Raw genomic sequence first — 56672 nt, forward strand, 5'->3', positions numbered from 1 at the left:
CCGCGGGCCTGACAGCGCCGTGGCCGGTGGTGGAAAGCGCTGATCTGGCGGTTATCCGTGGCCTGCTGGTGCGTTCGGACATGCTGGCGGCGGTGTCTGCGCACCAGTTGGCTTACGAGATTGCCAGCGGCGAACTGCAACGCCTGCCGCTGGCACTGCCCGGCACTGCCCGCGCCATCGGCCTCATGCAGCGCAGTGGCTGCCTGCAGTCACCGGCGGCAGTCGCGCTGATGGCCTGTATCCGCCAGGTTATCACCGAGCAGGCATAAGCTCGGGAGGGGCCTCAAAGCAGGCTCAGCGGGTAGCTGACGATCAGCCTGTTCTCATCGAAACTGTTGGTGCTGCCCCAGTCCCGGCGCTGGCTGGAGTTGCGCCACTTGAGGTTCAGGGCCTTCAACGGCCCAGACTGGATCACATAGGCCAGCTCGCTTTCGCGGCCCCACTCAGTGCCGTCCTGGGTGCTGGCGTTGTGCACGTTGTCGCCGTGGATATAGCGGTTCATCAGGGTCAGGCCGGGTATGCCAAGCACCACGAAGTTGAAGTCGTGGCGCACCTGCCAGGAGCGCTCGCGGGCGCTTTCGTAGCTGGAGCCGAAGGCGTCGTTGGCCAGCGTGCCGCCGCTGGTGCCGTTGACCCGGAACCATTCATCATCGCCCATGACCTTCTGCAAGCCGACGTAGAACGTGTTGCCACCCAGCTTCGCCGAGAACAGGCCCGAAGCGGTGCGGTTGTCCAGTTCGCCTGCCTTGGCGCCACCGTCATCCTTGCCCCAGAAATAGCCCAGGTTGGCGCCCAGTACCCAGTTGCCCAGCGGCTGTTGATGCTGCACCTGGAAGTAGCGCTGCTGGTAGATGTCTTCCAGCTGGGCATACCAGGCGCCGACCAGGGTGCGCTCCTGGTTGAAGCGGTATTCACCGCCGGCGAAGTTGAAGCGGTCCGAGGTGAAGGCTGTGCGCGTGAACAGGCTCATGTCCTGCATGCTGGCGTCGTTGCGCGGGCTGTTCTGGCGGAACTGGCCGCCATACAGGCTCAGGCCGGCCAGCTCGTTGGAGGTGACCTGCGCGCCCTGCAAGGTTTGTGGCAGCGAGCGGCCGTCATCGGCGCGCAGGATGGGCAGGGTAGGTGACCACTCGCCGACTTTGAGTTCCGTCTTGGACACCCGCATCTTGCCCGCCAGCGCCGTGCGGCCAAAGTCGTCCGCCGGGCGCCCGTCGTCATGAACAGGCAGCAACTGCGTGCCGGCGGTGCCCTTGCCGCCATCAAGTTTGATGCTGTAAAGGCCCAGCACGTCAACGCCGAAACCGACCACGCCGGGGGTGAAGCCGGACTTGAAGTCGAGGATGAAACTTTGCGTCCATTCCTCGGCTTTGCCTTGGCTTGCCGTGCCCGTGTAGTCGCGGTTCATGTAGAAGTTACGCAACGTCAGGCTTGCCTTGGCATCGTCGACGAAGCCTTCGGCCAGGGCTTGCAGTGGCAGGCTGGCTGCCAGTGCGAATGTGGGGACGAGCGGGTACAGGGTGCGGCATTTCATTATTTTTATTCTCCAGGGATGGGCAAAGCGCTGCCTGCCAGCGGCGCATCGGCGCTGGGCAGGTTGAATCAGGGAGCGGTGGGGGTGGCGGCGCGGGACGCGCCGTCACACGATCAAGCGGGTTGCATCGGTCAGTTGGGTGCTTTGCCGGCCACCGAGTAGCGAACCTGCTGGTTACGGGTCTTCATGAAGTCTTCGATGCTCTGCCCGCGCATGGCGGCGTAAATGTCCAGGTTGGACACACCCAGTACGGCGCCTAGCTTCTCCAGCACGAAGAAGATCACCCCGTAGTGGATCAGCCCGCGCCAGTCGCGGCGGCGCAGCAGGTCGCTTTCCTCTTCGCTCAGGCCTGCCTCGCGGTACAGCGCTTCGGGTTCGCTCAGGAAGCGCTGGCGCCACTGCGGCTCGATCATGCGATGCAAGAACTTGTTCAGGCGGTAGCCTTTGGCACTGCGCTCCAAGGTGTAGGGATAGGTGCCCTCAAGCTGCTCAGCCCCTGCCAGCTGATGCTGCATGTGCTGGCGGTGGCGTTCGTTGACCGGTGCCGGCAGTGCCTGGTCGCGGTTTTCCAGCAGCAGGGTGGCAATGCCGGTCATCGACGGCAGGTAGTAGCTTTGGTGCTTGCGCTCAACGTTGGCAGACAACGCGCCACGCATGATCAGCCAGGTGATCACCTCGGCACCTTCCATGCCGCCGAGCGTGGCGTACTCGGCCAGTGTCATCTCGGTAAGGCGCTGTGGGTCGTTCACCAGCAGGTCAAGGAACTGCGCGTCCCACTCCGGGTTGTTGAAGCCGCAACGCTCGCCATGCACCTGGTGTGACACCCCGCCGGTGGCGACGATCGCCACCTTGAGGTCTTCGGGGTAGCTCTCGATGGCGCGGCGCAATGCCTGGCCCAGTTTGTAGCAGCGCCGGGCCGTGGGGATCGGCAGCTGCAGTACGCCGACCTGCAGCGGCACGATCTGTACGGGCCAGCTTTCATCGCAGGGCAGCAGCGCCGACATGGGCGAGAAGAAGCCGTGGTCCAGCGGCTTGTCGCGGAAAAAGCTCATGTCGAACTCATCGGCCATCAGGCTCTGGCCGATGTGCCGCGACAGCGCTGCGTGGCCGCCCACTGGCGGCAGGTCCCGCGGATTGCCCCCTTCATCGGCCACGCCATACTGCTCGTCTACGCCCAGGGTGAAGGCGCTGTAATGGTCAAAGAAGAACGAGGTGATGTGGTCGTTGAAGATATAGAAGAGTACGTCCGGCTGGCGCTGCTGCAGCCACGTGCGGATCGGCTCGAAGCTTTCGAAGATCGGCGCCCAGGCGGCTTCTTCCTGTTTGTCGTGGTCGACTGCGAAGCCGATGGTTGGGGTGTGGGAGACGGCCAGGCCACCAATGATACGAGCCATGCGAAAGTCCTCTGTTACAGGTTACGGCGCGGTTACTGCGGGGGTCGCGCGCAGCCGGGCGTGGCCGTTGGCCAGGATCGCCAGGGCGGCGGCGAATGCCGGCAGGCCGAGGAGGGTGAACAGCAGCGGCAGGCCCAGCCCCAGGCTGAGCACGGCACCACCGATGAGGGAGCCGAAAATGGCCCCGAAGCGCCCGATACCGAGCATCCAGCTTACACCTGTGGCGCGGAACTCGGTCGGGTAGTAGCCAGGGGCGAAGGCGTTCAGGCCGGTCTGCGCACCGCTCATGCAGAACCCGGCAGCCGCCACGCCCACCACCAGCAGGCTCGACTCCAGGCTCAGGGCGCCCAGTGAGACGATGCACAGGCCGCCGAGGGCGTAGGCGATGGCGATGACCCGGTTGGGGTTGCGTCGGTCCATGATCCAGCCGACCACGATTGCGCCCACTGCGCCGCCAATCTGGAACAGGCCGGTAATGGTGGCGGCGCGCTCGATGGACAGCCCGCCATCACGCAGCAGGGTCGGCAACCAGCCCATGGTCAGGTAGATCACCAGCAGGCCCATGAAATAGGTCAGCCACAGGGCCAGGGTGCCCAACCGGTAGCGCTCGCTGAACAGCTGCCGGGCCGGTGCCTTGTGCTGCGTGGTTGGCTCACTGACGATGAAGCGGGTGCCGGCAGCGAAGCGGCCGCCGAGCTTGGCCAAGGCTGCCGCAATCTGGCTGGCCGGTGCCTGGCGTGCAGCCAGGAAGCGGGCGGACTCTGGCAGCAGCCACCACAGCAGGGGCAGCAAAGCCAATGGCAGCAGGCCACCGGCCAGCAGTACCGACTTCCAGCCGTGATGAGGGATCAGCCAGGCGGACAGAAAGCCGCCCAGGCCCGAGCCCATGTTGAAGCCGGTGAACATGATGGTGATCATCAGCGAGCGGTTGCGTGTGGGCAGGTATTCGGCAAGCAGGGTGGTGCAGTTGGGCATGGCCGCACCCAGGGCAATGCCGGTCAGCAGCCGTAACACAGCCAGTTCATAGGGGTTGCGGGCGAAGGCGCAGGCCAGGCTCAGCAGGCTGAAACCGCTGACCGCGATCAGCAGCACTTTCTTGCGGCCCAACCGGTCGGCGTACGGGCCGGCGGTCAGTGCGCCGATGGCAAGGCCGACCATGCCGGCACTCATCACCGGGCCAAAGGCGGCGCGCGACAGGCCCCAGTCCTGCATCAGCGAAGGCGCGATGAAACCCATGACGGCGACATCGAAGCCATCGAACAGCACGATCAGGAAGCACAGCGACAGGATCAGCCACTGGTAGGCAGCAATGGGGCGGTTATCGATCCAGTCTTTGACATCGATAGGGGCATCGACAGGAGGCTTAAGCATGCGTGGTCACCTTTGTTCTTGTATTGGTGTGAATTGCGCCGGGTTCCGGTAAGGCTTCGAACGCGTAATGGCCCAGCAGCAACCACCCCGCCGGACGACGGCGTGGGGCGGACTGTAATCCCATGGTCCAGGGCAGCGCCTGCGGGATTTCTTTAATGAGATATCCAATTTTTTTATCGCAGACGTCGTGGCGCTAATGTCGCGTCAAGCTGTGCCGCTCGGCAGCAAGCTGTTGCCCTGTAAAAGACCTGATGCGCTGCTGGCGTCGTCAGGCTTCCGGGTGATGAAGACGCTGACGGTGATTTGTTTCTGAATGTGTGATCTCTCCCGCTCAGTCTTCGTCAAGAAGACTGCCCCTCGCCGTCGTCTGGGGATTGATACAGGGCCTTCCATGCAAACGCTGTTGAACGAGATTCTCGAAGAAGTACGTCCCTTGATCGGCAAGGGCAAAGTCGCTGACTACATTCCCGCGCTGGCGGACGTGCCGGCGAACCAGCTGGGCATCGCTGTCTATGGCAACGATGGCAGTTACCACTGCGCAGGCGACGCGCGGGTGCCGTTCTCGGTGCAGAGCATTTCCAAGGTGTTCAGCCTGGTTCAGGCCATTGGCCATTCGGGTGAAGCCATTTGGGAGCGGCTGGGGCATGAGCCTTCGGGGCAGCCGTTCAACTCGTTGGTACAGCTGGAGTTCGAGCGCGGGCGGCCGCGTAACCCGTTCATCAATGCAGGGGCATTGGTGATCTGCGATATCAATCAGTCGCGCTTCGCTGCCCCCACGTTGTCGATGCGCGATTTTGTCCGACGGCTTTCAGGCAACCCCCACATCTCGATCAATACCCGGGTCGCTGATTCGGAATATCAGTTTCGCGCGCGCAACGCTGCCATGGCGTACCTGATGCAGTCATTTGGCAACTTCCATAACGAGGTCGAGACGGTGCTGCGCAGTTACTTCAGTTACTGCGCACTGCAAATGGACTGCCTGGACCTGGCGCGGGCATTCTGCTTCCTGGCCAATGATGGGTTCTGCAAGCACAGCGGTGAGCAGATCCTGACGCGGCGCCAGACCCAACAAGTGAACTCGATCATGGCCACCAGCGGGCTGTATGACGAGGCGGGGAATTTCGCCTTCAGGGTGGGTTTGCCTGGCAAGAGTGGCGTGGGTGGCGGGATCGTGGCGATCGTACCGGGGCAATTTACCGTATGCGTGTGGTCGCCAGAGCTGAATGCGGCGGGCAACTCCCTGGCCGGGATGGCGGCGCTTGAGCTGCTCAGTTCGCGGATCGGATGGTCGGTGTTCTGATCTGCGAACTCAGGGGCCATCAGGCGTCGCCTTGGCGGGTCAGAACGCGTACACCAACGTGGCCGTGGCGCTGCGTGGGCTGCCATACCAGCCGCGGGCGCCAATCGCCGTGTAGTAGGTTTTGTCCAACACGTTGTTGAGGTTCAGTGAAACGCTGGTCTGCGGCGTGAAGGCATATTGAGCCATCAGGTCGACCACGCTGTAGGGGGCCTGGGTGAACGTTTCGTTGTTGGGCCCGGCGCTCTTGTAATATTCGGTACCCTGCCAGCGCACACCACCCCCTACCTTCAACTGTGGCAGGGTCGGCAGGCGGTAGCTGGTGAACAGTTTCAAGGTGTCTCGCGGTATTTCAGTGTTCAGGCGGTCGCCATCCGAATCCTTGCTCACCGCATAGGTGTAGCTGGCCGAGACCTGCCAATCAGGCAAAATCTCGCCCGCCATTTCCATCTCGAAACCACGTGTCTTGGTACCCGATTCGGCACGGTAGGCCTGGTTGCCGTCTGGCGCCAGGTTGCTTCCGTCGGCTACCGCCAGGTTGTCCTGGTGCACCTCGAAAACGCTGAAAGCCGCGGTCAGGCGCTGGTCCCAGAACTCACTCTTCAGACCGAGCTCGTAGTTAACACCTTCCAGCGGGTCCAGGTAGGTCCCGTTGATATCCTTGTTGCTCTGCGGTTTGAAAATGGTGGTGTAACTGGCATAGGCCGACCAGTGCTCGTTGAGGTCATACACCAGGCCAAGGTAGGGCGTGACGACCCCGGTTTCGCTACGCGAGGTGCGGCTTGTCGCGCCGGACGACAGGGTGGTAGAGGTTTCGTCGCGTTTCCAGTCGATCAGCCGCGCCCCGGTAATCAGCGACAGGTCATCGGCCAGGCTCCAGCGTACCGAAGCCACCAGGCCGTCCTGGGTTTCATCCAGCGCGTCTTCCGAGGACTTGGCATGGATGGCGTCTGGTATCGCCAGCGAACCGTCCCAGGTGTAAATGTTGTCGATGGTCTGGATCGTCCACAGTGGGTAACCGTCGTTGCGGTAGTAGGCGCGGTAGTGACTGGCCCCGACGTAGGCCTGGTGCTCGCGGGACAACAGCGCGAACGGGCCCGACGCCGACAGGTCGAACGAGGTCTGCCGGGGCTCGCCGGCCCAACGCCCCGTCCAGGTGCTGATGCCACTGCCATCGGGCTTGACGGTGCCGCTGGCCGCGGTGGCGAAGGCGTCGTCATAGCTGCGACGGCTGTGTTCGGCATTCAGTTTCAATTGCCAGCCGTTGTCCAGTTGATGCTCCAGCGTAGTGAATACCGTCTTGGTGCGACGCTTGTGATAGCTCCAGTCCGAAGCCGAGTTGAACGTACGGGAGGGGCTGAAGTGACTGCCATCTGAATTGAACATCGGGAAACCGTGGTTGCCTGCCCCGTCGTTGTCCATCTCCTGATATTCCGCACCTGCTGTCAGCATCGTGCTGTCGGTGATGTCCCACTCCAGCACCCCATAGGCCACCTGCCGCTCCAGCGATTGGCGGTCGACGTAGCTCTGGCTGTCGGTATTGGAGGCGACAAAGCGCCCGCGAACATTGCCGCTTTGCGTCAACTTGCCAGAAACGTCCAGCTCGGTGCGGTAGTTGTCCCACGAGCCCGCTTTCAAGGTCAGCTTGCGTTGTGTTTCCAGGGTCGGCTTCTTGCGGATCAGGTTGACGGTGGCGCCCGGGTCGCCAGTGCCGGACATCAGGCCCGTGGCACCGCGCACTACCTCTACCCGGTCATAGGACACCATGTCGGAGAGGTCGTCCCTGAAGCCAAAGGTATCGGGGCGGTTGATGCCGTCCACCTGGATGCTGCCGACCTCGAAGCCGCGCACGTAGATATGGTTGGCGTCGCTTCCGGCGGGCCCCATGCTGTCAACGACCACGCCTGGTGTCTGTTCAAGCACCTGGGCAACATCGTTCAGGTTCTGGTCTTCAATCTGCTGGCGGGTGACCACGCTGACCGATTGGGGTGTCTCGCGTGCAGACAGCCGCAGCCCGGTTGCGGTATTGACCGAGCCGGTGGTGTAGCTGCCGGTGCCTTCGGTGGTGGCACCCAGGGCCATGCTGGAGACGGTGGTTGCCGCAAGCTCCATGGCGCCATCCTGCTCAGCGCTGACCAGCATGAAGTGCTTGTCGCCCGCTGCCTGCACCTGCAAGCCACTGCCTTGCAGCAGTTCTGCCAACGCCTGATGCAGCGCGTAATTGCCGTTCAGCCCTTTGCTGTGCAAGCCTGCGACTGCTTCATGGCTGAAACTGATGACTGCCCCGCTGGCGTCGGCAAACTGGTCGAGTGCGTGAGCCAATGACCCTGCCGGGATGCTGTAACCCACAGGCTCGGCCCAGGCATGTGCAGTGCCCAGCAGCGAGCCCGCGAAGCTGACCGCTAGCGCGGTTTGGCGAATACGGGTGGCGGGGGAGGAAAAGCGAGCGGACATCCATTGACTCCTTGCTGATCGAATACAAGTGCTCCCAGTAACAAACGTGTTGTTGACGGAAATACTTAGTAGCAAGGTGCTGATAGGGCTGAGGATCTACTTTGGCAGTAATATCCCCATCGCAACACAAGGCTGCTCCTGCCAGTGCTGTACAGGCTTTGAAACCGACATGCAGGCTCTCGGTACTTGCCCAGGCAGTGTCCGGACGGCGCCCGTGAACCCGCGCATTCACCGGAAATGGAACCTACCGAAGATGACCCGCGAAGCGTTTGCCCCTTATCAGTCTCTTGCCACTGACTTGCTGAAGTATCTGCCGCCCGACCAGAGTGATGGCTCCCACGACTTGGCCCATATTCATCGCGTGTGGGTCAATGCGCACCGGATCCAGCGGGTAGAAGGTGGCGACCTTGAAATCTTGCTTGCGGCGACGGTGCTGCACGACTGTGTGGCGGTGGAAAAGCATTCGCCGTTACGTGGGCAGGCCTCGACGTTGTCGGCGAACAAGGCTGCATCAGTCCTTGCTGAGATGGGCTGGCCGAGTGTGCGTGTTGAGCAGGTAGTGCATGCGATCAAAACGCACAGTTACTCGGCGGGGTTCGAACCGCTGACACGTGAGGCCTGCATCCTTCAGGACAGTGACCGGCTTGACGCCATAGGCGCGGTGGGTATTGCCCGGTGTTTTTACGTCGCCGGGCGAATGGGGTCGGCGCTCTATGACGTCGAGAATCCTTTCGCGCAGCAGAGGGCGTACCAGGACGGGGCGTATGCCATCGAGCACTTCCAGACCAAACTGCTCAAGCTCGCCTCGGGCTTTAAAACCCAAGAAGGGGCTCGCCTTGCTGCCGAGCGTCATACCCGGCTTGAAACCTTTCTTACCCAGTTCATGGACGAGATTACCGGGGCCGGTTAGTCATGCCGGGCTTGTGCCGTCCTTGAATTCAGTCAGCCCAGCGCCACAGCGGCTCATCCAGCAACCCAACCCCCCGCAGCTGGGTTTGCCCTTGTATTTTTTCCAGCTCTAGCACATTGCACCCGTCACAGGCTGCCAGCGCGTAGATTAATGGCGCACTGTGCGATACCACCCAAACCTGGCTACGGCGTGATGCACGAATGATCAGCCGCGCCAAGGCCGGGAGCAGGTCCGCGTGCAGACTGGTTTCCGGTTCGTTCAACACCATCAGCGATGGCGGCCGTGGTGTGAGCAGGGCGGCCATCAGCAGAAGATAACGCAGGGTGCCGTCCGACAATTCAGCACCCTCGAGCGGGCGCAAAAGACCGTGCTGGTGCAGCCGTACACTGAACAGCCCGCCAGGTGGCGCATTGACCTCCAGACGGCTGCCGGGAAACGCGTCATTCAGCGCTTCCACCAGATCCTCCACATCACCAATTTCGATAATGGTCTGCAATGCTGAGGCAAGGTTGCGCCCGTCGTGATGCAGTACCGGCGAGCGAGTGCCCAGTTGGGGTTGACGGCAAGGCGCATCACGGTCAATCCGGAAGTGATCGTAAAACCGCCAGCTGTTGATGAACGCGCGCAGGTCACCGATTTCCGGTGCCTGGCGTGGCCGGCCGACGATGTTGAAAAAGCTCTCGCCGCTGTCAGCATGCTGATCGAGCACTGCCCAGCGGTTGCCCTCGCGGGCCCGCACCAGGGCATTCTTGCGCTCGACCAGCAAGGAAGAGGGGCGATAGGCGCCAGCGCCCCAGATGGCCTCGCACTTTATTTCAGGGTCGAGCATGAACGCGCTCGGATACGGCAGGGGAATTGGCAGGCCGAGGGTGATGGCAAAACCGAGGTCTTCGGTGGCAAAGCCCAGGCGCAGGCGCCTGGCTTCGCTCGGATGCTGGCCTTGGATGGGCACTTCGCCGCGCCGCATTCGTGCGCTGGTTTCTGGGCCGGCCCACCAGGTCGAATCCAGCCCGCCTTCACGGGCGAGGGCTTCGACCACACCGCCCTGTGCGGTTTCGGCCAGCAGGCGCAGCGCCTTGTACAGGTTGGATTTGCCGCTGCCGTTGGCACCGGTCACCAGGTTGAGTTGGCTCAGCGGCAGCACCAGGTGGTTGATCGAGCGGTAGTTGCCGATGGCGAGGGTAGTGAGCATGCAGTGCTTCCCAGCGTGGACCAGGCGACCGATTGTGGCCGAAGCGTGCCTGCCTTGTCAGCCACCCCTGCTGAGGCTGTTGCAAGTGAAGCAGGCGTGCGCACCGTCTATAGTGTGGGGCAACCTCTCGCGCAAAGGATGCTCACATGGCCAGATCAACAATCATGACAGCCATTGTCACCTCATTGGCGGTGGCCTTGGCCTCTGGCCCGGTGCTCGCCGACCCGGGTAATGGCAAAGGCCAGGGCCAAGGTCAGGGGCACGGCAAGGGTCAGGCGCCGCACGCCCAGGGTCAGGGCCAGGGCCAGGGCAATTCGGGCGGCCACAAGCAGAGCGCCGGCGGCAATGACTGGCACGGCGGCCCGTCCATCGACCGTGGCGATGTACTCGGCATCCTCGGTGGCCACCGCAACTACTGGAGCTCGGGCCGGGCGTTGCCTCCAGGCATTCAGAAGAACCTGGCCCGCGGCAAGCCCCTGCCACCTGGTATCGCCAAGAAACTGGATGGCCGTCTGTTGGGGCAGCTGCCTCACTACGACGGGTATGAGTGGATGCAAGCGGGCGCAGACCTGATTCTGGTCGCCGTGGCGACCGGGATCATCTATGAGGTGTTGAACGGGGCGTTCGACTAAGGCCGCAGGTGCGAGCAGTCCGCTCGGTCCCTGCAGGCGCTGGCGTGCCTGCGATGGGCTGCGCAGCAGCCCAACGGCCTATCAACGCCGCCGCAACACCGCGGCCAGCCCAAGGGTCAGCACCACAGCGCACAGCATGGCCAGCCCGATGGTCACGCCAACGCCCCACGTTTCCAGCAGCCCCGCCAATACCAGATAGAACGCAATCACCCCCACCGCGCCGATCGCATTCCCCCGCACCATCGCCGCCATCCCGGCTCGCCCGCCCTGCACATGGGCGAACACCACCAGTGGCCAGGCAATCACCGGAATCGGCGCCAGCATCCCGCTGGTCGCCGGGCCCAGCCAACTGGCCAGGCTGGTGGTGATCATCAGCAGGGAAGTGGCAGATACCATGCGCAACGGGATTTCCCAGTGCCGGTGCCGGGGGCGGGCCAAGGTATCAGGTTTGGGCTCGCGGCCGCTGGCGCGGATCAGCACGCCGATCAGCACCAACGCCACTGCAATCGACAGGTACAGGCTGCCCCAGTGGGTAAAGGCATAGGCGGCCAGGCCATAGAACAGCAACGCCAGCAGTACGGCCACGGCGATGCCGAGTGTGCGCGTGGCCAGCAGGTAGACGGTGTAGGTGGCCTGCACCGCCGCCAGGCCGCCCAGTGCGCCGGGCAATGCGCCCAGGGCGAAGGCCGTGCCCTGTTCCAGGCACAGGAAGGTCATCACCAGCGCCGAGGTGATCGGCAGGCCGGACAGCAATCCGCCTAGCAGGCCGCCCCAGCGCCGGGAGGCGAGGGAGATGGCCCACATCAGCAGGGGGGTGATGGTGAGTTTCAGGTAAAACAGGGTCATTGCGGGTGCATCCACGCTTGATGAAGGTGCGCCCGCCTTCGACATTGGGTAGGGCGCGGAGGAATCAGCCGCGGCTGGCCTCCAAGGCCTGGGCCAGGTCGGCGATGATGTCGTCACTGTGTTCGATGCCGATCGACAGGCGCACCATGTCCCGTGGCACGCCGGCCTTCTCCAGTTCCTCGTCGTTGAGCTGACGGTGAGTAGTGGACGCGGGGTGGCAGGCCAGTGACTTGGCGTCGCCGATGTTCACCAGGCGTACCACCAATTGCAATGCGTCGATGAAGCGCGCGCCAGCCGCCTGGCCACCCTTGATACCGAACGACAGGATCGACGCCGGCTTGCCGCCGGTGTAGCGCTGGGCCAGTTCATGTTCGGGGTGGTCGGGCAGCCCGGCGAACTTCACCCAGGCCACTTGCTCGTGGGCTTGCAGGTAATGGGCGACCTTTAGCGCGTTCTCGGTATGGCGCTCCATGCGCAGGGCCAGGGTTTCCAGGCCTTGCAGGATCAGGAAGGCGTTGAACGGCGATAGCGCGGCGCCGGTGTTGCGCAAGGGCACCACACGGCAGCGGCCGATGAAGGCGGCAGGCCCGAAAGCTTCGGTGTAGGTGACGCCGTGGTAGGACGGGTCGGGGGTGTTGAGCAGGGCGAAGCGTTCCTTGTTTTCGGCCCAGGGGAATTTGCCGGAGTCGATGACGATGCCGCCGATGCTGGTGCCGTGACCGCCGATGTACTTGGTCAGCGAGTGCACGACGATATCGGCGCCGTGCTCGAACGGCCGGCACAGCACCGGGGTGGCCACGGTATTGTCGACGATCAGCGGCACCCCGTGGCGGTGGGCGGCCTCGGCCAGCGCAGCGATATCGACGATATTGCCGGCGGGATTGCCGATGGACTCGCAGAATACCGCTTTGGTACGCGCGTCGATCAGCGCTTCGAGGGCGGCGATATCGTCATGGGCCGCGAAGCGGGTGTGGATTCCCATGCGTGGCAGTGTGTGCGCCAGCAGGTTGTAGGTGCCGCCGTACAGCTTGGCCACCGAGACGATATTGTCGCCGGCTTCGGCGACGGTCTGGATGGCGTAGGTGATAGCCGCCATGCCCGAGGCGACGGCCAGCGCGCCAACCCCGCCTTCCAGGGCGGCCATGCGCTGCTCGAGCACGTCGTTGGTGGGGTTCATGATGCGCGAATAGATGTTGCCGGCAACCTTCAGGTCAAACAGGTCGGCGCCGTGTTGGGTGTCGTCGAAGGCGAAGGAGGTGGTTTGGTAGATCGGTACGGCCACCGCCTTGGTGGTCGGGTCGGGGCTGAAGCCCGCATGGATGGCAAGCGTTTCCAGCTTCATGCAATCGTTCCTTGAGCGTGGGTGGAAGCGTTCGAGCATGCGGCGGCGAGTGGGCATGGGTCAAGGAGGATCATTCTGGTGGTCCCTGCGCGGCGTTTGCGGCCACGGGGTCGACAGTAAAGATATGCAAAGTTTCCCCGTGCCATCACACCGCAGCTCTAGAATCGTGTCGCTGCCCGATCCGCTAAGGCAGGCAGCAGATCTAGCCTTGTGGAGCGTTTCAATGAAGTCGAAAAACCTTTTGCGCGCAGCCTTGGTGGCGGCGCTGGTATCCGCCTTGTCGGGTTGCTGGATGTTCATGCCGCCGGGTGGTGGCGGTGGTCATGGTGGGGGTGGCCACGGCGGTGGTTTTGGTGGCCATCAGGGTGGCGGCCCGCGCTAAGTTGACCCCGCGACGGACCGCGCCCTCTCGGCCGGGTTGCAAGCGCGTACCCGGCACGGGCGCACGCACCTTGGTCGCCCGAACCGCGCGTGGCACAGCGCCGGTGTTTGCGCTTTAGGGCATGCAGGATGATGCGCTGATCGGCAGTTGATCCTGCTTCACGTCGGGTTCCTGAGGCGAGCGCACGCTGTTCGCCACCCCAAACGGTACATGCACCATCGGCAGGTTTCCCGCTGGCGATTGCAGGTGCGTGCGCTGGTCGTCGAAAAACACATGCGGCTTCAATATCGACAACACCCTGGGTTTATCCATACCGCCTAGAAAAAAGCACTCATCCGGGGATACGCCCCAATCCTTCAAGGTCGTCACTACTCGCTCATGCGAAGGCGCGTTGCGCGCCGTGACGATGGCAATGCGCAGAATCCGCTGGTACGTCGGGTCCTCGGCCAGCTTGCGGTCCTCCAGCATGCGTATCCGCGATAGTTTGCGGTAAAGGTCTGCCAGTGGCCCCGGCGAATGCGGGGTGCCTTTGTGCATGCGCTCGTGTTCCTGAAAGTCGTCCAGGTTGTCGTTGCGCTTGTAAACACGCTCTGCCTCGTCGTCGGCAATCACGCCATCGAAGTCGAAGGCCACCCGCAGCTCAGTGTCTATTTCATCATCGTAGATGCGCGTAGGCAGTACACGCCCGGCAGGGTAGTTGGCGTCGATGGCCTTTTGCACATCTTCCTCGTTGGCGCTGAGGAACAGCGAGGCATTGAACGCCGGGATGTATTCGTAGGGCGAGCGGCCCGACATGAATGCCGCGCGGGTGATGTCCAACTGATAGTGGCTGATGGAGCGGAACACCCGCAGGCCGGTTTCCGGCGAGTTGCGCGAGAGCAGCACCACTTCCACCGGCAACTGGTCGGGGAACGCCTTGTTGATGCTCAGGAAGCGGCGAATGAACGGGAGCGCCACCCCACTGGGGAACGGCTCGTCCAGGTTTTGCTCCTGGTGCTGGCGGTAAGCCTCGACACCTTGGGTCTGGTAGATGTCATCGGAGACGGAGAGGTCGAACAGCGCACTCGAGGCAACGCCGATGACCAGTTTTTCTTCAATGGGGTAGGGCATGAAGCGGCTCCTGCGAGTGGCATGAAGGCAAGTGTACGCGCACGTTCTGACGAAAGCCGTCAATTGCGCGACTGAGCAGTGGATCCAGCAATGTCATTTTGATAGCTTCTCGCCCCTTACCGCAGTATCCGGACAGTGATTGATGAACCAGCTACATGAACACGGCACCCTGACTCCGCTTGCCGAGGCGAATGGAAACACGATGCACGAGCCCCACCATGAGGCGGACGCGTCGGCCCAGCAGGCCCCCGGGCATGACGCACTGCAGGCCAGTATCGAGGCGCTGAACAAAAAGCTCGTGGCAACTACCCTGGCCCGTGTGCAGAAGGAAGGGGCGATTCGCAAGCACCTTGAGCAGTGCCAGCAGCAACTGGCCGCCAGCAATCAGGCTCGGGAGGGGCTGTCCATCACGGTCACCACGGCGCTGAAGAAGCTCGCGCTGGCAGCGAGCACCCAGGCAGACCGTGTGGACAGTGTGGAGACGCGCTTGACCGGCCTGGCTGAGCGCCAATGTCAATGCGTGGCGCAGTCAGCAGCCGGTTGGCCCGCGTACCTGGAACGTCATGGGGTGTCGTTGGTCGCCTTGGCCGTGGCTGTGTTTACGCTGGGGCTGCACCTGCTTGGGTAGTGCAACCTCAAGGCTGCACTGGGTTCAGCGTTGAAGTGCCAAAGCTTGCGGGTTGGCGACGTTCTTCGGCACCCCTTCGAAAAACGCCAGCACATTGTCGAAGGCGTCACCGAAGTACAGCTCGTAGCCGTTCTTCTCCACATACCCCAGGTGGGGCGTGCTGAGTACACGTGGGTGACGCAGCAGTGGATGGGCCGGGTCGAGTAACGGCTCCTCCTCATAAACATCCACCGCCGCGTAGCCCGGCCGCCCGACATCCAATGCCTGCAGTAATGCGCCTGGTGCAATCAGTTCCGCGCGGCTGACGTTCACCAGCAAGGCGTCGGGCTTCATGTGGGACAGGTCGTCGAAGGTCACCCCATGGCGTGTCTGATCCGAAAGGCGCAGGTTCAGGCTGACAATATCCGCCTCGGCAAAAAACGCCTCACGCGAGGCGGCAGCAGCGTGGCCATGGGCCTTGGCTGCGGCGCGGCTGTAGTCGCTGCCCCACACCAGCACGGGCATGTCGAAGGCCTGCGCATAACGCGCCAGGCGCTGGCCGATCTTGCCATAGCCCCAGATGCCCAGCGTCTGCCCGGCCAGCGCCTGGCCCAGGTTGACCTGCCATTGGCCTTGGCGGAAGGCATCAATGGCCGGCAGCAGTTGCCGGCGGGCATTGAGGATCAGCGCCTAGGCCAGTTCGGCAGGCGCTACCGGCGATCCGCGTCCCTCGGTCACGGCAATGCCGCGCGCGGTGCAGGCAGCCAGGTCGAGGTGGCTGGACACCTTGCCGGTCTGGCTGATCAGCTTGAGGTTGGGCAGGCGGTCGAGCAAGGCAGCGTCGATGCGTGTGCGTTCGCGGGTGAGTACCAGGGCGTCGGCATCGGCAAAACGTGCGGCAAGTTGTTCCAGCGTGGCAGGCGGGAGCTCATGAAGGACGCTGACAGCATGCCCGCTCAGCTTGCCGAAGCAATCGAGGGTACGGATTACATCTTGGTAGTCGTCGGGAATGACAATGCGCATGGTGGTCTGGCCCGGGCGGTACAGGGAAGCGTCGAAGATAACCTAACGGGCGGTATCGGTGTCAGGTTAGGCTGCAGTCGCTGCACATCAGCACCGGCTCTGCCGCCCAGTGATGCAACCGCCATGCGTTGGCGGCCCTGTCGCGACACGAGGCCGGCTCTACTGGCCACCAGATAGCTGCTCCACCAGAAAATCCACAAACACCCGCACCCGCGCCGGCATCGCCGGGCCGCCGACGAACACCGCATGAATCGGTTCCCGATCACCCGGGTTGTAAGCCTCCAGCAACGGCACCAGTTGCCCGTTGGCCAGGTCATCGGCCACGGTAAAGGTGCCGATACGCGCCACGCCGGCGCCCAGCCTGGCCAGCTGTGCCAGCGCTTCGCCGCTGCTGCATTCGATATTCCCTTTAACCTTCAGTGAGAACGTATGCCCGTCGCGGTGAAACGGCCAGTCGGGCACCGCGCGGCGGAAGTTGAAGCGCAGGCAGTTGTGCCGGGCCAGGTCTTCAGGTTCAAGCGGGGTACCGTGGCGTTGCAGGTAATCGGGCGAGGCCACCACTACCTGGGCGGTCTCGCCAATGGCGCGAGCGCTCAACGAGCTGTCCGGCAGGTGACCGAAGCGCAGCGCGACGTCGGCCTGGCCGCCGAGAATGTCGGCCACCTCGTCGCTGAGGGTCAGGTCAACCAGCACTTGCGGGTAGCGTGCGCTGAAGGCCGCCAGCAGCGGCACTACGGTCAACCGGGCATGGCCCAGCGCAGCGCTGACCCGCAAGCGCCCGCGTGGCACACCTTGGTCAGTGATGGCTTCTTCCACTTCGAGCATGTCCGCCAGCACCCGCCGTGCGCCGCGCAGGTAGGCCTCTCCCTCGGGGGTGAGGGTGAGCGCCCGGGTCGTGCGCAGCAGCAGGCGGGTACCCAGGCGCTGTTCGGTGCGGGCGAGAATGCGGCTGACCGCCGAGGGCGTCAGGCCTAGCGCTCGGGCGGCGGCAGACAGGCTGCCCGCTTGCGCCACCTTGGCAAAAATCTCCATCTCGCCGGATCTGCCACTGAAGTCCATTTGTGCCTCTCAAGCAAAGGTGGTTCGCAAAAATGCAGTCTAGTGCGCGTTTGGAACGGATCGTAGCATTTTCGGCATAGATAAGGAGCTTGCCATGCGTATCAATCCACCGCTTGTCGCACTCGCCATCGGTGCCTTCGGCATCGGCGTTACAGAGTTCGCCCCCATGGGCATGTTGCCCAGTATCGCTACCGACCTTGGCGTTTCCATCCCTGCTGCCGGGCTGCTGGTCAGTGCCTATGCCATCGGCGTGCTGATCGGCGCGCCGCTGATGACCCTGGCCACGGTGAAGATCCCGCGCCGTTACCTGCTGATCGGGCTGATGGCCATTTTCACCTTGGGTAACCTGATGTCGGCCCTGGCCAGCGACTACGCCAGCCTGCTGGTGGCCCGCGTGGTCACTTCACTCAACCACGGCGCCTTCTTTGGCATCGGCTCGATCGTCGCGGCCAGTGTGGTGCCGCCGGCGAAGCGCGCCGGGGCCGTGGCTGCAATGTTCATGGGGTTGACCCTGGCCACCATCGGCGGCGTGCCGTTAGCGACCTGGTTGGGTGAAATGCTGGGTTGGCGCACGGCGTTCTGGGGGATTGCCGGGCTTGGCCTGGTGGCGATGACCACGCTCTGGTACGCATTGCCCAATGTTGCGTCGCCCAAGGGCGAGGGTGCCATGGCCGAGATCCGTGTGCTGGGCCGCAGGCCGGTACTGGCGGCCTTGTTGCTGACCGTGGTGGGTTCCAGCGCCATGTTCACGGTGTTCACCTACATTGCGCCGATCCTGCAGCATGAAGCGGCGGCGTCCACCCCTTTCGTGACGGCCATGCTGGTGCTGTTCGGTGTCGGCCTGACCTTGGGCAACGTGTGGGGCGGCAAGGCGGCGGACCGCTCGATCGATCGCACCCTGCTCCTGTCACTGGCTGGGCTGATTGCCGTGCTGCTGGTGTTTCCGCTGGTACTGGACTGGCCGCTGCCGACTGCCCTGGCGATCCTGGTCTGGGGTGCGGCCAGCTTTGCCCTGGTGCCGCCGCTGCAAATGCGGGTCATGGAAGCGGCCAAGGATGCGCCCAACCTGGCCTCGGCGGTGAACATTGGCGCGTTCAACCTGGGCAATGCGATCGGTGCGGCGCTGGGAGGCGCGGTGATCAACGCGGGGCTGGGCTACCCGGCGATTTCCCTGGCGGGGGCTGCGATGGCGACGCTGGGGCTGGTGCTGGTGCTGCTGTTTGCCTGGCGTGGGCGAGGGGGGCTAGCCGGGCGGCAGGTTGCGGTGTAACAGGCCGGAACCTTGGGGCGCCTTGCGCCCCTCGATACACTTCCTTGCGGGTACTACGGGGTACCGTTTCGGCCATGCAGGTGATAGGCAGGGCGCTCGCTCAGGCGCTCGTAATAATCGCGCACCGCGGGCAGGTGCGGGTGCTCGAACGGCGTTTCGAACCAGCGGTTGACCGACAGGCCGATCGGGATGTCGGCCAGGGTGAACTGGCTGCCGGCCACATAGGCACCGGTGCCGGCCAGCTGGCGGTCGAGGATGCGCATGTAGCGTGACCACTCGGCACAACCGGCAGCCAGTGCTTGCGGGTCCTGGTGAGCGGGCGAATGCCTGACCAGCGACATGAACGCGTAGCTCCAAGAGCGGTTGAGGTCCGAGGCCTGCCAGTCGATCCACTGGTCGATCCGCGCCCGCGCCTGGGCCTCGCCGGGATAGAACGCGGTGGCGCCGTAGCGGCTGGCCAGGTAGCGGATGATGCTATTGGATTCCCACAAGGTGAAGTCGCCGTCCTGGATCACCGGAACCATGGCGTTGGGGTTCAGCGCGAGGAACTCGGTGCTGTCAGTGGCCTTGAAGCCAGAACCCCAGTCTTCGCGCTCGAACGCGATCTCGAATTCGGCGCAGGCCCACAGGACTTTTCGCACATTGATGGAAGAGGCTCTTCCCAGTATCCGCAGCATGGTGTTCGTCCTTGTGTGGGGGAGGTTGATCGTCCGCCACTGCCAGGGGCGGGTCAAGGGGGCTGAGCGGGGGCTCGGCGCTCCCTGTGCAGGGTTCTTGTAGTCCATTTCCTAAAGTGACCCTTTCCACCCCTTTGTCATTGTAATGGGGTAGGCAGCGGCCTAGCCTCGGCAAGCGCCTAACCTTGAGGAATGGACATGGACAGCGAAACGCCGAAAAACAGCAGCAAGCCCTATGTCGTGCAAGCCGCGAGCCGCTTTGGCAACAGCGATGCCGAACTGGTGCAAATGAAACCGCAACTGCCAATACGCACCGCACTGATGGAAGCTTCGGGCATCATGGGCTGCATCACCGAGATCACCCGCAAGGCCATCGACAGGCCTGACGACCGCCAGGTGATGATGAAGGCCACGTACTACCTGGCCGGGATGGCCAAGTCACTGATCGACGGCCAGCTGCTGCAGATACGTCAGGCGCGCGAAGGCGGGGGCGAAGCCTAGCCAGGCTTGCCTGGGGGGCGCGAACTTGGCACCCTTGGGCGGTTTTAATCGTCTGTAACACGACAGAAGGAAGCATGCATTGAGCTGGGACAAGGTGGGGAAGCTTCTCGTCGCCGTGCTGATCGGCCTGGTGGTCCTGTTGGCCGCCTATGCGTTGCTCAGGGGCAATCCGCGCCTTGAGGCGTCACTGACCTATGCCTACCTCACTTACCCCAGCCAGTTCAGCGAGCGGATCAGCAAGGCCAGCGAACAGCTGAAGTACGAGCAGTTGCAGGGGCAAATCAACGGTATCGTTCAAGGCCAGCTGGGCCATGATCAGGTCGAGCGGCTCATCGAAATGGCGCAGGCCCCTTATGCCCAGCTGTTCGCCAAGCCTTTCGAGGCCGGGCTGGTCGACCACCGTGCCGGCCTGCTGATCGAACTGCACAACAGCGGTAATGCGCAGGTCCGGCAGGTAAAAATCCGCCTGCCAGCCAAAGGCCTGGTGCAGGTGCGCGATGCTGCCGGCAACGACACGCTGCTGGAAACCCCCGCCGCCCAGGTTGATATCCCGGCCATCGAGCCAGGTGGCACCTGCAAGGTGTGGGTGTATTTCGATGCCGACTACTCGCAGATTCGCCATGGCGGGGTCAGTATCAGTCATGCCGATGGTGAGGCCAATGTGCAAGTGTACCGCGAAGTCATCGGTTTTCCGGCCATGGTGGCCCGTTACAGCCGTGAGCTGATGATACTGCTTGGCATACTGGCGGCCAGCGTACTGGGCTTGGCCTATGCCTGCCTGGCGCGTCGTGTTCCGCGGTAAAACAGCCTGCAGAAAAAAGCGTGCATGCGTTCTGCGATCAAGGGTCATTTGCTGAAAACGCAACACGCCCCCGCAGACGACCCTCTATAGTGCTCGGCATGACGAAACCCCTGCCGAGCCTGCCTGATGATTCCTTCTCTGGACGCCATTTTTTCTCGCCTGCGCCTGCGCCAGTTGCGCTTGCTGATTGAGCTGGACCGCTGTGGCTCGCTGCACAAGGCAGCTGAAGCCATGGCCATTTCCCAGCCCGGCGCCACCAAGGCCCTGCGCGAGGTCGAGGAGGTGCTGGGCGTACCGTTGTTCCAGCGAATGCCCAGCGGCCTGGTTGCCAACGAGGTGGGCCGCTGCGTGGTGCGCTACGCGCGGCTGATCCACAGCGACCTGGGGCATCTGCGCGAAGAGGTGTTGGGCATCGTCCAAGGCCAGGGCGGGCGGCTGGCGGTGGGCAGTATCATGGGGGCGATGCCCACACTGGTCAGCGCCCTCGGGCGCTTGCGCCGCAAACAGCCGCAACTGGCAGTGGAAATTGCCGAGAATACCAGCGCCAACCTGCTCGCCCAGCTGGACGAAGGGCGCCTGGACCTGGCCATCTGCCGACCAGGGCTGGGCCGCAACGCGGCGGAATATGGCTTTGTCGAACTGGCCCAGGAGCCGCTGGCGGTGGTCGCGCATCCGCAGCATCCGCTGGCCGGGGCGGCGGCACTCAAGATCAGCGACCTTAGCCATTATCGCTGGGTGGTTTATCCGGCCAACATGCCCATGCGCCAAGCGCTGGAACGCGAGTTGAGCGAGGCTGGGGTGGCGGTGTCGCGTTATCCGCTGGAGACCTTCTCCACCTTCGCCACCTTCATGCTGCTTGAAGATGACCCGACGTTGGTGGCGGTCATTCCCCGTGCAGTGGCGGCCTTTGCCGAGCAGCGCGGGTTGCTGGTGTCGCTGGCGGTGCCGCTACGGGCGCTGAGCGAGCCGTTCGGCATCGTGCACCGGGTCGCGGCGCCGTTATCGCCTGCGGCACGATTGCTGGTGGAGGAACTGACGGCGGGTGAAGTGTGACGCTACCCCTCTATTTCCAGCCCGTTGTCGAAGCGCTGGTAGGGATAAGCGGCGGTTATCGGTGGATCAGTTCTTTTCATTATCGGTGGCCCTGTCCTGTGCTCTAGATTGCCCCGGCAGTGCCTGTCAGTCACCCTGTAACCCTGATTGCATCTAGGAGCAAACCAATGGATCTAGGCATCACCGGCCGCTGGGCCATCGTCTGCGCGGCCAGCCAAGGCCTTGGCAAAGGCTGCGCCGAAGCGCTGGGCAAAGAAGGCGTCAATCTGGTCATCAATGCCCGTACCCAGGCCACCCTGGAGCAGACCGCCAGCGAGTTGCGCAGGGCCTGCCCGGGCATCGAGGTCCATACCGTGGCAGGTGATGTGGCCGATCCCAAGGTGCGCCTGGCGCTGTTGGCGGCCTGCCCGCAGGTCGACATTCTGGTCAACAACGCCGGTGGCCCGCCACCGGGGGACTTCCGTGATTGGGTGCGTGATGACTGGCTGAAGGCGCTGGACGCCAACATGCTCACGCCCATCGAGCTGATCAAGGCGGTGGTAGATGGTATGGCCGAACGTGGTTTTGGCCGGGTGGTGAACATCACCTCCGGCGCGGTGAAGGCACCGATCGACATGCTGGGTTTATCCAACGGTGCCCGCAGTGGCCTGACCGGATTCATTGCCGGCCTGGCCCGGCAGCAGCGCCTGGCGGGCCGCAATGTGACACTCAACAACCTGTTGCCTGGGGCGTTCGACACGGCGCGCCTGCAAAAGACCTTGAAGGCTGCGGGTGGTGATGTGGAAGTCACTGCCCAGGCGCGGCGCAAGGCCATTCCGGCGTCGCGTTTTGGCGAAGCCGCGGAGTTTGGCGCGTATTGCGCATTTCTGTGCAGTGCGCATGCCGGGTACATCACCGGGCAGAACCTGCTGATTGATGGCGGGGCGTATCCGGGAACCTACTGACGCCGTTGGCGCTATTGCTTGCAGCCGCCTTCGCCCTCATGCAGCGCCAGGCTCTGGCGCAATTGTTCAATCATGGCCGCACGTAGCGCCTGCGGCGCCTGGATGCGGATCGAACCCGCCTGGGACAGCAGCCAGCCCATCAGCGCGCGGTTGTCGTCGACGGTGGCCACCAGCGCGGCGCCGCCGCCAGCCTGCGGCGTCAGTTGCATATCGACGGACAGGGGTGACTGTTCCAGGCGGCGGGCCAGCGCGTCATCGACCCAGGCATACAGTACAACGTGTGTCGGGGGGGTAAGTGCGTCGGGTTGCAGCTGCTGCGCTTCGCCCAGGCTCAAGCCCGGTTGCCAGTACCAGCCATAAGGCATGCCTTTACTGTTGCACTGTAGCGGGAACAGTGCGGCGAGCTCCACCAGGTCGCGCTCGACGGTGCGTTTGCTGGTGGAATGGCCCACGGTTGTCAGGGCAGCCTGCAACTGGGTGGAGCTCATGCCTGGGTGGCGGCTGGGCAGTAACTTGAGCAGTTGCCACTGGCGGGCGATGGTGTGGCGGGTCGGGTGGCTGGGCAAAGGGCTCATCCTTGAAGGCAGGCATCAAGCCTGCCTGGGTAGTGGCGTTTAGCTATTGCCTAGCATACCTTGTCACAAGATGGGATCCAAGTTGTGGCATCAGGCCTCGGTCAAGTGGTGCGGCGCCTGAGCGACCTGGACATCCAAACCCGCAAGCCACTGGACATTGCCGTATGGACCAACGAGGAGGGCGCGCGCTTCATCCCGGCCCTGTTCGGCTCGGCGGTGTTCACCGGCAGCCTCGCGCTGGCCGAGGCGCTGGCCATTCGCGATGCCGATGGCGTCAGTGTCGCCGACGAACTGCACCGCACCGGGTACGCCGGCCAACGCCCGCTGGTGTGCTGTCAACTTTGATTGAAAGTGTACTTATTTTCGAGCATGAATTTTGGTGCAGTCCATTTTGGACCTTTCACATATCCACCGGCTTTTTGCTCAATCAAGCCGTCGCTCGTCATTTTTCTGATCAGTTCGATGAGGCCAATGCAGTCACCTAAGTGAATCCAATTGTTCTGGGTGTAAAGCCTGTCTAGTTGCGGGTGGGAGATGCCAGTGCCTCTGGTGAAAAATAAAATTACATTCGTAGGAGATTCGTTTTTAATTACATCGTGAATGGTATCCATGGTTTTCCCGCTCAAGCTGGATTACCTCTGCTTCTAGCGCTTGCGCTGTATATAATAGCTCGGCGTCTGATTCAGGCTGATAGTCTTCCAAAGTGGCTGCGTGAATATTGTTCCAAGTCTCGCCGCCATCAGTTGGTAGAATTTTATCAGCAATGCCAAGGGCGCGGAGGTGCTCAAGTCCCCTTATTTCATGTATGAAAAATCGCTTGTCGATGTCGGTTGCTTGTAGTGTGCGCTGTAGATTTTTTTCGAGTCTATCTATCATCATTTTGTTCGCGCCTGACGGCAGAAGTCGACTTGTTTGTAATTTGACTAACTCGACGCCGCCTGCTGTGATCCGGGCCTCTCTCCAATCCATTCGTTCGATTGGGCCCCCGGCTTTGTCCAGGTTATGGGGGTGTCCGCTGTAAGTCCCTATAATTTCACGCCGGGATAGGGAGAATTGAAAACCACTTACAGTGGCGGTAGGTCTGACTCTGGCGGGAAGCAGTAGATGCAGTCTTTATAATTCGGTGGCTCATGAGGCACAACACTTCTTCTTAACTTCTTTGATCACACAGTTCAAACCTGCTCCCTGCCCCAGTCACTTTCCTGCACCTGCTCCTTGTAGTCACAGGCTCTAACGCGCCAGGAATATTTGGGGCGAGAGGAGCAAGCGCGAAGGGGGTGATGGAGCCAATAAGTGCAGGCCACAACATCTTCAATGCCTGTGAGATGTCGTGGCGCGCGGGCGGCGCTTGATCTCACAGGCGGTGCGGATGTCGTGGCGAACTACATCCCACCCCGGCGCACATGCTTGACGAAGACCTTCTCCAACAACTCCCACATCGCCGGGTCCGTACTGAACGCCACGTTGAAGCGCATCCACCCGGTCGCCTTGGCGTCGACCATGAACAACTGCCCTGGGCCGAGCATGATGCCTTTCTCCAGCGCATCATCCAGCAACGCGGCACTGTCGGGAATGGCCGGGTGGCGGGTCCAGATGTACATGCCTTCATCCGATTCGGTAAACAGTTCGAAGCCTAATCGATGCAGATGCCGGCCAACTTCCTGGTGCGCCTCGGCCAGCCGCTGGCGCAGGCGCTTGAGGTGCTTACGCCAGCGGCCGTCGATGATCGCGGCGTACACCACGCGCTCCATCACCTGCGAAGTGGTCAGGCCCGAACGCATTTTCAGGTGCAGCAGTTTCTGCATCAGCTCAGGATTGGCCAGCATGTAGCCGACCCGCACGTTGGGCGAGATGCTCTTCGAGTAGCTGCCCACGTACACCACCTGCTGCAGGTGATCGAGGCTGGCCAGGCACGGTTGCGGCTCGGCAACCATGTCGGCGTACAGGTTGTTCTCCACCAGGCGGAAGCCGTGCTGGCTGGCCAGTTGCAGCAAGCGGTGCAACTGCGGCAGCGGGGTGCGCGAGCAGGTCGGGCTGTGCAGGTGTGGCTGGGTGAAAAACGCGGTCGGACGGTGGTGTGTCAGCAACTGTTCCAGCTGATTCAGGTCGTAGCCGGCCGGGGTGCGCGGCACGCCGACCAAGGTCGCGCCCTGGGTACGCAGAATGCTCATGAGGTTCGGGTAGCCGGGGTCGTCCACCAGCACCACATCGCCCGGGCGTACCAGTGTGCGTGCGGCCAGGTCCAGGGCCTGGCTGGCGCCGTGGGTGAGCATCAGCTGTGCTGGGTTGGCGACGATCGACAGCTCTTGTTGCAGGTTCTGGGCGGTCAGCGCACGCAGCTCCATCAGGCCCATGGGGTCGCCGTACCCCGACAACTCCAGCGGGCTGCCGGCCACCTGGCGCAGGCCGCGGCGCAGGCCGTCTTCGTACATCCAGTCGTTGGGCAGCCAGCCGCACCCCGGTTTGTACGGCAACTGGCGGATTTCGAAAATCTGCTGCAGGTACCACTCGGAGTTGAACGTTGGTCGACTGGTGTCGGCCTCGGTGTTGTGCTGCTCCAGCAGTTCGCCCGCCGCACGGTTGACGAAGAACCCCGCATTGCCACGGCTCACCAGCAGCCCCTGGGCGACCAGGCGGTCGTAGGCCTCGACCACGGTGAAGGTACTCACCGAATAGCTGGCGGCAAAGGCGCGGATCGACGGGACCTTGGCGCCTGGCTTGAGGGTTTGGTTGTCGATCAGCTCGCGCAGCCCATCGATGATCTGGTTGACCAGCGGGGTTGAGGAGTCTGGATGTAATTCGAACATTCGGGGCCTTCAGGGTGCGTATCGCCTGGCGTCTGCAGGGTGTACTGCATGGGCGACCTATACAGTGCAGTGCGAGATTCATGCCACTGTGCATGGCTCTCTGCGTCGGACATTTTTACATTAGGTGTCGGATATCGCCACATAAAGCATGTTCAGTTCGCCTCAGGCAGTCGCCCTGGGGCGCGTCAGCAGGCCGCCATGGAAGGCCTGCGTGTGTAAGTTCACACCATCCTGCCCGCATTAGCACTGATGTACAGGTGAAATCGCCAGCCATCGGGGTTTCACAGTTTTCCTTGGATAAAAAGAAGCACGGGGTACACAACTGATGGACGCAACATCCACAACCACCACCGCGAAAAGCGGGCACGAGAGCAAGCTCAGTGCCTCGCTGAAGTCGCGCCACCTGACGATGATGTCGATCGCCGGGGTTATTGGCGGCGCCTTGTTCGTCGGTTCCGGCAGCGTGATCCACAGTGCCGGCCCAGCCGCTGTCCTGGCCTACCTGGCAGGCGGCATCCTGGTGGTGCTGATCATGCGCATGCTGGGTGAAATGGCGACTTCCTCGCCTGACACCGGCTCGTTCTCAACCTACGCCGACCGCGCCATTGGCCGTTGGGCCGGTTTCACCATCGGCTGGCTGTACTGGTGGTACTGGGTCATCCTCATGGCCTGGGAAGCTTATGTGGCGGGCAAGATCCTGCATGGTTTCTTCCCCGACGTCAGCGTCAACGTGTTCGTGCTGGCCACGACCCTGTTGCTGATCACCGTCAACTTCTTCAACGTCAAGCACTACGGTGAGTTCGAGTTCTGGTTCGCCTTGATCAAGGTGATTGCGATCGTCTGCTTCCTGATCGTGTGTACCGCTGCCGTGATGAACATCTGGCAGTTCGGTGAAGTGCGTGGCATCAGCCACCTCACCGCCGAAGGCTTCATGCCCAATGGCATCACCACTGTGATCGGTGCCTTGCTCGGGGTGATGTTCGCCTTCCTCGGCGCCGAAATCGTCACCATCGCCGCTTCCGAAGCCAAAGACCCGGCTGCGCAGATCGTCAAGGCGACCAACTCGGTGGTCTGGCGTGTGTGCCTGTTCTACGTCGGCTCGATCTTCCTGATCGTCTGCCTGGTACCGTGGAACGACCCGCACCTGGGTGTTTCTGGCTATGGCGCCTATCGCCGTACCCTGGAACTGCTGGGCGTGCCGTATGCCGAGCTGCTGATGAACTTCGTGGTGCTGACTTCGGTCAGCAGCTGCCTGATCTCGGGCCACTACACCGCTTCGCGCATGCTGTTCTCCCTGGCCCAGCGTGGCGATGCGCCGTCGTTCTTCAAGATCACCCGCGCCGGTACCGGTGTACCGGTGTACGCGATCATGGGCTCGTGCGCCGTGGCCGTAGTGTGTGCATTGATCAACTTCAGCGAGACCCTGCGCCCGAAAGACGTGCTGGACACCCTGATGAACACCACCGGCATGATCGCCCTGCTGGTGTATCTGGTCATCGCCTTCTCGCAGCTGCGCATGCGCCGCAAGCTGATTGCCGAGGGCAAGGAAGTACGCCTGAAGATGTGGCTGTTCCCGTGGCTGACCTACCTGGTGATCGCGTTCATCGTGGCTGCCCTGGTCACCATGGCCTTCATGCCTGACTACCAGATTCTGGTCATTTCCACCGGTATCGCTGCGGCGGTCGTGGTGGCGATGGGTGTGGTGCACCAGATCCGCTCTGGTAGCAAGCAGCACTAAGCGTCACTCGCGTCTGGAAACGGCCGGCTCCCTTGGGGACCCGGCCGTTTCGCGTTGTTGGGCCTGGGCTTTTTCTGCAGGCATGTGGAAACGCTGGTTCATCCACGGTGAACCGAGCAGGGCGGCCGCAGCGATCAGGGCCAGGATGGGCGAGGGCGATGTAGGTCTTCAAGGGCGTGCGCATGCAAGGACTGACTTCAAGCAGAGGTGATCAGTTCCGGGGTAATCCGTTCGCAACCGTCCCGCCGGGCGACAGATGGCATATGCTAGGCACATTGCCCGCCCAAAGGAGCCGCACATGGCCTGGTCTGCCAACCAGTATTCCCTGTTCGAAGACGAACGCACACGCGCCGTACGCGACCTGATTGCCGCCATCCCGCCACGGCCGGTGCGCCACGCCACCGACCTGGGGTGCGGCCCCGGTAACTCGACCGAAGTGCTGCTGCAACGTTACCCCGATGCTCAGGTGACGGCGCTGGACAGCGACCCGGACATGATCGACAAGGCCCGTGAGCGCAAGCGGCTGTGCATCCCGCGTGTGCGCACGGTCATTGCCGACATTGCCGGCTGGGCTGCCCCCGAGCCGCAGGACCTGATCCTGGCCAATGCCTCGCTGCAATGGGTACCTGACCACGCCTTGCTGTATCCGCACCTGGTGCGCCAGCTCAGCGAAGGCGCCAGCCTGGCCGTGCAGACCCCGGACAACCTCGACGAGCCGGCCCACCGGCAGTTGCGCGAGATCGCAAGCCAAGGCCCCTGGGCGGCGAAGTTCGCCGACTTGCAGCTGCCGCCACGGCACAACGCGGCGTTCTACTACGACTTGCTCAGCCCGCTGTGCGCACGGGTGGATGTGTGGCGCACCACCTATCATCACCCGTTGATGGGGGGCGCCGAAGCGGTAGTGGAATGGTTCAAGGGCTCGGCGTTGCGGCCTTATCTGGCCAGGCTTGATGAGCAGGAGCAGGCCGACTTCCTGCAGATGTACCTGCAGGCCATGCAGCGCGATTATCCGCCGGCCTCTGATGGCAAGGTCCTGTTGCCCTTCCCGCGGTTGTTCGTGATCGCTACCCGCTAGGGCGGCGCCAGCGCCAGGCCACGTAGCTGTAGATGCCGAGGTTCAGCGCCAGCACGAGGGTGCCCAGCAGCAGCTGGATCTGCGGGGTCAGGCCGGCGGGGTATATCAGTGGCCAGACGTAGTGCTCGACGAAGCTGCCCTGGTAACCGGCGTCACCGGCGGCATTGCGCATGCGGTTTTCCCAGGTGGTCAGCGGGCAGCCCAGGTGCAGGCACTCCACCGCCAGGCCCCAGGCCAGGGCCGGCAAGTGCAGCAACAGGGCAGGGCGCCAGCGCAGCACCAGCAGCCCGCCGAACAGCACCAGCAGGATGAAGGCCAGGTGCAGCAGCACCAGGGTGTCGGCGGCAAGGCGGTAGAGCATGGGGTGGGGGGCCGGGGATTGGGGTTATCCCAGCATAGTTGGGTTGCCTGATCTGGCCTACACCCCTTCCTCGACCATCTGCAGGAAAGTCGCCACCACCCGGCGCGTACGCTGCTCGCTCAGGCACACCAGGGTCTCGGTCAAATGCCGCTGGCAATCGACGATCGGCAACGCACACACCCGCGCATCGGCACCGAACTCCGCCGCCGACACCACGCCCACACCAATCCCTACCACCACCGCTTCACGCGCCGCTTCCCGGCCTTCCACCTGGATCGCTGCGCGTATCCGCAGGCCGGCACGTTGCATCTCTTCTTCCAGCGTCTGCCGCGTCACCGAGCCGGGCTCGCGCAGCACCAGTGGCGTGTCGTCCAGGTCGGCCAGGCTGATCGAGCCACGGCTGGCCCATGGGTGGTGGTGGGAAACGAACGCCACCATCGGGTCACGACGCAGCGGCAGGCAATGCAGGCGCTCATCGTCGACATCCCGCCCCAGCAGGGCCAGGTCGGCCTGATAGCTGAACAGCCGCGCCAGCGATTCGTCGGTATTGCCCGTTTCGATCTTCACCTGGATACCCGGATAACGCTGGCAGAAGCGGGCGATCTGCGGCAGCACGTGCACCGGCGCATCCACTGCCAGCACCAGGCTGCCGGTGTGCAGCGCACGCGAGTCGTGCAGCAGCTCTTGTGCCTCGGCCTCGCAGGCGAACAGGCGTTGGCTGATGCCCAGCAGCCGCTCGCCAAGGTCGGTGAGCTGCACCGAGCGTTTGTTGCGGTGGAACAGCAATACGCCGAAGCGCTCCTCCAGTTTGCGCACCTGATCGGACACCGCAGGCTGGGTAAGAAACAGCCTTTCAGCGGCGCGGGTAAAGCTGCCGTGTACGGCCACCGCGTGGAAAGCCTTGAGTTGAGCGTGGGAAACCGACATGACGACCTCAGTAACAAGCTGGGCTTATGTGTGTAATACGATAAATCGATTTTATTTATCTTACAGCAACTGTTTCCATGGATTTCAGCCCGACGCTGGCACCACGAATGCCGCCAGGGCCATGGCGCTCACACGGCGCCACCTGACCCGATGACAGCCTCGTCATCGCTGTGCGTAACACAAGAACAAGACAGGCGTTTCTTCACATTCTGCCGGCACACTTGAGCAAGAGGTCAGACTTACATGAATCAATCCCTAGCCGCGTTCAAACGCTGGCGCATCCAGATTTTCGCCATCACCTGGCTGGCTTACGCCGCCTTCTACTTCACCCGCAAAGCCTTCTCGGTGGCCAAACTGGGCATCGCCGAAGACCCAGGTTTCATGCTCGACAAGGCCGCCATGGCCAACCTGGACGCCATCTACCTGGCCGCCTATGCCGTGGGTCAATTCACCTGGGGCATGCTTGCCGACCGCTTCGGCCCGCGCGTGGTCGTGCTGGGCGGGTTGCTGATTTCTGCGGCGGCGGCAGTGGTGATGGGCAGTTACGCAACCTTCCCGATCTTCGCCACCTGCATGCTGGTACAGGGCCTGGCGCAATCCACCGGCTGGGCCGGCTTGTGCAAGAACATCGGCAGCTTCTTCCCGGCTTCGCAGCGCGGGCGGGTGCTGGGCCTGTGGAGTTCCTGCTATGCCTTCGGCGGCCTGGTGGCGTCGCCGTTCGCGGGCTGGTGGGCCTACACCCTGGTGGGCACCTGGCATGCGGCGTTCTTCTCCAGCGCGGTCGTGGTGGCGCTGGTGGCGGTGCTGTTCTTCTTCCTGCAGCGCAACAAACCCGAGGACGTCGGCTTGCCGGCGGTTGAGCCCGAGCCGCAAAGCATGGCCCCGGCCGACAACCTGTGCAGCGTGTGGGCACCCCTGCGGGAAATCTTGCGCAACCGCACGGTGTTGACCCTGGGCCTGGCGTATTTCCTGCTGAAGCCGGCGCGCTACGCCATCTTGCTGTGGGGCCCTGTAATCGTCTTCGAGCAGATGCCCTCGGTGGGCAAAGTGGGCGCGGCAATCATCCCGACTGCTTTCGAACTGGCCGGGCTGCTTGGCCCGATCATGATCGGCCTGGCCTCCGACAAACTGTTTGGCGCCCGGCGCATGCCGGCCTGCGTGATCAGCCTGGTGCTGCTGACCGTGACACTGGCGGCGTTCATGGCGGCCATGCACACCGGCAGCGTGCTGCTGGTGGTGGCGCTGCTGTTCGTCATGGGCCTGACCCTGTACGGGCCGGACTCGATGATCAGCGGCGCTGCAGCCATCGACTTCGGCACCGCCAAGGCCGGCGCCACCGCAGCAGGTTTCGTCAACGGCTGTGGCTCGGTGGGCGCGGTGCTGGGTGGGCTGCTGCCGGGTTACTTCGACGGCGTCACGGTGTTCATCGTGTTCGCGGGCTGTGCGCTGTTCTCGGCGCTGGTGTTGCTGCCGCACTGGAACAGCCGCCCGGCCAGCAGCGCGCAATGCACCGACGTGGCACCGAACACCAGCATGGCAATCAAGCCACTGCGTACTTAAAGGAAAGCGAGCGAATGAGACCCTTCTGGCTGCAACAGGCCCTGGATTCGGCGCGGGAGGCGGTATGCCCGCCGCTGCAAGGCGATACCCGTTGCGATGTGTGCATTGTCGGTGGCGGCTACACCGGCCTGTGGACGGCACTGATGCTCAAGGAAGCGGTACCGGCCCTGGATGTGGTGCTGATCGAGGCCGACATCTGTGGTGCCGGTGCCAGCGGCCGCAATGGGGGGTGTGCGTTGTCCTGGTCGGCCAAGTACTTCACCCTCGAACGCCTGTTCGGGGCGGCGGAGGCGGTGCGGCTGGTGCGCGAGTCGGAGCGCAGCATCGCAGACATTGGTGTGTTCTGCACGGCCAATGGCATCGACTGCGACTACCGCCTGGACGGCACGCTGTACACGGCCACCAACGCAGCGCAGGTCGGTGCCACCGACGCGGTGATCGCTGCGTTGGAGCACAAGGGCATCAACTCGTTCCGCCGCTTGCCGCTGGAGCAGGTGCAGCGCCTGGCCGGTTCGGCACGGCACCTGGAGGGCTGGTTCTCGCCGGCCGCCGCCACCGTGCAGCCGGGCAAACTGGTGCGCGGCCTGCGCCGCGTGGCCTTGCAGCGCGGCGTGCGCCTCTACGAAGGCACCGCCATGACCGGCCTGGAACACGGCGCCCCGGTGCAGGTACGCACGGCCCACGGCACGCTGCGCGCCGACCGTGTCGTGCTGGGCCTCAATGCCTGGATGGCGCGCGTCTTCCCGCAGTTCGAGCGCAGTGTGACGATCGTTTCCAGCGACATGGTCATTACCGAACCGTGCCCCGAGCTGCTGCGCCAGATCGGCCTGGACAGCGGCATCAGCGTGCTCGACTCGCGTATTTTCGTGCACTACTACCACAACACCTCCGATGGCCGGCTGATGCTCGGCAAGGGCGGCAACACGTTTGCCTATGGCGGGCGCATGTTGCCGGTGTTCGACCAGCCGTCGCCGTATCGGCGGTTGCTGCGCGAAAGCCTTGGCGGCTTTTTCCCGGCCTTGGCCGAGGTGCCACTGGCGGCCAGCTGGAACGGGCCGTCGGATCGCTCGGTAACCGGCCTGCCGTTCTTTGGTCGGTTGGACGGGCAGGGCAACGTGTTCTATGGCTTTGGTTACTCCGGCAGCGGTGTTGGCCCGTGCCACATGGGCGGGCAGATTCTTTCGTCGCTGGCGCTGGGACTGGACAACCCGTGGACCCGGTCGCCGCTGGTCAAAGGGCCGCTGGGGCTGTTCCCGCCCGAGCCGATCCGCTACCTGGGCTCGCTGATGGTGCGCAATGCCATCCGCCGCAAGGAGCAGGCCGAAGATCGTGGTGTGCGCCCGCGAAGGCTGGACGTGCGGTTGGCGCGGTTTGCCGCAGCGGCGGGCAAGGCCGATAAAGGCTGATGAGATTTCTTGTCGATCCCATGCTCGAGGGCGTATAAAATGCACCCACTTTTGGCCGGTCGCTTCCTGAACCGGCCGCTGAAACAAGAGAGTCGACATGGGCGCACAGTGGAAAGCCAAACATAGAGAAACAGCGGCCAATGCCAAAGGCAAGATCATGGGCAAGCTGTCCAAGGAAATCCAGATCGCGGCCAAGTCGGGTGCCGATCCCGACATGAACCCGCGCCTGCGCCTGGCCATCGTGCAAGCCAAGAAAGCTTCGATGACCCGCGAGACCCTGGATCGGGCAATCCGCAAGGGCGCTGGCCTGGACGGTGATGCCGTGCAATACCATGCGGTGAGCTATGAAGGTTTCGCACCGCACCAGGTACCGCTGATCGTCGAGTGCCTGACCGACAACATCAACCGCACCGTCGCGCAGATCCGCGTGCTGTTCCGCAAGGGCCAGCTGGGTGCCAGCGGTTCGGTAGCGTGGGACTTCAACCATGTAGGCCTGATCGAAGCCATGCCTGCGAGCGCTGACGCTGATCCGGAAATGGCCGCGATCGAAGCCGGTGCCCAGGACTTCGAGGAAGGTGAAGAAGAGGGCTCGACCCTGTTCATCACCGACACCACCGACCTGGACGCGGTGCAGAAGGCCCTGCCAGAGCATGGTTTCACCGTGACTGCGGCAAAAATCGGCTACACCCCTAAAAACCCGGTAAGCGCGGCCAGCCTGAGTGCTGAAGCGTTGGCCGAGGTCGAAGCGTTCCTCGAGGCGATCGACGAGCACGATGACGTGCAGAACGTCTATGTTGGCCTGACCGAGTAATCGTCGGGGCCGCGTTGCGGCCTGTTCGCGGGCAAGCCCGCTCCCGCAGGTTCTTCACGATGCTGAACGATGTGAGAACCCTGTGAGAGCGGGCTTGCCCGCGAGAGGGCCCTTGAATTCCACCGCAGGGAGCCTGCATGAACCCCACCTTCGCCTCCCTCAGCCTCGCCCACCTGCGTACCCTCGACCACCTGTTGCAGCTTAAAAACCTCAGCCACGCGGCCGAGCGCCTGGGCGTCAGCCAATCGGCCCTTAGCCGCCAGTTGGCCCACCTGCGCGAAGCCTTCGATGATCCATTGCTGGTGCGCCAAGGGCGTGGTTACGTGCTTAGCGAACACGCCGAAGCCCTGGTCGAGCCTTTGCGCCAGGTGCTCGAAGAACTGCACGCGCTGCGCCAGCCCGCCATCTTCGACCCGGCGCGTTGCGAGCGGCGGTTCTGCCTGGCCGCTTCGGACTATGTCGCCGAGCACATGCTGCCGCTGCTGGTGGCGGCGCTGGAGCGCGAAGCGCCAGGTGTGTCGCTGGAGTACCGCACCTGGCAGGCCGGCCAGTACGCCTTGCTGGCCAGCGGAGAAATCGACCTGGCGACCACCTTGTTCGACGAGTCGCCGCCCAACCTGCATGGACGGCTGCTGGGTGAGGACCGCGCGGTATGCCTGATGCGCCAGGATCACCCGTTGGCCGCGCAGGCCGCGCTCAGCCAGGCCGACTACCTGGCGTACAAGCATGTGCGCATTTCGGGCGGTGGCGACAAGGACAGCTTCATCGATCGGCACTTGCGTGCACAAGGCCTGCAGCGGCGGGTCAGCCTCGAAGTGCCGTTCTTCTGCGCCACGGTACAAGTGATTGCCAACAGTCAGGCAGTGGCCACGGTCCCCGAGCATATTGCCCGGCAGTTGTGCCGTTTACATCACCTGGCCTGGCGGCCACTGGGCTTCATTGACCACAGCCAGCGCTATTGGGTGGTGTGGCACCAGCGCCTGCAGGCTTCGGCCGAGCACCGCTGGTTGCGCAACCGGGTGTTCGAGCTGTGGCGTCAGTCGCAGTTCGGGGTGCAGGGTGGGCATGCGGGTTTGCCATAGCAGCTATGCGTGAAGCGGGGGTTATTCGGCTGGGGATAGGTGCCTAGACTGGGGCATTGTGTTGATTGTGCGGCTTCTTCGCGGCTGTAGGCGCGGGTTTACCCGCGAAAGGGCCAGCACAGGCAATGGATAACCCCAGGAGAGCTAGCGTGACCCCCGAACAATTCCGCCAGTACGGCCACCAACTGATCGACCTGATTGCCGACTACCGCCAGACCGTGGGCGAACGCCCGGTCATGGCCCAGGTCGAACCTGGCTATCTCAAGGCCGCCTTGCCCGCAACTGCCCCTCAACAAGGCGAACCTTTCGCGGCCATTCTCGACGACGTCAATAACCTGGTCATGCCCGGCCTGTCCCATTGGCAGCACCCGGATTTCTATGGCTATTTCCCTTCCAATGGCACCCTGTCCTCGGTGTTGGGGGACTTCCTCAGTACCGGTCTGGGCGTGCTGGGCCTGTCCTGGCAATCCAGCCCGGCCCTGAGCGAACTGGAAGAAACCACCCTCGACTGGCTGCGCCAGTTGCTTGGCCTGTCTGGCCAGTGGAGTGGGGTGATCCAGGACACTGCCTCGACCAGCACCCTGGTGGCGCTGATCAGTGCCCGTGAACGCGCCACTGACTACGCCTTGGTACGTGGTGGCCTGCAGGCCGAGCCCAAGCCTTTGATCGTGTATGTCAGCGCCCACGCCCACAGCTCGGTGGACAAGGCTGCACTGCTGGCAGGTTTTGGCCGTGACAATATCCGCCTGATCCCCACCGACGACCGCTACGCCCTTCGCCCAGAAGCACTGCAGGCGGCGATCGAACAGGACCTGGCTGCCGGCAACCAGCCCTGCGCCGTGGTTGCCACCACCGGCACCACGACGACCACTGCCCTCGACCCGCTGCGCGCGGTGGGCGAAATCGCCCAGGCCAATGGGCTGTGGTTGCACGTTGACTCGGCCATGGCTGGTTCGGCGATGATCCTGCCCGAGTGCCGCTGGATGTGGGACGGTATCGAGCTGGCCGATTCGGTGGTGGTCAACGCGCACAAATGGCTGGGTGTGGCCTTCGATTGCTCGATCTACTACGTGCGCGATCCGCAGCACCTGATCCGGGTGATGAGCACCAATCCCAGCTACCTGCAGTCGGCGGTGGATGGCGAGGTGAAGAACCTGCGCGACTGGGGCATTCCGCTGGGCCGTCGGTTCCGTGCGTTGAAGCTGTGGTTCATGTTGCGCAGCGAGGGTGTCGATGCATTGCAGGCGCGGCTGCGGCGTGACCTGGATAATGCCCAGTGGCTGGCGGGGCAGGTCGAGGCGGCGGCGGAGTGGGAAGTGCTGGCGCCAGTACAGCTGCAGACCTTGTGCATTCGCCATCGACCGGCGGGGCTTGAAGGGGAGGCGCTGGATGCGCATACCAAGGGCTGGGCCGAGCGGCTGAATGCATCCGGCGATGCTTATGTGACGCCGGCTACACTGGACGGGCGGTGGATGGTGCGGGTTTCGATTGGTGCGCTGCCGACCGAGCGGGGGGATGTGCAGCGGCTGTGGGCACGTCTGCAGGACGTGATCAAGGGCTGAAGCCTTCGCGGGCAAGCCCGCTCTCTAGGGATCGCATCAGGGCTGAAGCCTGTACGGTACCTGTGTGAGCGGGCTTGCCCGTGAAGGGGCTGCAAGGCAGCCCCTGCAATCTATCAGTGACTCACCGCCTGAAAGCTACCTTTACGGCTGGCTTCATAGGCAGCCTTTTCCATCGGCTTGGCGTCTGGGTTGCCCAGGTCGTCCATCGCCAGGCGGTGGGTTTCCGGGGCAATGTAGGCCGCCAGGGCGCACACGCCGGTGATGAAGAAGGCCAGCCCACCGACTACCAGCGGAATGTTGTCCGAGCCCGGCGGAGCAACCATTGCGAACAGCGCGGGCAGCATGGCGGTCAGCATGGTGCCGATGTTCTGCGCGATGGCCATGGCCGTAACGCGGTAGCGGGTGTGGAACAGCTCTGGGTAGAAGCTTGGGAACACCGCGTTGTAACCCTGGTAGACCATGCCCCACATGACGATCGAGGCTGCGAACGCCATTGGCACGTTCTGGATGCTGATCGCATACAGGTAGACGAAGGCCAGCAGGCCAGAGCCCAGGCAGCCAGCGATCATGGTCGGGCGACGGCCGATCTTGTCCGACAGGTTGCCCACGAACGGGATCACCAGCACCGCGACGATGTTACCGACCACCGGAATCCACAGGTAGACGCTCTTGTCGAAGCCGATGCCATACGCCGGCTGTACCGCGTAGGCCGCACCGAAGATGGTGGCCACGACCGGGATCACGTTCATCAGGGCCATGAACATCACCAGCACCATGTGCTTCCAGCTGTGGCGGAAGGCTTCGCTGATGGGCGACTTGACAACCTTGTCCTGTTTCTCTTCTTGAACGAACGCTGGGGTTTCGTGCACTTCCTTACGGATGATGAAGCCGGCAATCAGCACGATGGCGCTCATCAGGAACGGAATGCGCCAGCCCCATTCGGTAAAGGCTTCGCTGGGCATGAAGTACGCCAGTGGCAGGAATACCGCCGCCGCCAGTACCTGACCCGCTTGCACACCTTGCAGGGTGAAACTGGCGTAGTAGCCTCTTCGGCCAAACGGCGCGTGCTCCATGATCATCGAGCTTGCACCGGAAATTTCCCCGGCCACGGCAAAGCCCTGGATCAGGCGCAACACCACCAGCAAGGCCGGTGCGAGGTAGCCGATGTCGTGGTAGGTGGGTAGCAGGCCGACAGCCATGGTCGACAGGCCCATCAGGAACATGCACAGCAGCAGTACGTTCTTGCGACCGCGGGTGTCACCCCAGTGGCCCAGTACGAAGGCGCCGATCGGGCGTGCCAGGTAGCCCACGCCATAGGTGGCCAACGAGGCAATGATGGCCATTTTCGGGTCGGTGTTAGGGAAGAAAATCTGCGGGAAAATCAGCGCAGCGGCCTGGGCGTAGATGAAGAAGTCGTAGTACTCGAGTGCCGAGCCTATCCATCCACTGGCGGTCGCTTTCTTTGCTTGCGAGCTGGAGTGAGCCATCGTTGTCTCCGTTGTTATTGTTGTTTGCGCAGGTTCCGCCAGAGGTTATGCCAAGGCAGGAGGCAACGGTCGGTGTGCCTGCGTCTGTGGTCCATGTTGACCACGGGCCCGCGGTCTAGCAATTCGCTAAAACGGGTTTTGTGCGATAATCGAACGCAAAACTAACCATTCCGTACAAAGAGATTGAAGCGACGACTTTACCTGCGAATAATCGATCGTGCCATAAACTGTAACAGGGGTTGTTTGCCCGAATGGCACCGTATTCTTCCAACAACAAGGAACTCCCGCCATGCAGCGTTCGATCGCTACCGTGTCCTTGAGCGGCACTCTGCCGGAAAAGCTCGAAGCCATCGCCGCCGCCGGTTTTGACGGCGTCGAGATCTTCGAGAACGATCTGCTCTATTACGCTGGCAGCCCGCGCCAGGTGCGCCAGATGTGCGCCGACCTGGGCATTGCCATCACCTTGTTCCAGCCTTTCCGCGACTTTGAAGGCTGCCGCCGTGACCGCCTGCAGAAAAACCTCGACCGCGCCGAACGCAAGTTCGACCTGATGCAGGAGCTGGGTACCGACCTGGTGCTGGTGTGCAGCAACGTCCAGGCCGATGCCCTGGGTGACGAGCAACTGTTGGTCGACGACCTGCGCCTGCTGGGCGAACATGCTGGCAAGCGTGGCCTGCGCATTGGTTACGAAGCGCTGGCCTGGGGCCGCCACGTCAACACTTACCAGCAAGTGTGGAACCTGGTGCGCCAGGCCGACCACCCGGCACTCGGGGTGATCCTCGACAGCTTCCACACCTTGTCGCTCAAAGGTGACCCCAGCGCGATCCGCGACATCCCCGGCGACAAGATTTTCTTCGTGCAAATGGCCGATGCGCCGATCCTGGCCATGGATGTGCTGGAGTGGAGCCGCCACTTTCGCTGCTTCCCGGGGCAGGGCGAAATGGACATGGCCGGTTTCCTCGCGCCGATCCTCGCCACGGGTTACCGTGGCCCGCTGTCGCTGGAAATCTTCAACGACGGCTTCCGCGCCGCACCGACCCGGCAGAATGCCGCCGACGGCTTGCGTTCGCTGCTGTACCTCGAAGAGCAGACCCGCTTGCGCCTGGAGCAGGAAAACACGCCGATCGAACCTGGCGTGCTGTTCTCCCCGCCGCCGGCCAGCGCTTATGACGGCGTGGAGTTCCTGGAGTTCGCGGTCGACGAAGCCGTCGGCGCGCGCCTGGGCAACTGGTTGAAGCGCCTGGGCTTTGCCGAAGCCGGCAAGCACCGCAGCAAAGAAGTGCAGCTGCTGCGCCAGGGTGACATCAACATTGTGCTGAACGCTGAACCGTATTCCTTCGGCCACAACTTCTTCGAGGCCCATGGCCCGTCGCTGTGCGCCACTGCGCTGCGGGTCAAGGACCAGCAAGCGGCCCTGAAGCGGGCCACCGCCTTCCGTGGCCAGCCGTTCCGCGGCCTGGTCGGCCCCAACGAATGCGAAGTGCCGGCGGTGCGTGCGCCCGATGGCAGCTTGCTGTACCTGGTAGAGCAGGGCACTGCCGGCCACACCCTGTACGACACCGACTTCAGCCTGGACAACAACGCAGCCGCGACCGGCGGCTTGCGCCGCATCGACCACATGGCCCTGGCCTTGCCGGCCGAGTCGCTGGACAGCTGGGTGCTGTTCTACAAGAGCTTGTTCGACTTCGCCGCCGACGACGAAGTGGTGCTGCCCGACCCGTATGGCCTGGTCAAGAGCCGCGCCCTGCGCAGCCAGTGCGGCACCTTGCGCCTGCCGCTGAACATCTCGGAAAACCGCAACACCGCCATCGCCCATGCGCTGTCAAGCTACCGTGGTTCGGGCGTGCATCACATCGCTTTCGATTGTGACGACATCTTCCGCGAAGTGGCGCGGGCCAAGCTGGCAGGGGTACCGCTGCTGGAAATCCCGCTGAACTACTACGACGACCTGGCGGCGCGTTTCGATTTCGACGACGAGTTCCTCAGCGAACTGGCGTACTACAACGTGCTGTACGACCGTGACGCTCAAGGTGGCGAGCTGTTCCACGTCTACACCGAGCCGTTCGAGGAGCGTTTCTTCTTCGAGATCATCCAGCGCAAGGCGGGGTACGCCGGTTACGGCGCTGCCAACGTTGCGGTGCGCCTGGCAGCCATGGCCAAGGCCCGAAGCGGCGCGGCGCGCAAGCCGGTGCTGTAGTCGCCTGCACCGGCCTGTCTTGTGGGAGCGGGGTGAACCCTGCTTCCACAGGATCGTTACGGCCCGATTCAGTGACGCTCAGCCACCATCAACAACGACTGCGGCACCGCGCTCTGCGGGTGCTGCGGTTCCTGCAGACTGACCAGCCTCAACCCCGCCATGTCCAGCGCATTCAGCCAGCTGGCCAGGGTGCGGAAATACCAAGGCATCGGTTGCCAATCCCCGGCAAACCCGGCAAAAGACTCCTCTCGCCAGCCATCCTGATAAGCCCCGCCGGCCACGCTCCACGGGTGCAGGGTCTGGATCACCAGCGCACCGCCTGGCACCAGCAAAGTACGCATGGCCGACAACAGTTCAATGATGTCCTGGTGCAACAGCGCGAAGTTGGCGCAGATCACGTCATAGTCCTTGCCAACATGCACCTTCGCCTCAGCCAGCTGCGCATAGCTGGCCAGGTGCACCTCACCCGCGCCCGCAGCCTGCGCTGCATCCACCAGGGTACTGTCGCCGTCGACGCCCACGGCCTCGATACCCCGGCTGGCCAGCGCGCGCAGCAGCCAGCCCTCACCGCAGCCCAGGTCGAGCACCCGTTCGGGCTGGCGGCCGAGGATGGCCAGCAGGATGGCCTGGTCGGTGACCTGGCGACGGCTTTCGATGGCGCCGCTGCGTACGGCGTCGATCCAGACTTGGGCGTTATGGTGCCAACTGTCGAGCAAGGCGTCTTCAGGGTTGCGCATGATCGGCTCCATCAGCGGAAAAGGTGAAGGGCAAGCCCGGCAACGGCGCAGCCGATCAACACGTGTATCACCCCGCGCTTGTAGCGGAACAGCGCCACAGCCGCCGCGAGCGCTATCACCGCCGAGGACCAGTGGAACGCGCCATCGAACCCGGCCGGCCACAGCACGTGGTAGCCGAAGAACAGCGCAAGGTTGAGGATTACCCCCACCACCGCCGCAGTGATCCCGGTCAGTGGGGCGGTGAACTTCAGTTCGTTGTGGGTCGACTCCACCAGCGGGCCTCCGGCGAGGATGAACAGGAACGAGGGCAGGAAGGTGAACCAGGTCACCAGGCTCGCTGCCACTGCGCCCGCGAGGAACGCCTGGTGGGCGCCGAACATCGGCTGCAGGTAGCCGCCGACGAAACCGACAAAGGCCACCACCATGATCAGCGGCCCGGGCGTGGTCTCGCCCAGCGCCAGGCCATCGATCATCTGCGTGGGCGACAGCCAGCCATAGTGGCCGACAGCCCCTTGATAGACATAGGGCAGCACCGCATAGGCACCGCCGAAAGTCAGCAGCGCCGCCTTGGTGAAGAACCAGCCCATTTGCGTCAGTGTGCCGTGCCAGCCAAAGGCCGCCATCAGCAGGCCCATGGGCAGAAGCCAAAGCGCTGCAACTGCCAGCAGCAAGGTCACCAGGCGGCCCCAGCTGAAGCGGGCGTGCGCGGGTATCGGGGTATCGTCGTCAATCAGCGCCGGGCGCTGGCGGGCCCTGGCTGCGCTGTGGCCACCACCGGGCGCGAACTGTGCCGGCAGCAGCCGGCCACCGACATAACCCAGCAGTGCGGCCGCCAGCACGATCAGCGGGAAGGGGACGTCAAGCGCGAAAATGGCCACGAACGAGGCCGCGGCAATGGCCCATAACCAGCCGTTCCTCAGCGCCCGCGTGCCAATGCGGTGGGCGGCATGCACGACGATGGCGGTCACGGCCGGCTTGATCCCTTCGAAAATCCCGGCGACCACCGGTACTTCGCTCCAGGTCAGGTACACCCACGACAGGCCGATCAGGATGAACAGCGACGGGAGCACGAACAGAGCGCCGGCCATCACCCCGCCCCAGGTGCGGTGCATCAGCCAGCCGATGTAGGTGGCCAGTTGCTGGGCCTCGGGCCCGGGCAGCAACATGCAGTAGTTGAGGGCATGCAGGAAACGCCGTTCACTGATCCAGCGGCGCCGCTCCACCAGCTCCTGGTGCATGATCGCAATCTGCCCGGCCGGGCCGCCGAAACTGACGAAACCCAGCTTCAGCCAGAACAGCAATGCCTGGCCCAGGCCGACAGAGGCGGGTGTTTGCCCGGCAGTTGCTTGCAGGTGTTCAGCCATGCGGTGTGCCCTTGCTTTCAGCCAGTCGCAGCGCGTTGGCGCTTGATTCGGTACATGTGCCCGTCAGCATGGCGCAGTAACATGTCGGCATCGTTGCCGTCTTCGGGAAAGCGGGCCACGCCAATACTGCAGGACGGTGCATCGATGCCAGCAAACTCGGCGTCGAGCGGTTCGGCCATGACCGCGAGAATGTGCTGTACGTGCGTGGCAATGGCCTCCGGCGACGGGCAATCGGGCAATAACACGGTGAATTCGTCACCGCCCATCCGCGCTACCGTGCCAGCCGCCCCTACGCAGCGTTCCAGGCGGCGGGCCAGTGTGCACAGGACCCGGTCACCCACGCTGTGGCCGTGGTTGTCGTTGATCTGCTTGAAGTCATTGATATCGAGGAACAGCAAGGCCAGCCTGCGGTTGTGACGCCGGGCCGCGGCCAGGGCAGTGTCCAGCCGTTCATTGAACATGGCGCGGTTGGCCAGCCGGGTCAGCGGGTCATGATGGGCGAGGAAGCGCAGTTCGTCTTCGGCCTTGCGCTGGGCGGTAACGTCCCGCGCCACGCCGATACGCGCCTGGGCCTCCTCGGACCAGCAGGCCGCCCACAAAATGTGCACCACGCTGCCATCCTTGCGAAGGTAACGGTTGCAAAAGTCGTAGTGCGGCTGGCCGTTCATCACCCGCATGATCGAGGCGCGCGTGGCCGCGAGGTCGTCAGGGTGCATGTACTGGGTGATGGACGTGCCGATCAGTTCGCAGGCCTGGTAGCCCAGCAGTGTCTCGCAGGCATCACTGACGAACACGATCTGGTTGTCCCTGTCGACCACGAATACCGTGTCCAGCATCAGATGGATCAGCCTGGGGTACAACGCTTGCAGGTCTACGGGCATGGCTCAGGGTGTCCGCGGCAGGGTGACCGATCATAGCCTGAAGGAATACGTCGCAGCTACGGCAGCCTGCAGGGCCAGGGCGCGCCAAGGTATTCGGCGAGCTTGAGCCGGCATGTTGGTGGGATGTATCGATTGGTGATCAAGCCCCGGCGCCACGCGTTATACTCCGCGCCATTTTGCATGATGGCCGGAGTAAGGTATGCGCCAGGTTTTGCTCATCGTCGATGTTCAGTCCACCTTCAGCCCGCCCGAGTGGCTGGTCGATGGTTTGCGGCGGTTGTCAGCGAACATTCCCACCATAGCCTCGGTCGAGTTGCACGATGAACAGGTCACGCCGTTCGAGCGCCAGCTCGGTTGGCACCCGGCGGCCGAGGACGAGAGCCTGGTCGAGGCCGACCAGGTGTTCGTCAAGCATGGCTATGGGCAAAGTGCCGAAGCTATCGACTACATCCGGCAACTGGGTGTCGAGCGGGTGCTGGTGTGTGGGTTGCAGACCGAAACCTGCGTGCTGGCCGCCGGCTTTGCCCTGTTCGATGCAGGGCTGATGCCCACGCTGGTGACAGACATGACAATAGGGTCATCGCTGGACCGCTCGGGCAAGCTGGGGACCGACCTGTGGAAGCACCACTTCCGCCAGGTCACCACCTCGGTCGAGGTGCTGGCTGAACTGGCCGGACGCGCGTAGTGCATGCGCCGGCGGGGACATCTTCGTTCAGGCAGAGGTGGCGCGCTCAGCTGGATCGGCTCCACGCGCCTGGTGCTGCTTGCGCCTGCGGGTAAACAGCAGACGTAACAGGGTGTTCCAGCAATAGCTCACCAGCACCCCTCCAGCGATTGCCAGGGCCACCTCGAACAGCGGGTGCCTGAAAACATGGTCCGCCACCGACTCGAACTGGAAATGCGTCAGGTAGATATACAAGGTTGACGAAGCGATCACCGCACCTGCCCGTGCAACCAGGGCGGGTACTGGCACCGAGCGGAACCAGACAAGCGCCAGTATCGCTGGGAGGGCGATGTCGACATAGCGTGTGAACGCTTGCCAGCCAACACCGGCAACCGCCATCAGGTCCAGCTCACCCACCACCAGCACGGCCACCGCACTGGCCACCCATTTGCGTGAGGTCGTGTCGGCATGGTGCACGGCCATGCCCAGCACCATCACCGCCAGGAAGTGCTGGGGTACCCGGTTGAGCAGGGCACTGGCGTCGAATACGAACTGGTTGAGGAACACATCCAGCGCTACCAGTGCACAGGCAGCGATGATCAGCCAGCGAAACGGATCGGCAACCAGCACCTGGCGCACGCGCTTGATCGACAGCACCAGGCCAATGATCACGATCATCTGCACCAACACTTCGATGTACCAATAGTTGAACAGGCTGACCTCGCTGGCGGGGAACCAGTTGGAAACCAGCAGCAGCGATTGCCAATGTAGCCGGTCGAATACCAGCTGGATCAATGCGGTATACAACAGTGTTGGCACCACGATGGCTGCCAGTGACCTGAGCAGCGTGCGTGCATCGCCACGCGCTTCGATGGCCTTGAGCTGAAAGCGCGCCAGGGCGATGCCGGAGACCAGAAACAGCACCGAGGTTTCGCCGACGATCAGCCAGTGGTCGAACTCGCCCAGGTGGCCGACCACAATCAGGATGATCGCGAGCATGCGGATGAACACCGGCATCTCCATTACCCGCCACGTGCCTTTGGGTGGCGCACTCAGCTCGGCCAGTTGGCACACCGGCAGGGTTTCCCAACGTTCAGGCAGGTGGCCGATGAGTGCTTCGAGCACGCGCGAAGCCTGTACGAACGACAGCGAGTCGCCGCCCAGCTCGACAAAGCTCAACCTGGCGTCCAGGCGCGGCACCTGGAGGATGCGTGCCCAGGCTGTACTCAGCTTTTCGGCCAAGGGTGACAACGGTGGGCTGATACTGTCGTCAAATGCAGCAGGCAGCGCGCGTTTGTCGACCTTGCCGTTTGGGGTGAGCGGCAGGGCATCAAGGAACACGAACAGCGCCGGTACCATGTAGTCAGGCAACTGGCCGGCGAGGGCCTGGCGCAGTTCGTCAGCTCGGGTGGCCTGCTGTGCGACGCAATAGGCCACCAGCCGGGTCGATGCACCCTCGTGGTTGGCCAGGACCACGCATTGCCCTATGTGTGGGTGCCGGCTGATGGTGTTCTCGATTTCCGCCAGCTCGATGCGATGCCCACGGATTTTCACCTGGCTGTCAGCACGCCCCAGAAAACTGGCGCTGCCATCGGCCAGGTAGGTGCCCAGGTCGCCCGTGCGGTAACAGCGGTCAGCCGCGTCAGCGGTGAACGGGTTGGCGATGAATTTGGCTTCGGTCAGCCCCGGGTCGCCCCAGTATCCCCGCGACAGGTAGGGGCTGCGGATCAGGATTTCGCCTGTCTCGCCCTCGCTGACCAGCTGGTTGGCCGGGTTTATCACCAGCAATTGTGCATCGGCAATGCCTTTGCCCAAGGGCACCCGGGCATTGTCCATTTCCGGGTCGAGGGTATGGAAAGCCATGGCCTGTGGGGTTTCGGTGGTGCCGTAGAAGTTCACATTGACGGCATTCGGTGCGATGGCGCGGACCTGCTGGTACTGCGTCGGGCTGAGTGCATCGCCACCCCAGAACAGGTAGCGCAGGTGGTCGAGAACCTGGCCGTTCAGGTGTGCGCCAGTTTCGATCAGCTTGCCCAGCGGCGGGGTGAGGTGGATCACGCTCACACCGTGCTGCTGAAGCCAGCTGGCCAGCCGTGAGGGGTCGGTCAGGGTCGACTGCGCCGGGCAGGCAATGGTCGCGCCAAGCGACAGTGGCGTGAACACGTCGCGGTATACCGGGTCGTGGCCCAGGCCAGAAAGCAGCGAGAAGGTGTCGGCCTGGGTAAAGCCGTGCTGGCGCACATGCCAGTCGATGAAGTGCACCAGCGGTGCGTGGTGGGTAACGATGCCCTTGGGTTCACCGGTGCTGCCCGAGGTGAAGGTGATGTAGGCCGGCTGCTCAGGGCTGACAGCGGGCAGCGCGACAGGTTGGCGAGGGAAGGCCTGCAGCGCCTCCGCGGGGGCTTCAGGCACCGTGACGACCATGGGCTGGCCGACGTCGACGGTTGCCTCGGCACAGCGCAGTATCACCGCAGGCTTCAGGGTGTTGACGATTTGCTCGATACGCGCGGCAGGGTAAGCGGCGTCAGCCACGGTGAAGGCCAGGCCGGCACGCAGGCAGCCGAGCATGGCGTATACCAGGGCGGCGCTGCGGCGGGTGACGATGACCACACGATCGGTGCCGCTGGTGGCGTTTTTAACCAGAAACGCGGCAATGCCCGCGCTGATCTGCTCCAGTTGGGAGTAGTTGCAGGTTGTGTGCTGGCCAATGATGGCAATGCCCGCCGGGCAGCGGCTGGCCTGCTGGATGAAAGCGTGGTGAATGGGCTGTTCGGCACGGTACTCCAGGCACAGCGTCGGGTTCGGGCGCAGGTCCGGCATGATGATCGAGTACTCCGCAGGAACGTTGGGCTGGCTGGTAGCACAACGCTAGTGCAGGCTGGCTGATGGCGCCAATATTTGAAGGCTGCCTTGCGATAGCCGGGCAGGTCCAGGGCCGCAAGCGTGCCCCCATAAAACCCTGCTAACCCGACGGGTTAGCGGTTGTTCCATGGGAGCCGCCTTGCGCTGCGACATGGATTGTCACAGGCCTGGTTTTCAGGCCACATCCACAAGCACGATCTCGCTGTCCTCGATGGCGGTCACCCGCAGCACCGCTTCCTGCTCGATCGCCACGCCATCGCGCGCCTTGGCCCGCAACCCGTTGACTTCCACCAGCCCCTTGGCCGGCACCAGGTAACCCCGGCGTGCGGCATCGAAGCGGTACTCGGCGGTTTCACCCGCCCGCAGGGTGGCAGCCACCAGACGGGCATCGGTACGGATCTGCAGGCTGTCCTCGTCACCCGCGCGGCCGCTGGCCAAGGTCACGAAGCCTTCGCCGCGCTCGCCTTTGGGGAACGGCCGGCTACCCCACTGCGGTGCTTCACCGGTGCGCTCCGGCACGATCCAGATCTGGAAAATTCGTGTATCGATGTCTTCCAGGTTGTACTCGCTGTGCACAATGCCGGTACCGGCGCTCATTACCTGAACATCACCGGCTTCGGTACGGCCCTTGTTGCCCAGGCTGTCCTGATGGCTGATCGCGCCTTCACGCACATACGTGATGATTTCCATGTCGCGGTGCGGGTGCGGTGGGAAGCCGCTGCCGGCCGCGATCAGGTCGTCGTTCCAAACCCGCAGGTTACCCCAGTGCATGCGTGCCGGGTCGTAGTACTCGGCAAACGAGAAATGGTGGTGGGCATCGAGCCAGCCATGGTTGGCGTGGCCGAGGCTTTCGAAGGGTCGCAGTTTCAGCATGGTCGTGCTCCTTGAATCAGTGGAATGACGCCATGATGCGCTAAAGACACATCGAAAATAAGCGTAAATATCGGCTTAAAACAATCTGTTTTATAGATGTTTTTTTGCGATGTTTTATTCGCTTCATCGCCTAATCCACTGATCTGCAAGCATTCGCTGGCGATTTTTCGTCGATGCGGCGAACATGCCTGCTGTTTTGTTTTTCAACGGAGTGACCGTGGCCCACGAGCAACCCTTGGCCCCCGCCGACCTTACCCCTCCTGCCCAGTTGCCCTGGTTTCGCCGCCTGGCCGCCCGCTTGCTGGGGCGTGGCCTGACCCGCCTGCAAGCCCAGCACCGCGACTCGTGGTTCCTCGGCCACGCCACAGGCCAGCGCACTGGCCATGCCGATGGCGTGCGTGAAGGGTTCGAGCGTGGTCGGGTGGAGGGCTATGAAGCGGGGCGCCAGGTGCTGGTGATCCGCGATACGCGCCCCGACAGCGCCGCCGTGCCAGGCCAGGATGACAACTTGTTCGACGACTGGCGCCTGCCGTTGACGGCCGAGTTGAAGAAGCGCTTCAAGGCCGATGTCGCCCAGCGCCTGCCCGCCGAAGCCCAGCCCAGCGCCGCGCAATGGAAGCTGATCTTCAGTGACACCCCGTCTACCTGCGTGGTGGCAGGCGCCGGGGCAGGCAAGTCCACGTCGCTGGTGCTGCGTATCCTGCTGCTGCGTCATTACCTGGGTTACGAGCTGGATGCGATGACCGTGGTCACCTTCACCCGCGAGTCGCGCAAGGACTTCATCAAGCGCCTGCTGCAGGTGTTCGCCCTGTGGCAGATCAACCTGCAGCCTGCGCAGGCCCGCGAGCTGGTGCGCACGTTCCATTCGCGCATCCTGCCGCTGGTGCGCAGCCTGCCGGGCTTCGGCCAGGTGCGTGCATTTGAAACACTGGGCCACGAGATGCCTGCCGGGCGTGAGGCCGAGGCCGACAGCAACCCGTTCGACCTGCGCCTGAACGATGCCCAGCGCCAGCAGCTGAACCAGTGCTACAGCAGCTTGCTGGGCGAGAGCCCGCGTTTTGCCGAGCTGGTCGGCCAGTTGCGCAGCGAAGCCTTGCAACTGAAACCGCTGGACCCGAACAACCCCGATGTGCAGAAGCGCGCACAGGTGACCCAATTGGCCGCCCAGCGCGACGAAGAACTGTGCGACGTGATAGAGGACCTGTGGTTCGCCGCTGGCGTCTGGCCGATCAAGGGCATCGAGCCCTGCCGCGAAACGGTCGACATCCGTGGCAGCCGCTTCCATGTGCATGGCCGCCTGGAAGGCCAGGGGCCTTTGGTGGTGCTGGGCTTCGACCCCGCACAAAGCGTGCAGTACCAGCGCCCCGGCGCCAAGCTGACCGTGCGTGCCGAGTGGGCGGTCAAGCGCACACTGTTGCAGGCGTTCTGCGACAGGCCGCTGATCTGGCTCGACAACTACGCCATGGCCAGGCGCCTGGCGGCATCGTTGGCGGGCGATGCCGTGGCCGGGCCTGGCTTCGAGTACAAGGTCAAGGGCGAACTGGCCCCGGCTCCGCTGCTGGATGCGTTCGTCAGTGCGGCCAATTTCATCGAAAACCTTGGGTTGGAGGTGAACAAAGCGGTGGCGGCGATGAGCTTTCCGTCCGGCGACAGCGATGCACTGTTCTTTGAGGCCCTGGCGCTGTACTGGAAAGCCCTGGAAGCGCACCTGCTGGACCAGTCGCCGCCGGTGATGAGCTACAACCGCATGTTCGCCTTGTTTGGCGAGAACAACCCAGAAAACCTGCACTTGCTGCCCGATCCGTTGCTGCGGCCGCTGGCGCACCTGATGATCGACGAGTTCCAGGACGTGTCGCCACAGATCGTCAGTTGGTTGCGTGCCAGCCTCGCCGAAATACGGCGCCGCGGCCCGGCCATGCACACCGGGCGCCATGCCCAGCATTCGTCGTTGCTGTGCGTGGGGGACGACTGGCAATCGATCTACGGCTGGCGTGGTAGCTCGCCCAAGTATTTCATGGAGTTCACCAAGGCGTTCCCGTCGCCGGCCAACACGCGGGTGATGCTGGTCGACAACTACCGATGCCAGCAACAGGTGATCGATGCGGCCGAGCACCTGGTCAAGGGCACCCCGGCGATTGCCGGCAAGAAAGCCCGCGCCAGTGGCCCGGCGGCTGAGTTGCCCGGCTCGCCGGTCAAGGTGTTCGACCGTGACGAGGCTGCGTTGGGCGAAACGCTTGTCGAGCATTACCAGCGGGGTGAGACGGTCATGATGCTGTACCGCAAGGGCAGTGACCGAGCGTTGATGAACGAGCACCTGCAAAGCGTGCTGCACGCCGACGCGGCGCTTCCGGCCGAGCAGCGCCGGCTGCGCCAGCTGACCTACCACAGTGCCAAGGGTTTGCAGGCCGATGCGGTGTTCATGCTGGGTGACTGCCAGTACCTGACCAGCTCACCCTACAAGAACCAGGTATACCGTCAGGCCGGGCTGGGCAAGGCAGGTGATGCCCAACCGTTCGACTCGGCACAGAAGGAAGAAGTGCAGCGCTTGGCCTACGTGGCGGTGACCCGTGCAGTGCAGCACTGCTATTGGCACGTGGAGGCCGTCAGTGGTGACGCCGCAGCGGCCCCACGGGCGTCCAGCCAGGTGGACGGCAAGCAGGCCTTCTTCGAAGACCTGCGCGGGCAGTGAGTGGGGGTCAGCGGCCGATTGTTTGCGTCTGGCGGGTGAGGCTGATCAGCAGACCGGTTTCAACCTGCTGCTGCTCGGCAGTCAGCGCGTCCACGCCCTGGCGATACTGCTGCTCGTTGAGCACGACGCGCCGCAGCCTGCCCTCAGCATCCACCGGGCTTTCAGGCATGACCCTGGCCAAGGCTCGTCGCACAGAGCTGTCCAGGGATGTCACCGGGTCGGCGGTTTCATCCAGGCAGTAATAGAGGTAGTCAAGGCCTGGCCGCCAGAAGTCGGTGATCAGGCTGAACTGTGCCGCATGCTCTCGTTTCAAGTACTCGACCCAGCCCGGCTGCTGGGTCAACCATTGCTCCCGAGCGATGGCATCTCTGTCCAGGGAACGGACCGCAGCTTTCACCATTTCGATGATTGTGTCGTTGATTCTGGCCGTATTGCGGTACAGCATGCCTCGGCTCGGCTCAGGGTAGTCCAGCGCGCTGGCCAACGACTGGCGCAAGGCCAAACGTACCTCGACATCGTCCACCAGCCCCGTTTGAAGTTCGCTGTCTGGAAAGGCTGAGGGGTCGTCCAGCTCATCGTAGGGGGGGAGGTTTTCATCGAAGGCCCCGTCGAGCAGCGCCTGTTTGCGCAAGGACCTTCTCCAGCTGATGCGATCGGCCAGTTGATTGACCTGACTGCGTCGGTACAACTTGCCATACAGGCTCAGTAGATCAGCGGGTCGACTACCGGCGACGGCTGCCGCTTCGTGGGCCAGCACTTCTATCTCCAAGGCACTGAACGCGTCGGCACCTGCGTCGCCACAGGTTGGCGGGAAGTCGCCGGCCACGGTGGCGAGGCGTTCACGCAGCGCGGTGTCGCGGGCCGCGTCATCCAACAGCTTCCAGACGCGTGCCCTCAGGGCCTCGCCATCACGCTGCGCTTCTGCCGATTGGGCAAGACGTTCGAGTACGCCCAGCAGCGCTGCGTTTTCACCTTGGTCAAACAGGTCGCTCCACAGTTGCTCCTCGGCACTGCTCGCCTCGCCACGGAAAATGCCTTGCCACAGTGGCACGTCTTCTGCGTGCTCGAATACGTTGACGCCGCTACTGCCCAGGCGTGCTCGTGTCTGGGCTTCCAGGGTGTTGTAGTTGAACAGCCAGCGGCGCTCCGGCAAGTGCGCGGCGACATCGCGGGCAAACGGGGTACGCAGCACACCAGGCAAGTCTGGCAGGGTACGAATGCGGTTGGACGACAGGTTCAGGTAGCGCAGTTGGTACTGGGGCTGGCTCATCAGGACGGTCAGGCTGTCGGGCCACTGCTGCAGTTCGCAGCGGTCAAGGTCCAGGTGGCTGAGGCGGGCCATGAAGCGCAGGTCTGGCGCCAGCCGCAGTGGGTTGCCCGACATGTGCAGTACCTTGGGATGGATCATGTCCTGAAACTGGGCGGCCAGGCTCTCATCCAGTGTGATCTGGTTGCTGCCCAGGCCAAGTCCATCCAGGGGCAAACGCATCAGGAAGGCGAGGCTGGCATTATCGAGCCGCAGCCGGTTACGGCTGAGGCCGAGTACCCGCAGGCCAGGCATCGCCCCAATGGCCTGCTGGGCAGTGGCTGAAAGGGTAGTCAAGCCATTGCCTGTCAGGCCCAGCTCGCGTAGCCGTGGGGCAGACTTGAGCGCCTCGAACAATGCTTCAGCGTCCATCTCCGGGTTACCGACAATTTCCAGGGTGCTCAGGTCAGGGAAGTTTGCCAGGAAGCCGCCCTCCAGGCGTTGCATCTGCAACCCCTCAAGGACGAGGTGCCGTATATGCGGCATACGGGCAGTGAACGCTGGCAGCGCTTCCAGTTGCATATGGCTCAGTACCAGCACTGCGCGTTGCGCGCCGCCTTCACGGCGCGAAGCACTCATCAGTCGCTCGGTGCATTGCTGGCGATCAAAGCGCTCTTCAAGGGTGCGGGCGGTGCTTACCCAGCGGTTGAGATCCCGGTTGAGGGTACGCTGCTCGACCTCCAGTTGGTTGATCGCGCTACCCAGGTCGCCTCCTCGAGCCAGTTCGGCTTGTAGACCACTGATTTGCTCGCTGCTGAGTTCGGGGTAGAGCGCCCGGAGTCGACGTGCAGCCGGCAAGGCTCGTCCTTGCAGGCCACGGCCGCTCAGGGGATAGCCCAGCTGGCCGTTGGCCAACCGCAAAGGGGAGCGGAACCTGGGGTTGATGGGTTGCTGGCCGATCAGTGAGGCGCAGTGCTGGCGATCGTCAAGGGCAAGTTGCAGCAACCGGGCCGGGTCAGCCTGCGGGTGCGCGGCTTGCAGCGCCTGTTTGATGCGTAGACTGTCGTCGTTGGCCAGGCTAGGCCTGAACAGGCCGAGGAGGGCGCGGTCAAGCCGCGCTCGAGCTTGCAGAAGGCGTGCTTCTTCGGCAATGCGAAGCGGCACCCGGCCGTTGGTCAGGCGTTCCCGTTCGGCGTTGCTGATGTTGCCAAGCAATGCTTCAAGCGCGCTGTCCGGCAGCCCAGGAAACTGCCGGGCGAGGGTTTGTGCGGTTGCTGGGCGTGCGGGGCGGTGTCTTTGTTGCAGGCTCTCGAACAGCGCTTCGCGGTGCTGTTCCAGGTGTTGCGCGAGCTTGTTGTTCAGTGCGGACGATCGGTGCTCGGTTGGTGTGTCGCCGAGCAAATGCCCAATGGCTTCTTCATCCATCTGATCCAGCACGGTCTGGCTCAATTGGCCATTGTCCAGGTCGGTACGGGTAATTTCGATTTCTGTCTGGCCCAGCGTGTGAGGGGGGCCGTAGCGCACAGATTCGCCCCAGGGTTCTGGCCCTTGGTAAACCTTGAGCACGTTCCCCTCGGGCCACCCCGGCAGGCGCAGCAACTCGGGCAAGGCAAAGTTCTTGTACGCAGCCAGCGGCAGCCCATGGCGTACGCAGTTGATGATCTGTTGTGTCTGATTGTCCAGTTGCAACCGCTGCAGCGTGTCGATCAACAAAGCGGGTGGACGCAGGCCCGCTGCCTGGGTGCGGCGCAGCACGTCTGGATCGGTACCGGTACTGCGCATGGCATGGTCCAGTTCGCTGTCGTCCAGGCCTGCACTATGGCTGCCGAGGCGGCGCGCGAGCTGTGCGCGGTCCCATTCCAGAGGCTGCTCATGGGCCAGTTGCCAGCGGGCGTTACCCTGATGCAGCAAGCGTGGGGCATAGGCCTGCGCGTCATCGGGGTGGCGCACGCGCCATTGCTGATCAGTGCCCTGAAACACCTCGTACAGGGTTCCATCCAGCTTCAGGTAGGTCTTCCCATCGACGTGTACATGGCCGAGCAAATCGGGTTGAGCCCCCTCAGGAATAGCCGCCGTGCTCGCATAGGGTTTCATGTCGGGGTGCCAGAGCACCTCCTTGTCTTCATGCCATACACGTTTCAGTGCATCGACAAAGCCAGACGCCTGGACGATCCTGGTGCCCACTGCAAAGCCGGCAATCACGCCCGCGTTGATGGCCAGCGATTCCAACTGCGCCAGTGCCTGCCGGGTATCACCTTCTTCCCAGGCCTCGAACCCGGTGAAAACAGAGCTCATCAGGTCGTAAGCAAAAACACCTAGCATTACCGTGTTCAAACCCGGCACGAAGAACGCGGCGACATTCAGCACGTTCATCCCCAGGTCGAACCAGTACTTCAGACGCTCATTGCGGGCGTTGGCGTCGACTTCGGCGGTAGGCACAGCAATGGTTTTTGCGTCGGCCTTCATGCGCGCAAGGTGTGCGTTGTACAAGGACGTCCAAGGGGCGGTCCTGATGGGCGAGAGCGTGAAAGGGATCACTGGCATGATGCGGGGTTTGCGTATGCCCGCTTCATCCTCTTCGAACAGCGCGATTTCCAGCTTTACGGCGAGTTCTTTTTGCCTGTCCTTGTAGGCGAAATGCACCAAAGCGCGGCGAAACTCGCTTTGCAATAGCCGGCTGCGCAGGTGCTTGCCCGCTTCCTGACGAGAAGCGAACTCCCTTACCGGGTGCTCGCTGTCGCCAGGGACATACACAATGCAGGGGTTCTTGCGGTAAGGGTTGTCTGGCCCGATGAACAGTATTTCGTGGACGGGGGTATCGAACAGGTTGAAGTGCCAGCAATGCAACGCCTCGTTTTCATAGGTGGGGTGAGGCTTGCCGTCGCACAGTTGCCCAAGCGCATCGAGCCCGGCCTGGCTCAGCAGGCCTTTGAGCTTGGCGATCAATGCCTGGACCCTCAAGGCCTCACGGTTCGCTGCAATCGACAGGCGCTGGATTTCAGCGCGATTGGCGCCTTCATGGGTTGCAAGCAAATGGTCTTGATAGCGTTTGCCAAGGTCCAGTGCCCGACAATGTCTCACGAAGTCCGCCATCGTCAGGCCTGCCAGGGGCGTGTCGCTGCCAGCGGCGTCGGTGAGCCTGCTGTAGGGACCGACTTCGTCCAGCCCCTCGAAGTTGTGCAGGGCAGCCTCCAGCAAACTGCGTGTTTGCGGCTGGCCTACGGGGCGGGTGGCCAGCACGTCCGCTTCCACGTCCGGGACCAAAGGCGTTTCCACATCGGGAACGCCAACCCAGATGTTGGCCTCTGACTCAAAGGGCTGGAACACATACTGCGCCCTGTCTACGGGTACATTCAGCTTCAACCGCTCGGTCAACAGAGGGCCGCAGAACGCGATGATGTCCTTGAACTCGCCCAGCGCCTGTTTGACGTGCGCCAGCCGTTTGTTACGGGTTTGCAACGCCTTGTGCAACTGCTCACGCATTGGCTCATCGGCAGTGGCATACCACGAGTAAGGGGTGCCATCTTCATCGAGGTACTCCTTGTACAGGCTCTGCACCACTTTGCGCGTATGCGTGGGTTGGAGCGCCTTGATCCATTTCGGTAACGATCGGGTTATCTGGCTTTGATGTAACGGTGTCGGGGTTGTCATGGTCACCATCTCTTTTGTGGGGGGAGACAGTCCACGCTGATCAAGGCGCCGGGGTGCGGTAGATAGTTGTTGGCAGCAGTCGGTCCTGCGTATGCGCGGGTCGGTGGGGGGCTGGCAGCGAGGGAGCATCTGCGAGAGGGTGAGGCAGGCCATGGTGCAGGCTTCAGCCAAGGAGAATCGCAATGCGTTCGCTGTGCAGTCCGAAAGACCACCTGCTAGACCTCGATGGCGTTGAAATAGCGGTTCGCACCTGGGGGGCAGAAGACGGTATTCCCATATTGGCCTTGCATGGCTGGCTGGATAACGCTGCCTCGTTCGAGCGCCTGGCACCGATGCTGGACGGCTGCTTCGTGGTGGCCCCCGACCTGATCGGCCATGGCCGTTCTGGGCATCGTCGCCACGACAGCGGCTATTACCTGTGGGAGCATGCCGAAGACATGCTGGCGGTGACCGACAGCCTGGGCCTGGCGCAATTTCATGTGCTGGCCCATGGGATGGGCACCGGTATAGCGTCGCTGCTGGCGGCCATGACCAGTGGCATTGCCAGCATGACCTTCCTCGACGGCATGGGGGCACCGTTCACGGTGGCCGAGGATGACCGCGTGCAGCACCTGGCGCGGGCTTACCGGCTCAAGCGCATGGTACAGCGTAGCCAGTTGCCGGGTTTTGCCGAGCCGGATGTTGGTCGCTTCGACGACCTGGACACCGCCCTGGCGCAACGCCGCGAGCGGCTGGACACCGAACTGTCGGAAGGTGCCGCTCGGCTGCTGGCGCTGCGCGACCTGCTACAGCTGGACGATGGCTATTGCTGGCGCCACGACCCGCGGCTGGTATTGCCCGAACCCATGCCCCTGACCGAGCGCGAAGCCTGCGACCTGCTCAGTCAGATCCGCTGCCCGTTGTACCTGCTGTTCGGCCGCCAGGGGGCCTTCACCGGCGAGGCCTTTACCCGGCGTCAGGCCGCCTTGCCCAGCCAGGCGAAAGTCTCCTGGCACCCAGGCGGGCACCACTTCCACCTGGATGCGCCGGACCGGGCGCTGGTCGACCAGTTGCTGCGTATCCTGACGCGCCATGAAGGGGGCGTTCTGCAACGCTTGGTGAACGAGTAGCTGATTCTGGTCACGCCGCGTGAACCTGGGCTATGGTGGCGAACGTATTCGCAAACACGCCACAGGGAGCCCGGCATGCGGCCTTTCACCATCAAGCACATCGACCACCTTGTGTTGCGGGTCAGCGACCTGCCGCGCAGTGTTGCCTTTTACACCGAACTGCTCGGCTGCACCGTCAGCCGCGTGCGCGAAGACTTGGGCATGGTGCACCTGGCCACGGGCACGGCGATGATCGACCTGGTAACCCTGGATGGCCCGCTGGGGCAGCCAGGCGGAGCTGCACCGGGCGTGGAAGGGCGCAACCTGCACCATTTCTGCCTGCGCATCGAGCCGTTTGACGAGGCCGCGTTGACGGCCTATCTGGAAGCCGCCGGGGTAAAGGTGGAGCCTGCAGAGAAGCGTTATGGTGCCGAAGGCGAGGGGCTTTCGCTTTACTGCTACGACCCGGATGGTAATCAGGTCGAGTTGAAGGGGCCGGTAGTGCCTGGCGGGTGAAACCGCCCCCGCCAAAATCGTCAGCCAACCCGATATCGCCCATCACCCGGTGCTGCCGTGTAGTCCAGGCCGTCTTCTTGTGCAGGGCCTGGCGGGTGGATATCCAGGCAATCCCG

At 63.2% G+C, this 56672-nt stretch carries 46 protein-coding genes and 3 pseudogenes (1 of these 49 only partly in view); 24 read left to right on the forward strand and 25 right to left on the reverse strand.

Annotation, left to right across the window (positions count from 1 at the left end; genetic code table 11):
- A protein-coding gene (locus tag BJQ17_RS05490; protein WP_070095710.1) for a LysR family transcriptional regulator crosses the window boundary here: on the forward strand, nt 1-269 show its final stretch. The gene continues 925 nt to the left of window position 1, outside the view; only the last 269 of its 1194 coding nucleotides appear in the window; the start codon falls outside the window, past its left edge; the stop codon is at nt 267-269.
- A gap of 14 nt (nt 270-283) precedes the next feature.
- Here BJQ17_RS05490 and BJQ17_RS05495 read toward each other — a convergent pair whose 3' ends face one another.
- From BJQ17_RS05495 to BJQ17_RS05505, 3 genes are all read right to left on the reverse strand, one after another.
- Nucleotides 284-1531, reverse strand: coding sequence for an OprD family porin (locus BJQ17_RS05495; protein WP_070095711.1), 1248 nt, complete (start codon nt 1529-1531; stop codon nt 284-286).
- A gap of 131 nt (nt 1532-1662) precedes the next feature.
- Nucleotides 1663-2925, reverse strand: coding sequence for a gallate dioxygenase (locus BJQ17_RS05500; protein ID WP_004575382.1), 1263 nt, complete (start codon nt 2923-2925; stop codon nt 1663-1665).
- 21 nt (nt 2926-2946) lie between these two features.
- Entirely contained in the window at nt 2947-4296 is a 1350-nt protein-coding gene (locus BJQ17_RS05505) for an aromatic acid/H+ symport family MFS transporter (protein ID WP_003250723.1), read from the reverse strand.
- Nucleotides 4297-4687: 391 nt separating this feature from the next.
- Between BJQ17_RS05505 and glsB the strand changes: the two genes are divergently transcribed.
- Entirely contained in the window at nt 4688-5596 is a 909-nt protein-coding gene (gene glsB / locus BJQ17_RS05510; RefSeq protein WP_003250725.1) for a glutaminase B, read from the forward strand.
- Between the two features lie 39 nt (nt 5597-5635).
- Here glsB and BJQ17_RS05515 read toward each other — a convergent pair whose 3' ends face one another.
- A complete protein-coding gene (locus tag BJQ17_RS05515; protein ID WP_070095712.1) occupies nt 5636-8047 on the reverse strand; it encodes a TonB-dependent siderophore receptor in 2412 nt (803 codons plus the stop codon).
- Between the two features lie 253 nt (nt 8048-8300).
- Between BJQ17_RS05515 and BJQ17_RS05520 the strand changes: the two genes are divergently transcribed.
- Complete coding sequence (locus BJQ17_RS05520; protein ID WP_070095713.1) at nt 8301-8957, forward strand: HD domain-containing protein; 657 nt, start codon at nt 8301-8303, stop codon at nt 8955-8957.
- 28 nt (nt 8958-8985) lie between these two features.
- On the opposite strand, the gene BJQ17_RS05525 is transcribed toward BJQ17_RS05520, so the two are convergent.
- Nucleotides 8986-10149, reverse strand: coding sequence for an AAA family ATPase (locus BJQ17_RS05525; RefSeq protein WP_070095714.1), 1164 nt, complete (start codon nt 10147-10149; stop codon nt 8986-8988).
- A gap of 146 nt (nt 10150-10295) precedes the next feature.
- Here BJQ17_RS05525 and BJQ17_RS05530 point away from each other — a divergent pair, with 146 nt between their 5' ends.
- Nucleotides 10296-10781, forward strand: coding sequence for an anti-virulence regulator CigR family protein (locus BJQ17_RS05530; RefSeq protein ID WP_070095715.1), 486 nt, complete (start codon nt 10296-10298; stop codon nt 10779-10781).
- An 81-nt stretch (nt 10782-10862) separates the two neighbouring features.
- Here BJQ17_RS05530 and BJQ17_RS05535 read toward each other — a convergent pair whose 3' ends face one another.
- A complete protein-coding gene (locus BJQ17_RS05535; protein ID WP_003250736.1) occupies nt 10863-11627 on the reverse strand; it encodes a hypothetical protein in 765 nt (254 codons plus the stop codon).
- A 64-nt stretch (nt 11628-11691) separates the two neighbouring features.
- The gene (locus BJQ17_RS05540; RefSeq protein ID WP_004575388.1) at nt 11692-12969 is read right to left on the reverse strand and encodes a bifunctional O-acetylhomoserine aminocarboxypropyltransferase/cysteine synthase; all 1278 of its coding nucleotides are present in this window, start codon (nt 12967-12969) and stop codon (nt 11692-11694) included.
- Between the two features lie 223 nt (nt 12970-13192).
- Here BJQ17_RS05540 and BJQ17_RS31585 point away from each other — a divergent pair, with 223 nt between their 5' ends.
- The gene (locus BJQ17_RS31585) at nt 13193-13351 is read left to right on the forward strand and encodes a hypothetical protein (RefSeq protein WP_004575389.1); all 159 of its coding nucleotides are present in this window, start codon (nt 13193-13195) and stop codon (nt 13349-13351) included.
- 114 nt (nt 13352-13465) lie between these two features.
- Here the strand turns inward: BJQ17_RS31585 and BJQ17_RS05545 are convergent, their stop codons facing one another.
- Nucleotides 13466-14461, reverse strand: coding sequence for a 5'-nucleotidase (locus BJQ17_RS05545; RefSeq protein WP_014860871.1), 996 nt, complete (start codon nt 14459-14461; stop codon nt 13466-13468).
- Between the two features lie 142 nt (nt 14462-14603).
- Here BJQ17_RS05545 and BJQ17_RS05550 point away from each other — a divergent pair, with 142 nt between their 5' ends.
- Nucleotides 14604-15089: a hypothetical protein gene (locus BJQ17_RS05550; protein ID WP_004575391.1), complete on the forward strand. Its 486-nt coding sequence runs from the start codon at nt 14604-14606 to the stop codon at nt 15087-15089.
- 24 nt (nt 15090-15113) lie between these two features.
- Here BJQ17_RS05550 and BJQ17_RS05555 read toward each other — a convergent pair.
- Both BJQ17_RS05555 and BJQ17_RS05560 read right to left on the reverse strand, forming a co-directional pair.
- A pseudogene (locus BJQ17_RS05555) lies at nt 15114-16091 on the reverse strand (D-2-hydroxyacid dehydrogenase family protein).
- A 159-nt stretch (nt 16092-16250) separates the two neighbouring features.
- On the reverse strand, nt 16251-17150 hold the full coding sequence (locus tag BJQ17_RS05560; RefSeq protein ID WP_003250749.1) for a LysR substrate-binding domain-containing protein: 900 nt from the start codon (nt 17148-17150) through the stop codon (nt 16251-16253).
- 94 nt (nt 17151-17244) lie between these two features.
- On the opposite strand from BJQ17_RS05560, the gene BJQ17_RS05565 reads away from it, so the two are divergent.
- A complete protein-coding gene (locus BJQ17_RS05565) occupies nt 17245-18420 on the forward strand; it encodes an MFS transporter (RefSeq protein WP_070095716.1) in 1176 nt (391 codons plus the stop codon).
- 53 nt (nt 18421-18473) lie between these two features.
- On the opposite strand, the gene BJQ17_RS05570 is transcribed toward BJQ17_RS05565, so the two are convergent.
- Complete coding sequence (locus BJQ17_RS05570) at nt 18474-19097, reverse strand: glutathione S-transferase family protein (protein ID WP_003250753.1); 624 nt, start codon at nt 19095-19097, stop codon at nt 18474-18476.
- 198 nt (nt 19098-19295) lie between these two features.
- Between BJQ17_RS05570 and BJQ17_RS05575 the strand changes: the two genes are divergently transcribed.
- The 4 genes from BJQ17_RS05575 (at nt 19296) to BJQ17_RS05590 (ending at nt 22397) form a co-directional block, all read left to right on the forward strand.
- The gene (locus BJQ17_RS05575; RefSeq protein WP_003250754.1) at nt 19296-19598 is read left to right on the forward strand and encodes a DUF3077 domain-containing protein; all 303 of its coding nucleotides are present in this window, start codon (nt 19296-19298) and stop codon (nt 19596-19598) included.
- A gap of 79 nt (nt 19599-19677) precedes the next feature.
- Complete coding sequence (locus tag BJQ17_RS05580; protein WP_003250756.1) at nt 19678-20400, forward strand: hypothetical protein; 723 nt, start codon at nt 19678-19680, stop codon at nt 20398-20400.
- Between the two features lie 126 nt (nt 20401-20526).
- Nucleotides 20527-21453, forward strand: a complete 927-nt coding sequence (locus BJQ17_RS05585; protein WP_003250758.1) for a LysR family transcriptional regulator — start codon at nt 20527-20529, stop codon at nt 21451-21453.
- Nucleotides 21454-21620: 167 nt separating this feature from the next.
- Nucleotides 21621-22397 carry an SDR family oxidoreductase gene (locus BJQ17_RS05590; protein ID WP_070095717.1) on the forward strand — a complete coding sequence of 259 codons (777 nt, stop codon included), beginning with the start codon at nt 21621-21623 and terminating at the stop codon, nt 22395-22397.
- 11 nt (nt 22398-22408) lie between these two features.
- Here the strand turns inward: BJQ17_RS05590 and BJQ17_RS05595 are convergent, their stop codons facing one another.
- Nucleotides 22409-22963, reverse strand: coding sequence for a WYL domain-containing protein (locus tag BJQ17_RS05595; RefSeq protein ID WP_004575397.1), 555 nt, complete (start codon nt 22961-22963; stop codon nt 22409-22411).
- Between the two features lie 93 nt (nt 22964-23056).
- On the opposite strand from BJQ17_RS05595, the pseudogene BJQ17_RS05600 reads away from it, so the two are divergent.
- Nucleotides 23057-23299, forward strand: a pseudogene (locus BJQ17_RS05600) (Zn-dependent hydrolase); the annotation flags it as partial.
- An 8-nt stretch (nt 23300-23307) separates the two neighbouring features.
- Here the strand turns inward: BJQ17_RS05600 and BJQ17_RS29725 are convergent.
- From BJQ17_RS29725 to BJQ17_RS05610, 3 genes are all read right to left on the reverse strand, one after another.
- Nucleotides 23308-23583, reverse strand: a complete 276-nt coding sequence (locus BJQ17_RS29725; RefSeq protein ID WP_083285016.1) for a hypothetical protein — start codon at nt 23581-23583, stop codon at nt 23308-23310.
- Nucleotides 23584-24036: 453 nt separating this feature from the next.
- On the reverse strand, nt 24037-24111 hold the full coding sequence (locus tag BJQ17_RS32465; protein ID WP_375731032.1) for an S-type pyocin domain-containing protein: 75 nt from the start codon (nt 24109-24111) through the stop codon (nt 24037-24039).
- A gap of 243 nt (nt 24112-24354) precedes the next feature.
- Complete coding sequence (locus tag BJQ17_RS05610; RefSeq protein ID WP_003250769.1) at nt 24355-25779, reverse strand: PLP-dependent aminotransferase family protein; 1425 nt, start codon at nt 25777-25779, stop codon at nt 24355-24357.
- Nucleotides 25780-26104: 325 nt separating this feature from the next.
- Between BJQ17_RS05610 and BJQ17_RS05615 the strand changes: the two genes are divergently transcribed.
- A complete protein-coding gene (locus BJQ17_RS05615; RefSeq protein WP_004575400.1) occupies nt 26105-27517 on the forward strand; it encodes an amino acid permease in 1413 nt (470 codons plus the stop codon).
- A gap of 3 nt (nt 27518-27520) precedes the next feature.
- Here the strand turns inward: BJQ17_RS05615 and BJQ17_RS32030 are convergent.
- A pseudogene (locus tag BJQ17_RS32030) lies at nt 27521-27701 on the reverse strand (hypothetical protein).
- Nucleotides 27702-27815: 114 nt separating this feature from the next.
- Between BJQ17_RS32030 and tam the strand changes: the two are divergent.
- Entirely contained in the window at nt 27816-28592 is a 777-nt protein-coding gene (tam, locus tag BJQ17_RS05620; RefSeq protein WP_003250773.1) for a trans-aconitate 2-methyltransferase, read from the forward strand.
- Here tam and BJQ17_RS05625 read toward each other — a convergent pair.
- Nucleotides 28582-28953: a DUF2784 domain-containing protein gene (locus BJQ17_RS05625; RefSeq protein ID WP_003250774.1), complete on the reverse strand. Its 372-nt coding sequence runs from the start codon at nt 28951-28953 to the stop codon at nt 28582-28584. The genes tam and BJQ17_RS05625 overlap by 11 nt on opposite strands.
- Before the next feature lie 57 nt (nt 28954-29010).
- Nucleotides 29011-29880, reverse strand: a complete 870-nt coding sequence (locus BJQ17_RS05630; protein WP_003250776.1) for a LysR substrate-binding domain-containing protein — start codon at nt 29878-29880, stop codon at nt 29011-29013.
- 243 nt (nt 29881-30123) lie between these two features.
- On the opposite strand from BJQ17_RS05630, the gene BJQ17_RS05635 reads away from it, so the two are divergent.
- The 5 genes from BJQ17_RS05635 (at nt 30124) to BJQ17_RS05655 (ending at nt 36301) form a co-directional block, all read left to right on the forward strand.
- Entirely contained in the window at nt 30124-31440 is a 1317-nt protein-coding gene (locus tag BJQ17_RS05635) for an MFS transporter (protein WP_003250778.1), read from the forward strand.
- Between the two features lie 14 nt (nt 31441-31454).
- Nucleotides 31455-32846, forward strand: a complete 1392-nt coding sequence (locus tag BJQ17_RS05640; RefSeq protein ID WP_070095719.1) for an FAD-dependent oxidoreductase — start codon at nt 31455-31457, stop codon at nt 32844-32846.
- Nucleotides 32847-32943: 97 nt separating this feature from the next.
- A complete protein-coding gene (locus BJQ17_RS05645; protein ID WP_070095720.1) occupies nt 32944-33657 on the forward strand; it encodes a YebC/PmpR family DNA-binding transcriptional regulator in 714 nt (237 codons plus the stop codon).
- Between the two features lie 137 nt (nt 33658-33794).
- On the forward strand, nt 33795-34739 hold the full coding sequence (locus BJQ17_RS05650) for a LysR family transcriptional regulator (RefSeq protein WP_003250783.1): 945 nt from the start codon (nt 33795-33797) through the stop codon (nt 34737-34739).
- Between the two features lie 149 nt (nt 34740-34888).
- Entirely contained in the window at nt 34889-36301 is a 1413-nt protein-coding gene (locus tag BJQ17_RS05655; protein WP_003250785.1) for a DOPA decarboxylase, read from the forward strand.
- A 113-nt stretch (nt 36302-36414) separates the two neighbouring features.
- Here the strand turns inward: BJQ17_RS05655 and BJQ17_RS05660 are convergent, their stop codons facing one another.
- Nucleotides 36415-37788 carry an MFS transporter gene (locus BJQ17_RS05660; protein WP_003250787.1) on the reverse strand — a complete coding sequence of 458 codons (1374 nt, stop codon included), beginning with the start codon at nt 37786-37788 and terminating at the stop codon, nt 36415-36417.
- A 289-nt stretch (nt 37789-38077) separates the two neighbouring features.
- Here BJQ17_RS05660 and quiC point away from each other — a divergent pair, with 289 nt between their 5' ends.
- Complete coding sequence (quiC, locus tag BJQ17_RS05665) at nt 38078-39985, forward strand: 3-dehydroshikimate dehydratase QuiC (protein ID WP_004575405.1); 1908 nt, start codon at nt 38078-38080, stop codon at nt 39983-39985.
- A 68-nt stretch (nt 39986-40053) separates the two neighbouring features.
- Here quiC and BJQ17_RS05670 read toward each other — a convergent pair whose 3' ends face one another.
- Genes BJQ17_RS05670 through BJQ17_RS05680 form a run of 3 tightly spaced genes read right to left on the reverse strand, consistent with a single transcriptional unit; the run spans nt 40054 to nt 42967 of the window.
- Nucleotides 40054-40722, reverse strand: coding sequence for a bifunctional 2-polyprenyl-6-hydroxyphenol methylase/3-demethylubiquinol 3-O-methyltransferase UbiG (locus BJQ17_RS05670; protein WP_070095721.1), 669 nt, complete (start codon nt 40720-40722; stop codon nt 40054-40056).
- A gap of 11 nt (nt 40723-40733) precedes the next feature.
- Nucleotides 40734-42086: a chromate efflux transporter gene (gene chrA, locus BJQ17_RS05675; RefSeq protein ID WP_070095722.1), complete on the reverse strand. Its 1353-nt coding sequence runs from the start codon at nt 42084-42086 to the stop codon at nt 40734-40736.
- Between the two features lie 17 nt (nt 42087-42103).
- A complete protein-coding gene (locus BJQ17_RS05680) occupies nt 42104-42967 on the reverse strand; it encodes a sensor domain-containing diguanylate cyclase (protein WP_070095723.1) in 864 nt (287 codons plus the stop codon).
- Between the two features lie 199 nt (nt 42968-43166).
- Between BJQ17_RS05680 and BJQ17_RS05685 the strand changes: the two genes are divergently transcribed.
- Nucleotides 43167-43652 carry an isochorismatase family protein gene (locus BJQ17_RS05685; protein ID WP_004575408.1) on the forward strand — a complete coding sequence of 162 codons (486 nt, stop codon included), beginning with the start codon at nt 43167-43169 and terminating at the stop codon, nt 43650-43652.
- A gap of 27 nt (nt 43653-43679) precedes the next feature.
- On the opposite strand, the gene BJQ17_RS05690 is transcribed toward BJQ17_RS05685, so the two are convergent.
- Entirely contained in the window at nt 43680-46451 is a 2772-nt protein-coding gene (locus BJQ17_RS05690) for an amino acid adenylation domain-containing protein (RefSeq protein ID WP_070095724.1), read from the reverse strand.
- 216 nt (nt 46452-46667) lie between these two features.
- Nucleotides 46668-47366: a pirin family protein gene (locus BJQ17_RS05695; RefSeq protein ID WP_070095725.1), complete on the reverse strand. Its 699-nt coding sequence runs from the start codon at nt 47364-47366 to the stop codon at nt 46668-46670.
- Nucleotides 47367-47550: 184 nt separating this feature from the next.
- Between BJQ17_RS05695 and BJQ17_RS05700 the strand changes: the two genes are divergently transcribed.
- On the forward strand, nt 47551-50055 hold the full coding sequence (locus BJQ17_RS05700; protein ID WP_070095726.1) for a UvrD-helicase domain-containing protein: 2505 nt from the start codon (nt 47551-47553) through the stop codon (nt 50053-50055).
- A 7-nt stretch (nt 50056-50062) separates the two neighbouring features.
- On the opposite strand, the gene BJQ17_RS05705 is transcribed toward BJQ17_RS05700, so the two are convergent.
- Nucleotides 50063-54952 (reverse strand): NEL-type E3 ubiquitin ligase domain-containing protein, encoded by a 4890-nt coding sequence (locus BJQ17_RS05705; protein WP_375731031.1) that lies wholly within the window; start codon nt 54950-54952, stop codon nt 50063-50065.
- A gap of 182 nt (nt 54953-55134) precedes the next feature.
- On the opposite strand from BJQ17_RS05705, the gene BJQ17_RS05710 reads away from it, so the two are divergent.
- Both BJQ17_RS05710 and BJQ17_RS05715 read left to right on the forward strand, forming a co-directional pair.
- Entirely contained in the window at nt 55135-56061 is a 927-nt protein-coding gene (locus BJQ17_RS05710; protein ID WP_003250808.1) for an alpha/beta fold hydrolase, read from the forward strand.
- A gap of 75 nt (nt 56062-56136) precedes the next feature.
- Complete coding sequence (locus BJQ17_RS05715) at nt 56137-56556, forward strand: VOC family protein (protein ID WP_003250810.1); 420 nt, start codon at nt 56137-56139, stop codon at nt 56554-56556.
- The last annotated feature ends 116 nt before the right edge of the window (nt 56557-56672 follow it).

Source organism: Pseudomonas sp. NBRC 111139, from assembly GCF_001753955.1.
Classification (GTDB): Bacteria; Pseudomonadota; Gammaproteobacteria; order Pseudomonadales; family Pseudomonadaceae; genus Aquipseudomonas; species Aquipseudomonas alloputida.

What these genes read in the sequence shown, in the direction of transcription:
- BJQ17_RS05700 (WP_070095726.1), top strand. Translation starts at nt 47,551, where the DNA reads ATGCCTGCTGTTTTGTTTTTCAACGGAGTGACCGTGGCCCACGAGCAA.
- BJQ17_RS05690 (WP_070095724.1), bottom strand. Translation starts at nt 46,451, where the DNA reads ATGCCGGACCTGCGCCCGAACCCGACGCTGTGCCTGGAGTACCGTGCC.
- BJQ17_RS05680 (WP_070095723.1), bottom strand. Translation starts at nt 42,967, where the DNA reads ATGCCCGTAGACCTGCAAGCGTTGTACCCCAGGCTGATCCATCTGATG.
- BJQ17_RS05505 (WP_003250723.1), bottom strand. Translation starts at nt 4,296, where the DNA reads ATGCTTAAGCCTCCTGTCGATGCCCCTATCGATGTCAAAGACTGGATC.
- BJQ17_RS05685 (WP_004575408.1), top strand. Translation starts at nt 43,167, where the DNA reads ATGCGCCAGGTTTTGCTCATCGTCGATGTTCAGTCCACCTTCAGCCCG.
- BJQ17_RS05560 (WP_003250749.1), bottom strand. Translation starts at nt 17,150, where the DNA reads ATGGACTTCAGTGGCAGATCCGGCGAGATGGAGATTTTTGCCAAGGTG.
- BJQ17_RS05525 (WP_070095714.1), bottom strand. Translation starts at nt 10,149, where the DNA reads ATGCTCACTACCCTCGCCATCGGCAACTACCGCTCGATCAACCACCTG.
- BJQ17_RS05530 (WP_070095715.1), top strand. Translation starts at nt 10,296, where the DNA reads ATGGCCAGATCAACAATCATGACAGCCATTGTCACCTCATTGGCGGTG.
- BJQ17_RS05625 (WP_003250774.1), bottom strand. Translation starts at nt 28,953, where the DNA reads ATGCTCTACCGCCTTGCCGCCGACACCCTGGTGCTGCTGCACCTGGCC.
- BJQ17_RS05640 (WP_070095719.1), top strand. Translation starts at nt 31,455, where the DNA reads ATGAGACCCTTCTGGCTGCAACAGGCCCTGGATTCGGCGCGGGAGGCG.
- BJQ17_RS05705 (WP_375731031.1), bottom strand. Translation starts at nt 54,952, where the DNA reads ATGACAACCCCGACACCGTTACATCAAAGCCAGATAACCCGATCGTTA.
- glsB (WP_003250725.1), top strand. Translation starts at nt 4,688, where the DNA reads ATGCAAACGCTGTTGAACGAGATTCTCGAAGAAGTACGTCCCTTGATC.
- BJQ17_RS05695 (WP_070095725.1), bottom strand. Translation starts at nt 47,366, where the DNA reads ATGCTGAAACTGCGACCCTTCGAAAGCCTCGGCCACGCCAACCATGGC.
- BJQ17_RS05590 (WP_070095717.1), top strand. Translation starts at nt 21,621, where the DNA reads ATGGATCTAGGCATCACCGGCCGCTGGGCCATCGTCTGCGCGGCCAGC.
- BJQ17_RS05645 (WP_070095720.1), top strand. Translation starts at nt 32,944, where the DNA reads ATGGGCGCACAGTGGAAAGCCAAACATAGAGAAACAGCGGCCAATGCC.
- BJQ17_RS05710 (WP_003250808.1), top strand. Translation starts at nt 55,135, where the DNA reads ATGCGTTCGCTGTGCAGTCCGAAAGACCACCTGCTAGACCTCGATGGC.
- BJQ17_RS05545 (WP_014860871.1), bottom strand. Translation starts at nt 14,461, where the DNA reads ATGCCCTACCCCATTGAAGAAAAACTGGTCATCGGCGTTGCCTCGAGT.
- BJQ17_RS05515 (WP_070095712.1), bottom strand. Translation starts at nt 8,047, where the DNA reads ATGTCCGCTCGCTTTTCCTCCCCCGCCACCCGTATTCGCCAAACCGCG.
- BJQ17_RS05565 (WP_070095716.1), top strand. Translation starts at nt 17,245, where the DNA reads ATGCGTATCAATCCACCGCTTGTCGCACTCGCCATCGGTGCCTTCGGC.
- BJQ17_RS05535 (WP_003250736.1), bottom strand. Translation starts at nt 11,627, where the DNA reads ATGACCCTGTTTTACCTGAAACTCACCATCACCCCCCTGCTGATGTGG.
- quiC (WP_004575405.1), top strand. Translation starts at nt 38,078, where the DNA reads ATGCAGCGTTCGATCGCTACCGTGTCCTTGAGCGGCACTCTGCCGGAA.
- BJQ17_RS05575 (WP_003250754.1), top strand. Translation starts at nt 19,296, where the DNA reads ATGGACAGCGAAACGCCGAAAAACAGCAGCAAGCCCTATGTCGTGCAA.
- BJQ17_RS05670 (WP_070095721.1), bottom strand. Translation starts at nt 40,722, where the DNA reads ATGCGCAACCCTGAAGACGCCTTGCTCGACAGTTGGCACCATAACGCC.
- tam (WP_003250773.1), top strand. Translation starts at nt 27,816, where the DNA reads ATGGCCTGGTCTGCCAACCAGTATTCCCTGTTCGAAGACGAACGCACA.
- BJQ17_RS05615 (WP_004575400.1), top strand. Translation starts at nt 26,105, where the DNA reads ATGGACGCAACATCCACAACCACCACCGCGAAAAGCGGGCACGAGAGC.
- BJQ17_RS05570 (WP_003250753.1), bottom strand. Translation starts at nt 19,097, where the DNA reads ATGCTGCGGATACTGGGAAGAGCCTCTTCCATCAATGTGCGAAAAGTC.
- BJQ17_RS05585 (WP_003250758.1), top strand. Translation starts at nt 20,527, where the DNA reads ATGATTCCTTCTCTGGACGCCATTTTTTCTCGCCTGCGCCTGCGCCAG.
- BJQ17_RS05650 (WP_003250783.1), top strand. Translation starts at nt 33,795, where the DNA reads ATGAACCCCACCTTCGCCTCCCTCAGCCTCGCCCACCTGCGTACCCTC.
- BJQ17_RS05660 (WP_003250787.1), bottom strand. Translation starts at nt 37,788, where the DNA reads ATGGCTCACTCCAGCTCGCAAGCAAAGAAAGCGACCGCCAGTGGATGG.
- BJQ17_RS05520 (WP_070095713.1), top strand. Translation starts at nt 8,301, where the DNA reads ATGACCCGCGAAGCGTTTGCCCCTTATCAGTCTCTTGCCACTGACTTG.
- BJQ17_RS05610 (WP_003250769.1), bottom strand. Translation starts at nt 25,779, where the DNA reads ATGTTCGAATTACATCCAGACTCCTCAACCCCGCTGGTCAACCAGATC.
- BJQ17_RS05550 (WP_004575391.1), top strand. Translation starts at nt 14,604, where the DNA reads ATGAACCAGCTACATGAACACGGCACCCTGACTCCGCTTGCCGAGGCG.
- BJQ17_RS05715 (WP_003250810.1), top strand. Translation starts at nt 56,137, where the DNA reads ATGCGGCCTTTCACCATCAAGCACATCGACCACCTTGTGTTGCGGGTC.
- BJQ17_RS29725 (WP_083285016.1), bottom strand. Translation starts at nt 23,583, where the DNA reads ATGGATACCATTCACGATGTAATTAAAAACGAATCTCCTACGAATGTA.
- BJQ17_RS05630 (WP_003250776.1), bottom strand. Translation starts at nt 29,880, where the DNA reads ATGTCGGTTTCCCACGCTCAACTCAAGGCTTTCCACGCGGTGGCCGTA.
- BJQ17_RS05495 (WP_070095711.1), bottom strand. Translation starts at nt 1,531, where the DNA reads ATGAAATGCCGCACCCTGTACCCGCTCGTCCCCACATTCGCACTGGCA.
- BJQ17_RS05635 (WP_003250778.1), top strand. Translation starts at nt 30,124, where the DNA reads ATGAATCAATCCCTAGCCGCGTTCAAACGCTGGCGCATCCAGATTTTC.
- BJQ17_RS31585 (WP_004575389.1), top strand. Translation starts at nt 13,193, where the DNA reads ATGAAGTCGAAAAACCTTTTGCGCGCAGCCTTGGTGGCGGCGCTGGTA.
- BJQ17_RS05540 (WP_004575388.1), bottom strand. Translation starts at nt 12,969, where the DNA reads ATGAAGCTGGAAACGCTTGCCATCCATGCGGGCTTCAGCCCCGACCCG.
- chrA (WP_070095722.1), bottom strand. Translation starts at nt 42,086, where the DNA reads ATGGCTGAACACCTGCAAGCAACTGCCGGGCAAACACCCGCCTCTGTC.
- BJQ17_RS05500 (WP_004575382.1), bottom strand. Translation starts at nt 2,925, where the DNA reads ATGGCTCGTATCATTGGTGGCCTGGCCGTCTCCCACACCCCAACCATC.